Raw genomic sequence first — 57,671 nt, forward strand, 5'->3', positions numbered from 1 at the left:
GGTCCCTATCCGTCGTGGGCGCAGGAAATTTGAGAGGAGCTGTCCTTAGTACGAGAGGACCGGGATGGACGCACCGCTGGTGTACCAGTTGTCTTGCCAAAGGCATCGCTGGGTAGCTATGTGCGGACGGGATAAGTGCTGAAAGCATCTAAGCATGAAGCCCCCCTCAAGATGAGATTTCCCATAGCGTCAAGCTAGTAAGATCCCTGAAAGATGATCAGGTTGATAGGTCAGAGGTGGAAGCGTGGCGACATGTGGAGCTGACTGATACTAATCGATCGAGGACTTAACCAAAACGAAAAGCGGAGGCGACTGTTCTGCCTCGACAAGCGCTGGAACTTCTGACGGAAAAGTCGATAGACTTTGACAGAAGAAGCGAAGCGACTCGAGAGGCAAGGAGCCGGAGCTGGACATGTAAAGAGTGATAAACTGGTTTTTATAAAGTTTCTTCTACATTATCTAGTTTTGAGAGAATGAAAAAAATAAAATTTTCTCTTGCAAAATATGAAAAAGACATTATAATAAAATAGTGTCGAATAAATAGTCTGGTAATAATGGCGAGAAGGTCACACCCGTTCCCATACCGAACACGGAAGTTAAGTTTCTCAGCGCCGATGGTAGTTGGGACGCGAGTCCCTGTGAGAGTAGGACGTTGCCAGGCTGTAATATTATTCCGCAGTAGCTCAGTGGTAGAGCTATCGGCTGTTAACCGATCGGTCGTAGGTTCGAGTCCTACCTGCGGAGCCATTTTATGGAGAGCTGTCCGAGTGGCCGAAGGAGCACGATTGGAAATCGTGTAGGCGGGTAACCCTGTCTCAAGGGTTCAAATCCCTTGCTCTCCGCCATAATATATTTGGCCCCTTGGTCAAGCGGTTAAGACACCGCCCTTTCACGGCGGTAACACGGGTTCGAATCCCGTAGGGGTCACCATTTTTTTCATAACATTGAAAAAACTCATATTAAATGGAGGATTAGCTCAGCTGGGAGAGCATCTGCCTTACAAGCAGAGGGTCGGCGGTTCGATCCCGTCATCCTCCACCATAATATTTTAGTTTCTATTATCGCGGGGTGGAGCAGTCCGGTAGCTCGTCGGGCTCATAACCCGAAGGTCGCAGGTTCAAATCCTGTCCCCGCAATTTGGTCTGGTAGTTCAGTTGGTTAGAATGCCTGCCTGTCACGCAGGAGGTCGCGGGTTCGAGTCCCGTCCAGACCGCCATATGATGGCTCAGTAGCTCAGTCGGTAGAGCAAAGGACTGAAAATCCTTGTGTCGGCGGTTCGATTCCGTCCTGAGCCACCATTTATAAGGTTTTGCCGGTGTAGCTCAACTGGTAGAGCAACTGAATCGTAATCAGTAGGTTGGGGGTTCAAGTCCTCTCGCCGGCACCAGAAGCTGGCAAATTTGTTTTTATATAGTGGAGGGGTAGCGAAGTGGCTAAACGCGGCGGACTGTAAATCCGCTCCCTCCGGGTTCGGCGGTTCGAATCCGTCCCCCTCCACCATTTATAGGGGTATAGTTTAAAGGTAGAACGAAGGTCTCCAAAACCTTTGGTGTGGGTTCGATTCCTACTACCCCTGCCAATTATATTGTGGCGATTGTGGCGAAGTGGTTAACGCATCGGATTGTGGTTCCGACATTCGTGGGTTCGATTCCCATCAGTCGCCCCATAATATAACCTATTTTAATAAGCATTGGGCTATAGCCAAGCGGTAAGGCATCGCACTTTGACTGCGACATGCGTTGGTTCAAATCCAGCTAGCCCAGCCATTTTGCGGAAGTAGTTCAGTGGTAGAACACCACCTTGCCAAGGTGGGGGTCGCGGGTTCGAATCCCGTCTTCCGCTCCATAATATCCGGCGGCATAGCCAAGTGGTAAGGCAGAGGTCTGCAAAACCTTTACCACCGGTTCGAATCCGGTTGCCGCCTCCAAAATATTTAAATAAGCAATAGCCATTATATTTTGCCGGGGTGGCGGAACTGGCAGACGCACAGGACTTAAAATCCTGCGGTAGGTGACTACCGTACCGGTTCGATTCCGGTCCTCGGCATTGCTTTAAACAACTTAATACGCCGGTGTGGCGGAATTGGCAGACGCGCACGACTCAAAATCGTGTTCCTCTGGAGTGTCGGTTCGACCCCGACCACCGGTATTAGTTAGTTTAGAAAAACGTTTCTCCAATTTAATGGGAAACGTTTTTCTCTGTTATAATTCAAATTAGCTCTGATGTAATTTTTATTAAAATAGGAATAATCATTAGATAAATAGAATAGATTAGCAGAAATTTTATATTTATAAAAAAACTTTCAGGATATCAAGTTTGAGGGAAATCGACAAATTTTGCGAAAATCACTTGACTCCTTGGATCAATTTGTGTAATACTTATTAAGTCAGTTCGTTCAATATTTTGTCATAAATGCGGGTGTAGTTTACTGGTAAAACCTCAGCCTTCCAAGCTGATGTAGTGGGTTCGATTCCCATCACCCGCTCCATACATATTAACTAACGCAGTGTATCGTTACATTAAGAGAATGATGCATTGCGTTTTTTTATATTTACAGGAAGCAATAACTGGCTTAAAAGAGCAACACTGGCGGCGGATAAAATTGAATAAATGGCTGCAGCAAATCAACTGACAGCTAACATAAAGATGCCAATATTATTGGCATCTAACAATTTGATATGAAGTTTCTCCTCCATGTATTTGTGTAAACATGTTCATTAAGGATTCAGTTAGCTTGGCAGCATTCTCGTTACTGGTTGAAGGCCGCAGATAAATAATTTGCAAGGCATTCCTTGTATTTATCGTAACAGGGGCCTTACCAGAGTCGACAAACGGACTTCCAAATGGTCCATTGCCATCGGAAGATATAATTAAATGCTCCATGGAGTTGGTCCTTCCGTTCAAGCCGTTGTATGCCTCGCCCTCCTTCCCAATCCTAATCACCACAGGAGCTTTTAACAAATCATAGTCGTAAACACCGATGGGAACTTGATATTGTAAGGAGAAAAAATTATTAATATCTATCGCACTATGGATAGAAGAAAGATAATTTTGCTTTTGTATCCTTCTAAATAGTGCCTCAACTGAATGACGATAACGGTTAGGATCCTTTCCTGTTTTTTTAAAAATATTTCTCCATTCCTTTATGCCGGGAAGGTCTGTTAGCTGCTTGTTTTCCAAATCAAAAAAGATTGATTCTTGGAAAAGCTGGAGCCTGCCTTTCACCATTTGTGGTGAATCGCTTACCGTTATATTTTTATATTCAATTACACCGATTTTAAAATCGGGTATTAGTTGACAGATTTCCTCAGAAATACGAATTTCCAACGATTCCACCTCCAAAATTTAATGAAAATAGTTTATCATAAATAGATGTGCAACTAATAATTCAACAACCTAAATAAATAAAAAGTCAAAGACGGAAGGAGGAGATATCATTGGATATTCATGAATTAAAAAAAGAACTTATTGCCTATAGTAAAGAAATCGGTATTGATAAAATTGGGTTCACTACAGCGGCTCCATTTTCCCAATTAAAGAACCGTTTGTTGAGACAACAGGAACTAGGCTACCAATCAGGTTTCGAAGAGCCTGATATAGATAAGCGAGTAACCCCTGCGATACTGCTGGAAGGTGCTCAGTCGATTATTTCCATTGCTCTTGCTTACCCTGCGAAAATGACAATACGGGTTGAAAGCAAAAAGGGAGAAAGAAGAGGAATCTTTAGCAGAGCTTCATGGGGGCTTGACTATCATCATATTCTTCGAGACCGGCTTACTAAACTTGAAGAATTTATCATAAGTAAAATACCTAATGCCAAGTTAAAATCAATGGTCGATACAGGAGAACTCTCTGACCGGGCTGTAGCAGAAAGAGCGGGGATCGGCTGGAGTGGTAAGAATTGTTCCATTATTACCCCGGAATTCGGCTCTTACGTTTATTTAGGAGAAATGATTACGAATATACCTTTCGAAGCGGATACACCGATTGAAGACAATTGTGGCTCTTGTACTATGTGTTTGGATGCTTGTCCAACTGGTGCTTTAATTCAGGGCGGTCAGATTAATTCCAATCGCTGCATTTCCTTTTTAACACAAACAAAAGAGCTTATTCCCGATGAATTCCGAGAAAAAATAGGGAACCGTGTTTATGGATGTGACTCATGTCAAACAGCGTGTCCGATAAACAAGGGTAAAAACTTTCATTTCCATGAAGAAATGGAACCCGATCCTGTAGTGGCAAAACCCTTATTAAAACCAATCCTTAAATTAAGCAATCGTGATTTTAAAAAAAGGTTCGGTTCAATATCAGGGGCTTGGAGAGGAAAGAAGCCAATCCAGAGGAATGCTATTATCGCACTAGCACATTTTAAAGATGAAAGTGCCGTTCCCGATTTAATTGACGTCTTAGAAAAAGAAGCTAGTCCGGTCACTAGAGGGACGGCGGCTTGGGCGCTTGGGAAAATCGGCGGTGAATCAGCTTATACGGCCTTAAGAAAAGCAAAAGAACTAGAAACAGATATCGAGGTCCAATCAGAAATAGAAAAGGGCTTAAATTTTTATAACAAATAAAGGGCATGCCAATTGGTTTTGCTCTTTTTTAATTGTTAAATCCAACCTTCTTTCATATGTATGAAGGGAAAGGGGTGGATTGGTTTTGCAGCATTTACTTCAAGACTTATTTGAAAAACGGGTAAATCAATTTGTTTCTAATAAGCGAAGTCATAAAATATTTTTTCCAAAGGCTGAAATAAAACAGGATTCCGCAGCTAAACGATCTGCAGAGATTGTAAAAGTAAAAGCGGCAGGAAAAATCATCGAAGAGTCTAAGGAGGATGAGTTTCAAACGGTCAAATATCTAGCCCACTACCAATATTTAATTAAACAAAATGGAACACTTTATATGGAAGAGGAACTAGAAGAAAGGTTAGCCAAGTTTTACAAAAATTCCTTAGTAATGGATGAGGAAATTAAACCGAACCTAGTGCAAGATGATATTCCACAAACAGATACTAGCATCTTGGCTTATGAGAACCAAGACGAACGGCTAAGCTATGAATATAATCGATTAAAAGCAGTTCAATATGCAGAACGCTGGTGGAATAGTTATAATCCTGCTTATAAAAAGTTTCAGAATGATTGTACCAACTTTATCTCTCAATGCCTTTACGCTGGGGGAGCTCCGATGCGGGGCTATCCAAAGCGGGATGCAGGCTGGTGGCTGCAACATAATAACTGGAGCTACAGCTGGGCCGTAGCCCATTCTTTAAGGCTATATTTATCCAATTCAAGAAGCGGCCTTCGGGCAAAAGAAGTCAGCAGCCCGGACCAGTTAATTTTGGGAGATGTCATTTGTTATGATTTTGAAGGGGATGGAAGGTTCAATCATAACACTCTTGTTGCTGGTAAGGATGCTAACGGGATGCCTTTAGTAAATGCCCATACCTATAATAGCCGGATGCGATACTGGGCCTATGAGGATTCATCAGCCTATACTCCAAATATCAAATATAAGTTTTATTCCATCATCGATGAATGATTCTTGAAAGCACAGGTCAGAGTGGTATAATTGCTTTTAGAGTTTTAATATGGGGTGAATCCTTTTGGCTATACACGTAGTATTATATCAACCACAAATACCTTCTAATACAGGTAACATTGCTCGGACTTGTGCAGGAACGAACGCTCATTTACATCTAATTCGCCCTTTAGGATTTTCTACGGATGATAAGATGCTAAAAAGGGCAGGTCTAGACTATTGGGAACATGTAAATATCACTTATTACGATTCTCTAGATGAATTCTATGAAAAAAATGCTGGTGGTGCTTTTTTTTATATAACGAAATTAGGACAAAAACAATTTACTAATTTCGATTATAGTGATACCGCAGAGGATTATTATTTCATTTTCGGGCGTGAAACCACAGGTCTTCCAAAGAATATTATTCAAAATAATCTTGAAACCGCATTAAGAATTCCAATGAATGAAAATATCCGTTCATTAAATCTTTCAAATACAGCTGCGATTGTTATTTATGAAGCATTACGTCAACAGGATTATCCAAATCTAAAATAAATTAGTATGGGAGGCCAACAGTAAAGGCCTCCTTCTGCTAAAAAGAAAGGATTTTTACTATGAAAGATGTAATCTCGACCATTCTCAACCATCGCTCGATTCGCCACTTTGAGGATAAGCCTTTAACGGACGAGCAAATTCACACAATTGTATCATGTGCCCAGGCAGCAGCAACATCGAGTTTTATTCAGGCATACTCCATTATTGGTGTAAAAGATAAAGAAAAGAAGAAAAAATTAGCTGAATTAACAGGAAACCAAGAATATGTAGAGAAAAATGGCTACTTTTTTGTTTTTTGTGCAGATCTTTACCGACATACGATAATTGGGGAAAAGGTGCATAAAAACGTGGACCCATCGCTTCAGAGTACCGAAAAATTTATGGTAGCTCTGATTGATACATCCTTGGCTGCACAAAATGCTGCGATTGCTGCGGAATCTTTAGGGTTAGGAATATGTTACATAGGCGGAATTCGCAATAACTTGGAAGAAGTGAAAAAACTTTTAAACCTGCCGGACCGCGTGATTCCATTGTTTGGACTTGCTGTGGGCTATCCGTCCCATATCACGGATAAAAAGCCAAGACTTCCGCTAGAACATGTTTTTCAAGTCGATCAATATGAACAGGATATGGAGAGATATAATCGTCAACTAGATGAATATGACCAGTTGATTTCAGATTATTATGAGACAAGAACAAACGGGCAAAGAAAAGATCGGTGGACCGAACAAATCGGCTATATGCTTTCGAAACAAAATAGGATGTATATGAAGGAGTTTATTCAAAAAAATAAGCTCGATTTACACTAAAAAATGACTGCCAGCAAATGGCAGTCATTTTTTACGAGATAAGAAAGTATAAAAGTTTTAACTTCGAGAATTGTCCAGCTCCAGCGCCTAGCCCCTCGATGGTCTACAGACAAGCCGTCCAAAAGGTTAAAAGGCAACCTTTCGGCCGGCATGTCTTGTGCTTGTCAGGGGCTGACCAAGGCGCTTGAGTTTTTCTTATTTATTAGTACCAGGTTTGTCGTTATACCCCGCTGTGAAGATGGCTGCCAAAAAGGTAACCATTACTAAAATAACGATGAAAGTATTCATGTTATGTACTGCCCCCTTTGTCCCGTTTTTAAATAGATTGTTTAGCTAAAGGACTACTTGATTAGTGGAACCTGCTAAACGGACGCTTTTCTGACACATACAATTTTATTATAGCCTAAGATTTTAAAATGAAAAGAGCAATATTCCTTTTAATGAAATAAAAAGATAGACAATATCTCGAAATGGTTACGCATGTTCAAGTCTTTTTGTGCATAGAGTATATTAATCGTCTCTGATAACCTACAGGGGGAGGGCCATATGGACATTTTAAAAAAAATCGAGAGGTACCGTGAAGAAGAGGAAAAACTTCGCTGGGAAGGAACATTCGCTGACTATTTATTGTTGTTGAAGGAAAAGCCGTGGGTAGCACAATCTGCACATTCTCGAGTTTATAATATGATCAGGGATGCTGGAATTGAAGAAGTTAAAGGGACGAAGCAGTATAATTTCTTTAGTAATCAACTATTTGGCTTAGAAGAGTCGCTAGAAAGGCTTGTTGAAGAATACTTCCATCCTGCTGCCAAAAGGCTCGACGTAAGAAAGCGAATCTTACTATTAATGGGTCCGGTGAGCGGAGGTAAATCTACCCTTGTAACTATGTTAAAAAGAGGGTTAGAAAACTACTCCCATACGGATAGGGGTTCCGTATTTGCCATCAAAGGATGTCCGATGCATGAAGATCCTTTGCATTTAATTCCACATCATTTGCGGGCAGACTTCTTTGAAGAATATGGAATTCGGATTGAAGGAAACTTATCTCCATTAAACATGATGCGCTTAGAACAGGAATATGGCGGTAGAATTGAAGATGTTTTAGTGGAAAGAATATTCTTCTCAGAAGATAAACGGACTGGTATAGGAACCTTTAGTCCGTCTGACCCAAAATCTCAGGATATTGCTGATTTAACAGGAAGTATTGATTTCTCGACCATTGCAGAATATGGCTCAGAATCAGATCCGAGGGCCTATCGCTTTGATGGCGAACTAAATAAGGCGAACCGAGGGATGATGGAATTTCAAGAGATGTTGAAGTGTGACGAAAAATTCCTCTGGCATTTATTGTCACTAACTCAAGAGGGGAATTTTAAAGCAGGCAGGTTTGCCCTAATTAGTGCTGATGAGCTAATTGTTGCTCACACGAACGAAACAGAATACCGTTCCTTTATTTCTAATAAGAAAAATGAAGCACTTCATTCTAGGATTATTGTGATGCCGATTCCTTACAATTTAAAGGTGTCACAGGAAGAAAGAATTTATGAAAAGATGATTAATGAGAGTGATGTTTCGGATGTTCACATTGCACCGCATACGTTAAAGGTTGCTGCGATGTTTACAATCTTAACCCGCTTAAAGGAACCGAAAAAGGGCGATATTGACCTGCTGAAAAAAATGCGTCTCTACGACGGTGAGAATGTAGAAGGATTTAATTTGGCAGATGTGGAAGAACTGAAACGCGAGTATCCAGATGAAGGGATGAGTGGAATAGACCCTCGTTATGTTATTAATCGCATTTCATCGACCATCATTCGTAAAGAAGTACCGTCCATTAATGCCTTAGATGTATTAAGATCGTTAAAAGACGGACTTGACCAGCATCCATCAATTACGGCTGAGCTGCGAGATCGGTATATGAATTACATCTCATTAGCGCGGAAAGAATATGACAATATTGCCAAAAACGAAGTGCAAAAGGCGTTTGTATACTCCTATGAAGAATCAGCTAAAACATTAATGGATAATTACCTTGATAACGTTGAGGCTTACTGCAATAAAGCAAAGCTGCGTGATCAGTTAACAGGGGAAGAAATAAATCCGGATGAAAAGCTAATGCGTTCGATTGAGGAGCAAATCGGTATCTCTGAAAATGCTAAAAAAGCCTTCAGGGAAGAAATTTTAATCAGGATTTCTGCTTTTGCCAGAAAAGGCAAGCGGTTTGATTACAATTCCCATGACAGGCTCAGGGAAGCGATTCAAAAGAAATTATTTGCTGACCTTAAGGACGTTGTTAAGATTACCACTTCATCTAAGACACCAGATGAGCAGCAATTGAAGAAAATTAATGATGTTGTCGCACGCTTAATTGATGAACATGGCTATAATTCGACATCAGCAAATGAACTACTTCGCTATGTAGGAAGCTTACTAAACAGATAATTCGGGTTTAAAATAGTACGGACTGGCAGATAAAACACTGTCAGTCTCTTTTTTTCCAATAAATAATCTCTATTAATTCAATCTTTTATACAAAGATTTCTCGATGTGTTTATCTTGTCCAATTAATAGGCAATCAACCAATTGTCAAAATTATTTGTAAATTATTCGCTACTTCTGCATAGGATAAAGTAATCCATCATTTAATTGATTTTTTTCATTCGCGTTATTTTATGTATTTGTTAAAAAATTGTGCAGTATGGAGTAAATTTTTAATTTAATAAGGAGGGGTTTATAGTGACTGTCGATAACCATCAATTTGTGATTTCTAGAGAAGATTGGTCCCTCCACCGTAAAGGCCACGATGACCAACAGCGCCATCAAGAAAAAGTCCAGGAGGCAATTCGCAACAATCTTCCAGAATTAATTACAGAAGAGAGTATTATTATGTCTAATGGCCGCGATATGGTAAAAATTCCAATTCGTTCATTGGACGAATATAAGATTCGTTATAATTATGACAAAAACAAACACGTGGGCCAAGGTGACGGTGAGAGTCAAGTCGGTGACGTAGTAGCAAGAGACGGTTCGAGCGGGCAAAAGGGGCCAGGAAAGGGTCAGGGTGCAGGTGATCAAGCAGGAGAAGACTATTTTGAAGCAGAAGTATCTTTAATGGAACTAGAGGAAGCACTATTTAAGCAACTAGAGCTGCCAAACCTAAAGAAAAAAGAGGAACAAGAACATCTAGTAGAAAATATTGAGTTCAATGATATCCGAAAAACCGGATTAATGGGAAACATTGATAAAAAACGTACGATGATGTCGGCTTTTAAGCGAAATGCGATGAGTGGCAAGCCTGCCTTCCATCCAATTTACAAGGATGATTTAAAATTTAAAACATGGAATGAAGTAGTGAAACCTGATTCAAAAGCAGTGGTAATAGCGATGATGGATACGAGCGGCAGTATGGGGATTTGGGAAAAATATATGGCCCGAAGCTTTTTCTTCTGGATGACACGCTTTTTACGAACAAAATACGAAACAGTAGAAATTGAATTTATTGCTCATCATACCGAGGCAAAAGTAGTTACAGAAGAAGACTTTTTCTCTAAAGGGGAAAGCGGTGGAACCATATGTTCATCCGCCTATCGAAAAGCCTTAGAAATCATTGACGCTAAATATAATCCACGGAAATTCAACATTTATCCATTCCACTTTTCTGACGGTGATAACTTAACATCCGACAATGCCAGATGCGTGAAGCTTGTAGAAGAATTAATGAAAGTATCCAACATGTTCGGATACGGAGAAGTAAATCAATATAATCGCCATTCCACATTAATGTCAGCCTATAAAAATATCAAGGATGAACAGTTCCGATATTATATACTCAAACAAAAAGCAGATGTTTTCCATGCGATGAAAAGCTTTTTCCAAAAAGAAGAATCGAAATTATACGCTTAAAAAAATGACAGGAGAATGCTCCTGTCATTTTTTTGCGTTGTGCGATAAATAAAATAGAGTAAAAATGGCTTTGAGGATTGTCTAGCTGCAGCGCCTAGTGGCTCGGGGTCCATAAGCCAATCCGCCAAGAAGGCAAAAGTGCAGCCTTCTCGTCGGCTCGTCTTATGCCTGTCGCCCCTGTTCAAGGCGCTTACGCTTTTCGGTTTTCAGACATTACCAATAATACTTTCCCTAAAATAATCAACAATAAAAAAGCAAGAACATTTTAAAAGAGGGGGTATTACCATTGATAAAAAAACCAGTTGGGTTATTATTAACAGCATTCCTTACTATGGGACTCGCTGCTTGTAATAATGATAACCGTAATGATATAAATGACCGAACAGACAATCGTGTCGGATTTGATACAAATGACAGAAATAATCGGATTGTAAATGTTCGTAACAATCGAGATAATGGCATTGATCATAACGGACCACTTACAGAGGATTATTCAAACCGTAACAATAATGAACCGGATTTAGATACAAATCGCTATAATGATAAGCGGAAGATCAAAAAAAATAACGATGATACGGTTTCCTCCTATTACACTAACTTAAATAGTAGTCAATATCCACATACACAGGCTGTTTTAGTAAGGGATGCAAAATATCAGTACATTACCGTCGACCCTAGACAAAAAAACTGGTTCCAATTTGGCTTTATTCAACCAGGACAAACAAATACACAGCAACAAAGACCCGCAGCACAGGCACCAGCTCAACAGCAAACAACACGGCAGGCACCGAACCAAGCACCTGCCCAACAGGCAACACCTGTACCTAGACAGCAGCAGACCCAAGCACCAAGTGGTGCCGCACAAAATCAAAATAATACGGTAACGTCAGGATCTGTAAGTCAATATGTTCAACAGGTTATAGATCTTACCAATCAACAGAGAACTAAAAATGGTTTGCCAGCCTTAAAAGCCGATACACAGCTTAGTGGTGTGGCTCAAAAGAAGGCAGTGGATATGCAGCAAAATCATTATTTTTCACATACCAGTCCCACCTACGGATCTCCATTTGACATGATGAGAGACTTTGGCGTCACTTATAAGTCTGCAGGTGAAAATATTGCTCAAGGACAACGAACACCGCAAGAGGTAGTAACCGCTTGGATGAATAGTGAAGGCCACCGTAAAAATATTTTAAGTGCTAACTTTACACATATTGGGGTTGGATTTGAACAAACGGGGAAAAACTGGTCCCAGATGTTTATTGGTAAGTAAGAAATAGAAAAACAAACCGACAGATTTTAAAGTCTGCCGGTTTGTTTAATTCCTTTCATCGGAATGGTTGGGAATTCAAAGTTAAAAGTGGTTCCTTTTCCAACCTCACTTTCCACCCATATGGATCCATCCATAGCTCTGACAATGCTATAAACCACCATCATGCCCAAGCCAGTGCCATTTTTTCCTTTAGTGGAATAAAATGGTTCCCCTAACCTTTCAAGCTGCTGGGGAGACATTCCAACTCCGGTATCTTTCACCTTAATGGTTACATCGTTTTGACTATATTCAGTAGAAACATGTAAATATCCGCCATGTGGCATTGATTCTATCGCATTCTTCAGAACGTTTACAAAGCATTGTCTAAACTTTTGTCCATCTCCTTTAACAAATCCTATTATGGAAAAGTCAGTGATAATTTCAACTGAGTTTTGGTTTGCTAGAGGCTGCAGAATACTGATAATTTGCCGGAGTTCGCTTTTTACATTAAGTTCTTCAAGAGATTCCAGTGCGGGTTTTGCAAATGTCAGATAATCCTGAATAACCCTCTCAGCCGAAAATAATTCTTCCTTAACGATTGCTAGGTATTCCTTTCTTTTTTGTCTTGATAAATAATCGTCTTGCAACAGTTGAACAAATCCACTTGCCGCTGTTAGTGGATTTCTAATTTCATGGGAGATAGCAGCCCCCATTTGCTCAACTGCCTTTAATTTCTCCGCTTTAATAAGCTCTTGCTGCATCTCGTTAGTCTTTCTGATAAATTCAATTCCATAGGAAATGATGCCAATACCAAAAGATGGGATTACAAGATAAGCAAACCATGCATCAACAAGGTTGAGCGGAGCATCATCAAAACTCATACCCAGCACTGTCACTATACCAAGGATCATTCCCATGCATATGGTACATAAAATTCGCCGAGCGGGAGCTTGTTTAAAAAACCAAGGGTGGAAGCGCCATAGGATAAAGGCAAGTGGAATATAAAGAGCCAGGGTTTGCCAAAAGCCAATATTGATTCCATAAAATCCTCTTATAGCGACCATGGCTCCGATCAGTATAGGCCCGATACCGACATATAAACCGCCAAGAACTATAGGAATCATTCGTAAATCAAATCTAGCATATGAAACAGGTGCGTAGGAAAATTGAATACATAACCATATTGTTAAAATAAACAATCCTATATAAGAGGGCTTTGATAGGGAGAATTTTTTACTTTTTTCAAGATATAATAAACCAACAAATAGTAAAATAATCATAAGAGAAAGATTGAAGAAAAGGTGTTTCGTGATTTCCATTTTCTCACCATCCAAATTGAGCTCATAGGAAAATTTTACATTTAAAGTTGGCAAGTTACAACAAAATTCGCAAAATATTTTGAAAAAGTGACATATTTATAGTTAATATAAAAAAAACAAACCTAGAAGCGTTTCACATTGGAAACCTTCCAGGTTTATCGTTTATAGAAATGGTATTTCTGCCTCTTGTTTTAGATAGGTATAAAGCAGAATCAGCTTCTTTAATTAATGAATCGGGAGGTAGTGAATTGGTAGGATACATGGTGGCAATGCCAATGCTTAAAGTAATGATATCTGCTATTTCTGAACTTTTATGAGGTACTTTGAGTGAATGAACCGTATCTTTTATCTGCTGTGCTGCTTGCAGCCCCTTCCCTTTGTCTGCAGAAGGCAAAATCAGTGCAAATTCTTCACCGCCATATCGACAAAAAGTATCTCGTGAATGTTCTGGATACAACTGATTAACTGATTGAGCAATCTTCTGTAAACACCAGTCTCCTTTTAAATGACCATATGTATCATTGTATTTTTTAAAGTAATCTATATCAAACATAACTAACGTAATTGGTGCATGATTGTCCAGTGCATTAGACCATTCGCAGAGAAGGGCTTCATCGAAAAAACGGCGATTAGCGATTCCTGTTAACCCATCCATATAGGATAATCGGTTTAGCAGTTCATTCGCTTCTTGGAGCTTTTGTTCAGTTAGCTTTCTTTTTGTAATATTTCTTGAAACAATGATGACTTTTTTCTCACCTTCTTCTTGATAAGGAACACTTTTTAAAGTTGATTCTATCCAAACATAGTCACCAAACTTGGAACGGCAGCGATAAGTAGATTCGGCTGAACCTTTTTGGAGTGCTCTCTCGAACATGTTACTTGTTCGTTCAACATCGTCAGGATGAATAAAGGTCTCTAATCTTTTTCCTAAAAGCTCGGGATATTCAAATTGAATAACCTCTCTTACAGCTGGTGATATGTAAATATATTCTGCTTGATCATTGTGCATGGTAATCATGTCACTGGAATACTCCGCAAGTAAACGAAAGCGTTCTTCGGTTTCTTTTACCCTGATAAGGCTATGTTTTAATTGACTTTGAGTCTCATTCGAACCGATGACAAATACAAAAAAATGATATCCAAACAAACCACCTGCTAATGAAATAAGATAATGCATGGTTAACACATTTCTAAGGATTTCTGTATTATCAATACGGATCATAAAGATAATTGAAATAATCATTAAACCGCATAGATTCATTATAAAAGCTTTTGCGGTACGATGAATGTTTAAGTTTGAAATAACACCGCAAACAATTCCTGTCAAAAATGCCCCACTGGCAGGAAGAATAGCAGAACTGTTGAAACCAAATAGTATAATTCTTCCGAAAGCGATTAGAATTGCTGCAATAATTGCCGGAATATACCCGCCGAACGCTCCTGCAATCACTACCACTAAGTGGCGTAAATCAGCATAAATGTTCGGACTAACTTGTATAGAAAACGACATTAAAACATTTCCCAGAATTCCAAAACATATCCCCCAGTAAATCTTAGAGGAGATGGGTGAGGTTGGATATAATGGCTTGTCTTTAAATAACACACCCATTATAGAAAAAGAAGCGATTAAGAGTGCTGCATTTGAGACAAAGTCTTTGAGCATGTAAATTCTCCGTAATAAAATAGAAGTGAATGTTATGGTACCATAGTTTTATGGAATAATGATAAAGCATTCCAATTATACTATAATTTTGGTATTTTTAACAAAGCAGTCAGGAAAACAAAGAGAAATAAAAAAGCTTCCTTCAAAAAGGAAGCTATCCTATACAAGAAAGTATAAAAGTTTTTAACTTTGAGAATTGTCTAGCTCCAGCGCCTAGCCCCTCGATGGTCTACAGCTTATCCAGTTGCCGCTCCTTGGGACGCAAGTCTAGCCATCCCCTGAAGAAGGAAAAAACGCCTTCTTGCAGGGGCCGTCTTAGCCAAGAGTCCCAGGGCAGTCGCCTCCACATTTAGGTCAATCCGTCTAAAAGGTTAAAAAACAACTTTCGGCCGGCTCGTCTTATGCTTGGCTACAGAAAGCTACCGCTTTCTGTACGCATTAAGGGCGACTAGTCTTTGTCCCTGCTTTCGCCGTACTACACTTGAACCAATTCTTTCGCAAATTCTTTTGCTGCTATTCGTGCATATCTTTTTCCTTGTTCCAGTAGCTCAGGTACTCTTTGCGGATTTAAATCAAAACCTTCTGCTACAAGTGTATCACTTACTTCCATTCCTAAGAAACGGAGGGCAATTTTTAAATATCGATCCCCCGACTCCAATTCTTGCAAAGGTGTTCCAGTATACTGGCCGCCTCTTGTTTGAATATGAATGGCCTTCTTATTAGATAACAGACCTTTAGGGCCATTAGCAGTATGGACAAAAGTTTTTCCAGAAATGAATAAATTATCTATATAAGCTTTTAAAATTGCAGGAGAATTCAAATTCCACATAGGGGAAACGAATACATAATAGTCATACGTAATAAACTCATCTGCAAGAGCATGCATCTTTAAAATTTTTTCTTTTTCCGAATCTAACAGTTGATCAAGTGTATATCCATAACCGGCCAACTTTCCTCTAGCTGAAACCAAATCGGCATCCATTTGCGGAAATTCAAACGCAAACAAATCTATTCTGTTAATCTCTACATCCGGACGTTCTGCCTGAAATACTTCTAGAAACGCTTCACCAATTTTTAACCCTTTTGATTTCTCTAAACCTTTCGGGTTTGCAGTTACATATAGTAATTTTTTCATATTATCCCAACCTTCATAGTTAATATTACTTATTACCTCAATTATAGAAAAAATACGGTTCGTTAATATTGAACAATTGGTGAAGTTCATGAATATTAAGTGACATGGAGACGCTTGAGAACGTGAAAAGACATTTAAAAGATTGGCAAAATTTATTATACAAACGCTTACAAAAACATGTTGACTCTCTATATAACGGGTGGTAAGATAAGAGTACATTAATTAGTTAGTTCAATAAACTAATTAATGGAATCTCGAGATGCAATTTATATATTTATTTTAGTATTTTTGAAAAGGTTTCCAATTCACAAGCTCAACACTTAAGAACATTATGGAGGGGAAAAAAATGGGTCAATTGGCACAAAAAGTAGAAACAAAACCAACAGCTGAGTTCAGAAAGTTTGGTATGAAAGATAAACTAGGTTATATGTTTGGTGACTGGGGGAATGATTTCTTTTTTATTCTTGTAGCATCATTCTTAATGGTATTCTATACGGATATCTACCATCTAAATCCGGCTACAGTAGGCGGGCTATTCCTAATCGCACGTTTGTGGGATGCAGTAGCAGACGTTTCTTGGGGACGTTTCATTGATACAAGAAAAGCTGGGAAAAATGGAAAATTTAAGCCATGGATTTTAAGAATGTCATTTCCACTTGTTATTGTTGGTGTGTTAATGTTTGTACACATCCCTGGTATGTCTAATGGATTTTATCTGGCTTATGCATATGTAACGTATATCTTATGGGGAACATTGTATAGTACGGTTAATATTCCTTATGGCTCAATGGCATCTGTTATCACAGGCGATCCTGTTGAACGTACAACACTATCAAGTTGGAGAACGATGGGTGGAAACTTAGCAGGTTTAATCATTAACGTAGTTGGTCCTATGATTTTGTTTGTTAACAATAAAGCAGATGCTAATCACTTCTTACTAGGTGCAATTATTTTTGGTGTACTTGCACTCGCTTGTTATATCGCTTGCTATAAATTATCAATTGAACGAATTGTGATGGATGAATCAACAAAATCAGAGATGAACTTTGGACAAACAATGAAAGGTCTAGTCAAAAACAGACCGTTAATGTGGTTCCTTATTGCTTCCTTATTGTTCATGATTTGTTTCATGTTAATTGGTACTGTAAACGTTTACCTATTTAAAGATTATTTTGGAAACGCTAAAGCATTAAGTATGGTTGGACTTCTTCAATCAGTGGCTGTATTTGTTGGTATGCCAATGGTTAAACCATTAGTTGCAAAATTTGGTAAAAAAGAAGTGGCTTCAGGTGGTTTATTACTTGCAACTATTATATATGCTCTCTTATATTTCCTTCCAAATTTAACAGCAACACAATTTATTGGGGTCCTAACAATTGCCATGTTTGGTTATGGTATCTTCAACCTTGTCATTTGGGCTTTCGTTACAGATGTTATCGATTATCATGAGTATTTAACTGGTCTGCGTGAAGATGGAACCGTTTACTCCATCTACTCAATGGCTCGTAAAATTGGTCAAGCCGTTGCTGGAGGCTTAGGTGGCGCTGTGATTGCTGCAGTAGGATATAATTCAACTCTTCAAGCACAATCGTCTGGTACTCTACAGGGAATTCACACACTTGGAACTTTAGTACCTGCAATCACACTAGCTATTGTGTTCCTAATCATTGTGTTCTGTTATCCATTGAACAAAAAGCGTACAGCACAACTTACAATTGATTTAGCTGAAAAGAGAAAAGGCAAAAATTAATTTATAAACCATGATGAAGATAGCTAAGATCCTTTAGCTATCTTTTTTAATTGCGTCAAAATTGCTCCGAAGTAAAAAGTGTTTAAAAGTTGGTGCCGATTACAAAGGTAGTTGTGTTCTTCTATATTGTAATAACCACTAATTTTACTCTCTGTGAATAATTCAATAATTTCAGGCATAACCGCTTTCACAAAAGTATTGACGAAATTTGTCGATAGTGATATCCTACTAATGAAAACGATTAATTAGTTTATTAAACAAACTAATTAGCCCGAATTAAAATTAATTTTTTAGGGAAAAATTAAAAATCATTTTTTGCAGGTATTTGAAAAGGATTTTACATGTAATTCCTTTAAAATGGAGGGGTAAAAATGAGTCAGACAGCTAGAAAATGGGAAGAAGAAACGGTAGAAGCAAAGGTTGCATTCAGAAGGTTTGGAATGCGGGATAAAATTGGTTATTTGTTTGGTGATTTCGGTAACGATTTCTTTTTTATTCTTGTAAGCTCTTTCTTAATGGTATATTACACCGATATTTTAGGTATTAGTGCAGCAACTGTGGGAATACTTTTTTTGGTTGCTCGAATATGGGATGCTGTAGCTGATGTTACGTGGGGGCGCTTTATTGATACAAGAAAAACAGGGAAAAACGGAAAATTCAGGCCATGGATTTTTAGAATGTCCCTACCACTTGTACTCTCAGGTGTGTTAATGTTCGTAAAGATACCAGGCATGTCAGATGGGGCTTATATGGCTTATGCTTTTATCACCTATATACTATGGGGAACATTATACAGTACAGTAAATATTCCATACGGCTCAATGGCGTCAGTCATTACTGGGGATCCCGTTGAGCGGACAGCATTATCCACATTTAGGACGATGGGGAGTATGCTCGCAAGTCTAATCATTAATGTTGTTGGACCACTGATTTTATTTGTGGACAATAAGGCTGATGCAAACCGTTTTCTATTAGGAGCAATTCTTTTTGGCTTACTTTCTATCTCTTGTTACATTGCTTGCTATAAATTAACGACAGAGCGTATTATTATGCCTGAAACTAAAGGGAAAAAGGCGAATTTAGGTAAATCATTAAAAGGTCTTGGGAAAAATAAGCCATTAATATCTATCCTTTTTGCTTCGTTGCTTCTTATGCTATGTACGATGTTGATTGGTGCGGTTAATGTATATTTGTTTAAAGATTATTTTGGTAACGCTTCAGCATTAAGTATAATAGGGTTCGTTCAAGCTGTTGCAGTATTTATTGCCATTCCCTTAGTAAAACCTTTTGTTGCGAAATATGGTAAAAAGGAAATGGCAGCAGTTGGTATGGCAATAGCATTTATTGTTTATGGACTACTATATTTCTTGCCAGAATTGACAGCAACCCAATTTATTATCATTTCAGCAGTGGGGATGTTTGGGTATGGATTCTTCAATATTGTAATTTGGGCATTTGTAACCGATGTAATCGATTATCATGAATATTTAACAGGTTTACGAGAAGATGGTACCGTTTACTCTGTCTATTCATTTGCACGTAAAGTAGGGCAAGCAATTGCTGGGGGTATTGGTGGTATTGCGATTGCAGCAGTGGGATACAATGCAAAGCTTCCAGAGCAGACTGGAAGCGCACTTCATGGTATTCATACATTAGCTACATTAGTACCTGCATTCATCTATCTCTTGATCTTTTTGATTTTAGTATTCTTTTACCCATTAACGAAAAAACGTACAAACCAACTTGTAATTGACTTAGCTGAAAAAAGAGAAGAACAAATTTAAAAAACTAGTGAGATGATCAAATTAATTCTGTTGAGCCCCGATTCAATTCCTAATCGGGGTTTTTCATATAAAAACTCCCTTAAGCTAAAGGGAGTTTTTATATTATGATGGTCGTCTTAGGAATTTATGATGGCGCTTCCATCTTTGTCTGTTTTCAAATGAAAAGGTAAATTTAACATGGGAACATCCAGAAATTGCTTGATCGCAAGGGCGCAGGCTCCAAGAATGCTTGATTTTCTGCCAATTGATGAAATTCTCAATTCACGGTAATGACTGATAGATGAGTTCAGATTAGCTCTTATTTTCTTGAGAGAATCCGGGTACATACGCAGAAGTTTACTATCAAGCACAATTATATCCGGGTTATACATGTTAATCATATTATTCAATCCAATTGATAAATAGAAAATAAATTGCTCCATTTCTTCGCGTAGTTCTTCATCGCCTTCATTTAGCCATTCTTGGATTTGTTCATAAGTTAAATTCTCAATCTGCCTTTTTTTGGTCAGATATTCAAAAATACTTGATTCTGATGCATATTTTTCCCAGCATCCTTTATTTCCACAATTACACTGCTTACCTCCAGGAACGACAATCATATGACCAATTTCTCCTGCATACCCTTCATGACCTCGGAAAAACTCATTATTCATCATCATACCAAGACCGATTCCTGAATAAAGGGTTGCACATAATAAATTGTCTGTTTCATGATATACAAATACACGCTCTGCAAAGGAGCTGAGATTGGCATTGTTTTCAAGATGAATCGGGATACCGACTTCTCTTTCTAAATCACTTTTTAAATTCATTTCATGCCATTTCAGACGCGGAACATAGTGTATGATCTCTTCTTTGGATACCAAACCATGAATTGCGATAACAATTCCAACAATCCCATAGCGGCTATCGTTAAAATTTGCTTTGAATTTTTTGATTTGTTCAATCAGCATCAGAAGAATGTCTTTATAGTTAGTAGTATTTATTTTGACACTATTTGATGAGATAGGACAACCAAGAAGATCTGATATTGTAAATGAAATTTCTCCATAATCCAGATCAATCCCAAGTGCGTAGCCAGCATGTCCATTTAACGAGAGCATAATCGGTTTTCTTCCAACCGTATAATGCTCAAGATGGGTCTCAATAATGAGCCCTTCTTCTAATAGATCTGCTACCTGGGCTGAGATGGTGGCTCTCGTCAGGTTAGTGGATTTGGATAAATCGGCTCTTGATATCATGCCTTCTTTAACTATTTCTCTAATAATGAGAGAACGATTAATTTTCTTTATGTATGCCGCATCACCGGTAACCATTTATATCCTCCATTTCGGGCATTTCCTTTTGTGTATATTCCTATTATATCAGTTCTTTTTAACAAATGACCGTTATAATTCAATTAATTACTAAATAGTTAATTGACTAAACATATTAAACATGATAAATTATCTATGTAATTAATTTGTTTATTAAACAAATTAAAGAAGTGGGTTAACTTTAGTTATAAAAAAAAGATTTATTAGCAATTCTGTAAGGGTTTACACTGGGCAAGCTAAGGATATGAATTTAAAGTAAAAGGAGAGAATTTCAATGAAAAATTTTATGGATCAGCACTTTCTGCTTGATACAAAGACCGCGATTAAGCTTTATGATAAAGCCGCAGCCGAGGCACCTATTTTTGATTTCCATTGTCACTTGGATCCTAAAGAAGTATGGGAAAACAAGTCATATGAAAATATAACTCAGATTTGGCTGGGTGGAGATCATTATAAGTGGAGAACTATGCGGATGCACGGCATTGGCGAGCGCTACATTACAGGTGATGCGAGTGATTGGGAAAAGTTTGAAAAGTGGGCAGAAACGGTTCCTCATTTAATAGGCAACCCTGTTTATCATTGGACTCACTTAGAATTAAAAATTTTCTTCGGAATTGATAAGGTATTAAGTCCAGAAACAGCTCAGGAAATTTGGGAAGAATGTAATGAAAAATTACAGAAGCCTGACTTCAGTGCAAGAGGGCTAATTGAGAGATCAAACGTAAAGTTTATCGGCACAACTGATGATCCAATTTCTACTTTAGAATACCATCAATTATTGAAAAATGATGAAACTTTTAACACAATGATTGCTCCAACATTCCGTCCGGATGGTGCGCTTTTTATTGAACGTCCAACTTTCACAAGCTGGCTTGAAAAATTGGCTAATGTTTCAGGCATAAAAACAGATTCCTTAGATGGGTTTTTAGCAGCATTGAAACAACGAGTTGAGTATTTTCATCAAAATGGGGGCCGTGCCTCTGACCATGATATTCAAAAAATGGAGTATGTAGAAACAACTAAGCAAGAGGTTGAAGCCATTTTCAATAAACGTGTAAGCGGTGAACAACTTTCAAATCAAGAATTGACTGCTTATCGTATTTTCCTCTTAAAAGAACTTGGGAAAATGTATGCTGAAAAGCAGTGGGTTATGCAGCTTCATATGGGAGCCATGCGGAACAATAACACAAGAATGAAAGAATTGCTTGGAACAGATGTAGGATTTGATTCAGTTGGAGAAGCTAATATGGCGGAGGGCTTATCTCGATTCCTTGATGCCCTTGATCAAGAAAAAGCACTTCCAAGAACTGTTTTATTTAACTTGAACCAAAAAGATAATGTCGTATTAGCCGGGATGATGGGGAACTTCTATGAAGAAGGTGTTCCTGGGAAGGTCCAATTAGGTTCTGGCTGGTGGTTTGTTGACCATATCGATGGTATGGAAAGACAAATGAAGGATTTTGCAAATGTGGGTGTACTAAGCCATTTTATTGGTATGCTGACAGATTCTCGCAGTTTCCTCTCATATGCACGTCATGACTATTTCCGTCGAATTTTATGTAACATCCTTGGCGATTGGGTAGAAAAAGGGTTAGCACCAAACGATATGAATCACATGGAGAAAATGGTTCGGAATATTTGCTATGATAATGCCGAACGATTCTTTTTGAAACGCTAAGGTGCAGGTCTGATTGAGGTCCTGTATAGGGGGCCTCTTCTTGATCTAATGTTAATTAGAAAAATAAGAACTTTTTTATTGTCATAAGGGTAAGAATATGGTTATCTATAAAGAATAACAACAAGGAAAGAGGGATAGTATGTCAAAACAACAAATCGGTGTAATTGGTTTAGCAGTAATGGGAAAGAACTTGGCCTTAAATATTGAAAGCCGTGGATATTCAGTAGCTGTTTTTAACCGCTCTTACGATAAAACAGATGCATTCTTAAAGAATGAGGCTGAAGGAAAAAACTTTGTTGGTGCTCATACAGTAGAGGAATTTGTGAATTCCTTAGAAAAGCCGCGTAAAATTTTATTAATGGTTAAAGCTGGTACCGCTACTGATGCAACAATTGATTCTTTAAAACCATACCTTGAAGAAGGCGATATCCTAATTGATGGAGGAAACACATTCTTCCAAGATACAATTAGACGTAACAAAGAATTAGCCAATGCTGGCTTCCATTTTATTGGTACAGGTGTTTCCGGAGGAGAAGAAGGGGCTCTTAAAGGACCATCCATTATGCCTGGCGGGAATAAAGAAGCATATGAATTAGTACAGCCTATTTTAGAAGCTATTTCAGCTAAGGTTGAGGGCGATCCATGCTGCACCTACATTGGACCAAACGGCGCAGGTCATTATGTGAAAATGGTTCATAATGGAATTGAATATGGAGATATGCAATTAATTTCCGAAGCTTATTTTATTTTGAAAAATGTTCTTGGGTTAGGTGCAGAAGAGCTGCATAATGTATTTTCTGAATGGAATAAAGGCGAATTAGATAGCTACTTAATCGAAATTACTGCAGATATCTTTACAAAGGTAGACGAAGACACAGGTAAACCAATGGTAGATGTAATCCTAGATACTGCAGGCCAAAAAGGTACTGGTAAGTGGACAAGCCAAAATGCCCTAGATTTAGGGGTGCCACTTCCAATTATCACAGAATCAGTCTTCGCTCGCTTTATCTCAGCAATGAAAGAAGAGCGTGTAAAAGCAAGTAAAGTATTAACCGGACCAGAGGTTAAGCCATTTGAGGGAAGCAAAGAAGAATTAATTGAAGCTGTTCGTAAAGCTTTATACATGAGTAAAATTTGCTCGTATGCACAAGGTTTTGCCCAAATGCGTGTTGCATCTGAAGAATATGACTGGAATCTTCGTTACGGGGATATTGCGATGATTTTCCGCGGAGGCTGTATCATCCGTGCTCAATTCCTACAAAAAATCAAAGATGCATACGACCGTGATTCAGAACTTTCAAACCTTTTATTAGATCCATACTTCAAGGATATTGTAGAGAACTATCAACAGGCGTTACGTCAAGTCATTGCAGTGGCGATTGAGCGTGGTATTCCAGTTCCATCATTTGCAAGTGCAATTGCTTATTATGACAGCTACCGCACTGAAACTCTTCCTGCAAATCTCTTGCAAGCTCAGCGTGACTACTTTGGTGCTCATACGTATCAACGTGTTGATAAAGAAGGCGTATTCCATACAAACTGGATGGAATAAGGACTTCTTTTGTTAAGTGATTTATAGAGACTAATCTGCCCATAAGGGTTGGTTAGTCTCTATTTTTTTGCTGTTTATTGTTTTGACTGGAAATTTTTTATAAAAAGCAATATAAGACAAAAAAGAGAGATATTTGAGCATTTTTAGAGAATGATTTTTACTATGGGGTGCAATATAATGAAAACATGGTTCGTTAGCAAATCAGTTGTTAACGCTTACTTATAGGGGTGTGGAACTAATGGATAAGTTGAGTTCGTCTACTTATAGAAGAAAAGTAATGGATGAATGGATAACTGCTTTTTATCGGTTACAAGGTTTAGACAACTCATTTAATTTTCACTCACACCGAGAATATGAGATTTATTTTTTTCATTCAGGTGATTGTAAGTACTTAATTAACAATCGAATTTATGAATTACAGCCTGGTGACATTATATTGTTGGATGGGATGACATTGCATAAACCAAATCCAGGTATAGGCAGCACCTACACAAGAAGTATGCTTCATTTTTCGCCTACTTGGCTTCGTGAATTGTTGGGTACTCTTGGAATTCCTAATTTATTAGATCCCTTTAAAAAACTTAACAATTGCTTACTACGAACAGGTTATGATGAATCAGGGCAAATTGTTGATGGAAAGATTAAGGAAATAGCGGCTTCGTTGGAACTAATTGATGTAGACTTTCAAAGGACCGGTAAGAAAAATGAGCTTTTAGAAGCAGAGGTTAAACTTGAGTTAATTCAATTATTACTAAGAATCTATAAGATGAGTCAAAAGGAATTATCTCAAATAACGAGTAAAAAGACCGATAAGGAAGATCATGCTGAGTCAATTGCATCCTGGATTAATGATCACTATTTCGAAAAGGTTAGTTTGGAGCGGATAGCAGCAGAATTAAATCTCAGTAAGTATTATGCCTCACACGTCTTTAAGGAAGTTACTGGTTTTACGGTAATGGAATATGTAATGGGGTGCCGGCTCAATCAGGTGAAGTATTTATTGGAGATGGAACCAGATCGAACGCTTACAGATGTTTCGCGGTCAGCTGGGTTTGAGAGTGTTGCCCATTTTAGTAGATATTTTAAAGAAAAGGTGGGTAAAACGCCTTCACAATATCGTAAGGAAAAGCTCAAGTAAAAAATCCTTGTAAAAGAAGGAGGAATAAGAAATGAATAATGATTTATTAATTTCCGGTTTTTCGGATGAAATCTCTTCTGATTTTAATACTCAGCTTGAAGTTGTAGCAAAATTAGGAATGCGTTATATTTCCTTGCGGGGTATCGATGGAAAAAATATTGGTGATTTTACGGTGGAAGAGATAAAAGAAAGTGTCCAGCCACGGCTTCATAGAGCCGGGATTGGTATTTCTTCGATTGGATCGCCAATCGGTAAGGTGTTCATCAATGATGAAGAGGGATTTGCCAAACAAAAGACCATGTTAGCTACACTTTGCCAGATTGCTAACTTGTTAGATTGTAAATACATTCGTATTTTTAGCTTTTATATTCCAAAGGGTGAAGAAGCCGACAACTACAGAGATGAAGTAATTGGCAAAATAAAAGAGTTTGCAGCTATTGCAGAAAAATTTGATGTTATTTTATTACACGAAAATGAAAAGGACATTTATGGGGACATTGCTAGACGCTGTCATGAGATTTTGAAAGAGGTTGGTTCAGCCTATTTTAAGGCTATCTTTGATTTTGCTAACTTTGTTCAGTGTGGCGAGGATACCCAGGAATGCTACGATTTGTTAAAAGAAGAAATTGTCTATATACACATCAAAGACGCTGTCACAACGGATAGTCAAAACGTGGTCTGCGGTACTGGGGAAGGTAAAATACCTGAAATTTTGGCACAAGCAATTCAAAGCGGTTACAAAGGCTTCCTAACACTCGAACCTCATCTTGTTCTCTTTGATTCTTTAAAGGACTTGGAACTTGAAGATGCTCAAGAGATTATTAAAGATAACAAAGGTCTTGATGGTGCAGGTGGGTACAAACTTCAATATGAGTCACTATTAAACATTCTTGAAAAAATAGAAAGCGGGGAAAAATAAAATGGCAAATGTTAGATTAGGAATTATTGGCTTAGGAGCACAGGGCGGAGCCTACGCAGGATTTTTAGCAGAAGGAAAAGTGAAAAACATGGTTCTTGGAGCAATCTGTGACATTGACCCAGCGAAAAAGGAATTGGCAGCTGAAAAATATCCTGAAGTTCCATTTTATGATGACTATATTGATATGCTTGAAAGCGGTAAAGTTGACGCTGTAGTAACTTGTGTTCCACATTATCTGCACCCTGAAATGGGAATTGAAGCACTTAAAAGAGATATCCATGCATTGGTAGAAAAGCCTGCAGGTGTTTATACAAAACAAGTAAGAGAATTAAATGAATTTGCTGCAACAAAACCAGAATTAACCTTCGGAATTATGTTTAATCAACGGACAAATCCACTCTATCAAAAGGTGAAAGAAATTATTGATAATGGTGAAATTGGCCAAATTCGTCGTACAAACTGGATCATTACGACTTGGTGGAGACCACAAGGCTATTATGACCAAAGCGCATGGAGAGCAACATGGGGCGGCGAAGGCGGCGGTGTCCTTGTCAATCAGGCACCACACCAAATTGATTTGCTTCAGTGGATTTGTGGTATGCCTAAAAAGGTCTATTCTAATGTAAAATACGGCTACCAAAGAAATATCGCTGTAGAAGATGAAGTAACGACAATCTTAGACTATGGTAATGGAGCAACAGGCGTATTTATTACGTGTACGCACGATGTTATGGGAACTGACCGCTTTGAAATTTTGGGGGATAAAGGAAAAATTGTTGTCGATGACAGCAAAAAAATAACGGTTAAACGTCTTAAAAAATCTGAATCTGAAATGAGCGCAACCATGAGCTGGGCAGATGTAACAAAAATTTTCATGGGTCAGGGCTTATCTGAAATATATACAGAAGAAGTAATTGAATTTGAAAGTGTTTGGGGCGGTCAGCATATTGCGGTAATGGAAAACTTTGCAGCGAATATTGTGGAAGGAACCCCACTTCTTGCACCTGGCAGTGACGGAATCAATGGCGTTGCCCTGGCAAATGCAATTCACCTTTCGAGCTGGTTAGGTAAAGAAGTAGAACTTCCAATTGATGAAGAGTTATACTTCGCAGAGTTGAGTAAAAAAGTGGAAGAAGAAAAAGAGAATCCAATTAAATAATCAATATTATTAATCTATAAATCTAAACGAACTCGGGGAGTCTTTCTTCCTCTTCGGGTTCATTTTAAAGGGGAATAGCTGATGCTCAAAATAGCAGTTATATGACTTGGCGATATATCAAAAATTCATATTCCAGCTATACAAGCAAACCCTAGTGCCGAGTTAGTGGCAGTATGTGATCTTAATGAATCATTAAGGAATACCGTACCTGATGTAAACTTTTATACTGACTATCAAGAAATGCTAAAGAAAGAATCATTGGATTGTGTGCATGTTTGTTTGCCGCATAATCTTCACTATCCAGTTACAAAAGTCTGTGTTGAAAATGGTGTTCATGTCTTTCAGGAGAAGCCTTTGTCTTTAAATACAAAGGAAGGTTTGGCTTTAGCGAAGCTAGAGGATGAGCATCACACTAAAATTTGTGTCTGCTTTCAAAATCGCTGCAATGAGTCCTTTGAATTGCTGCAAGAAATTATCGCTAGCGGTCAATTGGGCAAGATGATGGGGATAAAAGGATTAGTTACTTGGTATCGACCAAAAGAATATTACGATGTGAAACCTTGGCGTGGAAAGATGGAGTTTGCTGGTGGCGGAGTGATGATTAACCAAGCCCTCCATACCATCGATTTAATCCAGTTGCTTGGTGGTGAGATTGATTCGATTAGAGGGTCCATCGATCAATTATTGGATTACGGGATTGAGGTTGAAGATACAGCTTCAGCTCATATTAAATTTAAAAATGGTGCAAAAGGATTATTTTTTGCCACCAATGCCAATGCGGAAAATTCAAGTGTCGAGCTAGAGGTATCCTTTGAAAAAGGAAAATTCACCATCAAAGATAGTGTTTTAACAAAAATCAATGGAGACGGAAAGAAAGAAAAATTGATTGAAGATGCCAAGATGCCAGGTACAAAATTCTATTACGGGGCAAGCCATATTAAATTAATCAATCAATTTTATTCCGCAATAATAAATAACTCCGAGAATTATGTAAAGGTTAAAGATGCCCTTACATCGATGAAAATGATTGACGCAATTCGCCAATCCTCAGAAGAAAAAAGGATAATAAAAATGGAGGAATTACAACATGCAAACAGCTAAAATTGGCGTTCAAATGTTTAACCTTAAAGAAAAAATTGTGGAGCTTGGTGCATATGAAACATTAAGAAAGTTAAGTGAGCTTGGCTTTCATTATGTCGAAGTAACTCAAATTCAAATGACTGAAGAAAATGTAGCTGAATTAAGAAGAGCAAGTGTTGATTTTGGGATCAAAATTGCATCTATCTCAGCTCCTTTAGATACCATGCCAGGCATGCCAGGTGAATCATTGACAGAGGACTTTGATAAAATTGTGAATGATTGCAAAACATTAGATTGTAACTTTATCCGCATTGGTATGATGCCGATCCAATTAATGGGCCATAAGGACCAAGTTATGGAGTATATAAGTAATGCAGAAGCTATGGCAGAAAGACTAGCGGAGCATGGAATAGAATTATATTATCATAACCACCATATAGAATTTGAAAAATATGATGGAGAATGTTTGTTGGACATTATGAAAAACAACACTTCTAAACTCGGCTTTGAGCTAGATGTCCACTGGGCTCAAAGAGGTGGCGAGAATCCGATAAATGTGATTAATAGATTTGCAGGTCGTGTCTCATTAATCCACTTAAAAGATTATCGAATTGGAAATATGAATGTAAGTGAAGAAGATTTTAAAGATATGTCTAAGTTCATGCAAAAGTTCACAAATATAATCGAGTTTGCAGAACTTGGTCAAGGTAACTTGGACATAAAGGGTATAATAGAAGCTGGTATTGAAAGCGGTGTACAATATTTCCTAATTGAGCAAGATGATACTTATGGCCGCGATCCATTTGATACGTTAAAGGATTCGGGGGACTATTTAAGAGAGTTAGGTTATGGAGATTGGTTTTAAATGCAATCAGCTATAAAAGAGGCAGGTGTCAGGCACAAGGTGTCTGGCACTTTTCTTTGGATCGAGTTTTAGACAAACCAGTTGACGTTAATTAAAAAGGACCTCAGTGACGAGGGCCTAATTGAGTCATCCTTATAAAGTTAAACTAAGCTCAGAAACTCCTAAAAACTTTTGAATTCCTAATGCACATGCTCCCATGATACATGCTTTTTTTCCGAACTCCGATACTAACAGCTCAGAGTAATGACTTATAGTAGAAGTAAGGTGGGCTTTAAGTTCTTCAGCAGCATTAGGATACAAACGAAGCAATTCACTATTTACGACCAAAATTTCTGGGTTATAAAGATTAATTAGATTATTTAGTCCGATGGAAAGATATTCTATAAAATGTTCCATTTCTTTAAGAATTGTTGGTTCTTGTTCCTTTAATCCAGTCAGGATATCCTCGAAACTAAAATCAAGTGTTTGTTGGACTTGAGTTATACGACGAGTAAGGCTATTTTCTGAGGCATACTGTTCCCAACAGCCTGAATTTCCGCAGCTGCAAGGTACACCATTGGGCACAATTATCATATGGCCAATTTCTCCTGCATATCCATGATAGCCCTTTAACAATTTACCATTTATCATAAATCCAAGTCCAATACCAGAATATAAGCTTACAGATAGTAAGTTGTTACTATGATGGTGTTTGTAAACCTTTTCCGCAATTGAACATAAATTCGCATTATTTTCAATGTATATATTAATGCCAAGTTCATTTTCTAGGTCTTTTTTTAAGTTTTTGTTTTTCCATCCATGTTGTGGAACAAAATAAATTATTTCATTGGTATCCACAATTCCGTGAATTCCAAGGACGACTCCAATAAGGCCGTAATGAGTTTGTTCACATTTAAATTGGTAATTTTTAATTTGCTGGGTTAGTATATCAAAAATGACTTCGTAATTAGAGACTGGCAGGTCGATAACGTCCGTGTGTACGGCACAACCACTCAAATCAGCCAGAGTAAAGGTAATCGTAGTCTTATCAAGATCAATTCCCAAGGCGAAACCGGCTTTTTGGTTAATTGATAGCATAATCGGTCTTCTCCCTAGACTTTTGTGTTCTAATTGTGATTCGACTATAAATGCATGATCCAATAGCTCTGAAACCTGCACAGAAATAGTTGCTTTATTTAGTCCTGTAACTTTAGCAATCTCTGCCCTCGAAATTGATTTATGCTCAATAATTGTACTTAATATTAACGATCTATTCATTTTTTTGATTAGTGATGCATCACCAGTGAGCATAAAAAACCTCCTTGTCTTTTTAAAAGAAAATATCACATATTTATTTATTGACGTATGCAAGCCATAATGATATATTATACAGGTAATTAGTTTGTTTGGTAAACAAATTAATTAAAAGATTCCAAATTATTTTAAAAAGGTCAATTTGAAAGGGATTACAGTTAAGAATTCATACTCCCTGTTCATACATTGAATAGATAACAATGAGGTAAACTTAAATTAAACAAAGGAGGATATAAAAATATGGGAATTCTGCAAGAACTATTAAAGGATATTCCGGTACCCAAAATGGCTAAAGTGAAAGTAAAGTTTGAAAACAATAAGATTGACGACCTTGGGCAAGAATTAAAGTTGAAATTAAACCGCGTACATATTCAAGAAAAAATTCAGCCTGGGATGGAAATTGCTATTGCTGTTGGGAGTAGAGGGCTTGACCGGCTCGTAGAATTAACAGCGGTAACGGTGCAATTCCTAAAGGAGCTAGGTGCGAAACCATTCATCGTTCCTAGTATGGGTAGCCACGGCGGTGCAACGGCCGAGGGACAGCGTGAGGTATTGGCCCATCTTGGCGTAACAGAAGCTGCTGTCGGTTGTGAAATCCGCTCATCGATGGAAGTGGTGAAAGTTGGGGAATTACCTAATGGATTACCTATCTATGTTGATAAGTTTGCGTCAAAAGCAGATGGCATTGTGGTCATTAATCGGGTAAAACCACATACAGCTTTCCGGGGACCAGTCGAAAGTGGAATTATGAAGATGATTAGTATTGGTCTAGGGAAGCAAAAAGGCGCAGAAGCATGTCACCAAATGGGCTTTAAATATATGGCTGAAAATGTGCCGGCAATGGCAAAGGTGATTATGGAAAAAACACCATTCCTGTTTGGAGTAGCAACAATTGAGAATGCCTTTGATAAAGTGGCAGTGCTCGAAGTACTTACTCCTGAGGAAATTGTGGAAAAAGAACCTGCACTACAAAAGCAAGCCAAAGAGTTATTGCCGAAGCTTTTCTTTGATCAATTGGATGTCCTTTTGATTGATGAGATTGGTAAAAATATTAGCGGTGATGGCATGGATCCAAACATTACCGGGCGCTATCCAACCCCGTATGCATCTGGCGGACCTGATGTAAACAAAATGGTCGTGCTTGACGTAACCGTTCAATCAGAGGGAAATGCGAATGGAGTAGGGACAGCAGATTTTACTACCCAGCGGCTGGTAGATAAGATGGATAAAGAAGGCACTTATGCGAATGGTTTGACTTCAACCGTTTGTGCACCTACAAAAATTGCTACTACCTTGCCAAATGATAAAATGGCTATTCAAGCAGCTGTTAAAACCTGTAATATCTTAGATTTTACAAAGGTTAAATTGGTTAGGATTAAAAATACATTAGTGCTTAGTGAGATTGAAGTTTCTGAGCCTTTGCTTCCATACATAGCGCAGCATCCGAATATGGAGCAAATTTCAGATGTATATGAATTTCAATTTGATGAAAAAGGAAATTTATTTTAAACAAGAGGAGAGATAGATATGTCAAATTTATTTGATTTAACAGGGAAAACAGCAGTTGCAATCGGGGGAAATGGTGTATTAGGATCAGCGATGGCAAAAGGTTTAGCGGAGCATGGAGCAAGAGTAGCCATTGTCGGACGTAATTTAGAAAAGGCTGAAGCTGTTGTTCAGGAAATTACCGCAAATGGCGGGGAAGCAAAGGCATTTCAAGCCGATGTTAGTTCTCGTGACTCCTTAATGAAAGTAGCAGATGACATTGACCAATGGTCAGGCGGGTGTGATATCCTCTTAAATGCACCGGGAACGAATAGTTCAACACCATTTCTTGAACTTGAAATGGATGAATATGATAAAATTATGGAAATTAACCTTAAAGGAATTGTGTTAGCTTGTCAGATCTTTGCGAAAAGGATGATTGAACAAGATAGAAAGGGAAGTATTATTAATATTTCTTCTGTATCTTCAACCACACCTCTTTCTCGGGTATTTACGTATTCTGTATCAAAAGCAGGTCTTAATAGTGTTACACAATATTTAGCTCGTGAGTTTGCTCCAAATGGAATTCGTGTAAATGCTATTATTCCTGGTTTCTTTCCTGCTGAACAAAACAGAAAGATTTTGGATGCAGAAAGAATTGAAAACATCATGAGACATACACCGATGAATCGTTTTGGCGAAGCCGAAGAACTTCAAGGTGCGACAGTGTGGCTTGCATCGGAAAAAGCATCAAGCTTTGTTACTGGTGCCTTGATAAGAGTAGATGGCGGATTTGGAAGTATGACGATTTAGTCATTGTCACATAAAGTAGCTTTTTTTTAAATATGTTAAAGTAGGATAGAAATTAAAGAAAGTCGGGGGAGTTGGGGAAATGCTGACAGAGAAGTATAAAAAATTACAATCCATTCTCCGTGAGATGAAATCAGTTGTTGTTGCATTTTCAGGAGGGGTAGATAGTACGTTTTTGTTAAAAGCTGCGGTTGAAACATTAGGTACGGAGCAGGTACTTGCGGTAACAGCAGACTCTGAAAGCTATCCCTCAAGTGAATTGGAAGAGGCAAAGAAACTAGCAGAAAAAATTGGTGCTAAACACCAAGTCATCGAAACCTCCGAGCTGGCCATCCCGGGCTATGCAGAGAACAATAAGAATCGTTGCTATTTTTGTAAAAGCAGTTTATTCGATCACTTAATCCCTGTAATGAATGAAAAGGGGTTTCAAAATGTGATTTATGGTGTCATCGCTGACGATATGAATGAATTTCGCCCTGGCATGAAGGCAGCTAAAGAAAAGGGGATTCGGGGTCCGCTGCAAGAAGCGGACCTCTATAAAGAAGAAATTAGAGAACTTTCCAAAGTTTTTAATTTGCCAATTTGGAATAAACCCTCTTTAGCCTGTCTTTCATCGAGAATAGCCTATGGTGAGTTTATTACTAAGGAGAAATTATCCAAGGTTGAAAAGGCTGAGGATTATCTAAGATCACTTCAAATTCGCCAAGTACGGGTAAGAACACATCAGGATATTGCAAGGATAGAAGTAGAACCAAGCGATATGGCTATTGTTTTAAATCAGCATGAACAAATAGTTAAACAACTTCAAGACTTTGGTTACAAATACATTACCCTTGACTTAGTTGGTTATCAGAGCGGAAGTATGAACAAAGTTCTAACTAAATAGTATTTGCCTCGGGTTTTGATAAGAGTAAAAGAAAAGGCTTTGGAAGAATCCAAAGCCTTTTCTTTTAAAAAATGGATAATTATAAATAAAGGAAGATGAAATTTATGTCAAGTGAATTTGTAATGGGGCTTGATATTGGAACAACAAGTGTAAAAGCGTGTGTGTTTACTTTAAACGGAAAATTAGTAGCCGAAGTAGAGAAAATGAACACATCCTTTTATCCCCACCAGGGCTGGGTGGAGCAAGACCCTATCGAAATTGAACAGGCTGCAATCCTAGCAATTAGAGAAGTTATAGATAAAGCAGCCATCGACAAAAATGAATTAGTTACAATAGGTTTTTCTGCTGCTATGCACTCATTAGTTTGTATCGGTGAAGAGGGAACACCTATTTCTCCAGCACTCATTTGGGCGGATGGCAGGAGTTATGAACAAGCTGAAAAGATAATAAAAACAAGGGGAGATAAGGTTTATTCCCAAACCGGAACTCCGGTTCACCCAATGACACCATTTGTAAAGCTAGTCTGGATGAAAGAAACAGAATATGAACCTTACAGAAAAGCCCAATACTTTATGTCTATTAAGGAATACTTACTGCAATGCTGGTTTGGTAAAAGGGTGATTGACTATTCCATGGCATCAGCAACAGGATTATTCAACCCGGAAACACATAAATGGGAACAAGAATTATTAGAACTTGCTGGTATAAAAGAAAAGCAGCTTTCAGAAATTGTTCCTCCGACGAAAACCCTAATAGGCATTAACCAATCAAAGGCTGCAGAAATGGGAATAAACCCGCAAATGCCCTTTGTTGTTGGCGCTGCAGACGGCCAATTGGCCAATCTCGGCATAGGAGCCATCCTGCCTGGAGAAGTGGCTGTATCTGTAGGTACAAGTGGAGCAATCCGGCAGCTTACAAAAGGAGTAAGGATTAGTGAAAGTCAAGAAACTTTCTGTTATTCCTTTACAGAGGATACCTCTATTATTGGCGGCCCAACTAACAATGGAGGAGTAGTTCTGCAATGGCTAAAGGACCTTTTAGAAGACGATCGAAGTTTTACAGATTTTCTAGCCGATGCAAAAAAGGCTGCGCCGGGGGCAGATGGAATTCTCTTTCTTCCTTATTTAAATGGTGAACGAGCTCCTATCTGGAATCAACGGGCAAAAGGTAATTTCTATGGAGTTTCCATAACTCATAAAAAAGAACATTTTATTCGAGCCGTGCTAGAAGGGATTACTTTTAATCTCTATCAAATAGGAAAAGCCTTGGAACGGTTAGCAGGAGAGCCGCAAAAGATTTATGTTAATGGCGGTCTAGCCAGATCTCCATTGTGGCTGCAAATGATGGCGGATATTTTTGAAGCAGAGATTTATGTTTCGGAAAGCCACCACAGTGCTGCCTGGGGCGCTGCATGGACAGCCCTTGTCGCGATTCATAAAGTAGAATCTTTTGAAGATATTAAAAAGAATATACCCATGGGGAAAGCGACCTTACCAAATAAGGATACCAGTGAAATCTATAAGAGGATTTATCAGAATTACATCGAATTGGCTAAAGATATGAAAAAGTATTTTAGATAGGAAAGTTAGGGGGAAGCTTATGCTTGATGAAATATTAAAACAAGTTCAAACAGGAACCCTTAGTATTACAGAGGCTAAAGAAAGATTAGCGACCTTTGAAAATCTAGGCTTTGCGAAAGTGGACCATCATCGTAAGAAACGTCAAGGCTTTGCTGAGGTCATTTATGGCGAAGGAAAAACGGCTGATCAAATCATCTCTATTGTTCAAGCTTTAAGGGCCCGGAATAACGAAATCCTTGTCACAAGAGTTTCTAAAGAAAAGGCAGTAGTTATCCTGAATACTTGTCCGGAACTTACTTATAATGAGACAGCACATATTCTTTTTCTGAAAGATGAAACCGGGCCAATAAAAAATAAAGAGGGCTACATTGCTGTAATAGCCGCAGGTACCTCGGATTTAAGGGTGGCTGAGGAAGCAGCGGTTACTGCAGAGGTTTTAGGCAGTCATGTTCATCGCATTTATGATGTAGGAGTTGCAGGAATACATCGTTTATTGAACCATGCTGAGGAAATTCAACAAGCAACTGTATCTGTTGTGGTTGCAGGAATGGAAGGAGCCCTTCCAAGTGTAGTTGGCGGTCTTGTCTCCCATCCAGTAATTGCAGTACCAACAAGTATTGGTTACGGAGCAAATTTTCATGGGTTGTCAGCCCTGTTAACAATGCTAAACTCATGTGCTTCAGGAATAAGTGTTGTCAATATTGATAATGGATTTGGCGGAGGCTATAATGCAGTCTTAATTCACCAACTTGCACAAAAAGGGGAAACCGTAAAAAATGAAAACACTATACTTTGATTGTTTTTCAGGAATAAGCGGGGATATGGTCCTCGGTGCGCTAATCGATGCAGGGGCAGACCCGAATCTTTTAGTGGCAGAATTGAAGAAGCTGCAAATAGAAGATGAATATGATTTGAAATGGAAAAGAATTGTTAAGAATGGAATCACCAGTACGAAGTTTGATGTGATTCTACTAAATAGCTCTGAGCAGACTCATAATCACCAAGAGCACAGTCATGATCACGAACATGAGCACAGCCATGATCATGAACATGATCACGAACATGGTCACAGCCATGATCATGATCACAGCCATGATCACGAACATAAATATACCCATGCTCATGAACACCATGATCACCATCACCATACACATCGTGCATATAAAGATATTGTAGAGTTAATTGAAGCAGCTGATTTCTCTATTCCAGTCAAAGAAACGGCTCTAAAGATATTTAAAAGAATTGGAGAGGCGGAAGGGCTTATCCACGGGATTCCTTTAGAAAAGGTTCATTTCCATGAAGTAGGTGCCATTGATTCTATTATCGATATAATAGGCGCAGCGATATTCATTCATCAATTAAACGTTGAAACAATAAAGTCATCCCCGATCCCAGTGGGAACGGGAAGAATCCATATTGACCATGGAATTTATCCTGTTCCGGCTCCTGCAACACTAGAAATTCTAAAAGGAGTACCAATTGAGCAGTCAGACATAAGGGCAGAGTTAACCACACCAACTGGAGCGGCCATTATTGCTGTACTCGCTGAGGAATTCGGGCCCATCCCTTCAATGAAAATATCTTCAATTGGCTATGGGGCAGGAACAAAAACCTTTAAACAACATCCCAACGTACTTCGAGTAATTATCGGTGATTAAGAAAGGCGCAAGCGCCTTGGTCAGCCCCGACTAGCATAAGACGAGCAGGCCAAAAGGTTGCTTTTTAACCGGAGCTAGACAAGTATAAAGGTTAAAAACTTTTATACTTTCATATGTCATAAAATAAAAGCTGCCATATTTTTGGCAGCTTTCTTCAAGCCCATTTTATCTCTTTTAATAGTTGCTGCCTAAATAATTGAATGATAAATTCATTGTAAAAATCATTTCTCACAATCACCTGATAGTTGTTATTCGGATGTATGTAATAATGGATATCGGTTAAAACGCTATTATCATCAAAATATTGTCGTACTTCCATAAGGCTTTTCTTTAACTCACTATCAAATAGCGTAATAAAAACTCAATATCATTACCATTAGCCGTTTCATTTAGTTCAATAAGCTTTTTGTCATACGTATACTCGACTCTCATCAAAATCCTCCTATATTAAGTATCTTAAATAAATGTAAATGGTACAAATCACGATAGAAAGGAGCATTAATGGAAAAGCAATTAGTAAAAACTTTCCAAACGTAATCGGGTATCCTTCCTTTGCGGCAAGACCAGCTACAATAACGTTAGCGCTTGCACCGATCAATGTACCATTTCCCCCAAGACATGCTCCTAGAGACAGGCTCCACCAGAGTGGTTCCAAATTTTGAATGCCCAATTCACCCATATCCTTTATCATCGGAATCATCGTGGCTACGAATGGAATGTTATCGATAAAGGCTGAGGCAATCGCACTAACCCAAAGAATTAGAATCGATGTGGATGCCACATCTCCGCCGGTCAAATGGACGGAGTAATCAGCTAGTAGAGAAATAACTCCTGTTTCGATCAATCCTGAGACAAGGACGAACAACCCAATAAAGAAGAAAATGGTTGTCCACTCTACCTTTAAAAAAGACTTATCCAAATATTCTTCCCCTGTTAATAGAAGTAAAAGGAAGGCACCTGCTAACGCAACGGTCGCCGATTCAATATGAAGCAGTTGATGCAGGAAAAATCCCACAATTGTTAAAAGCAATGCTGTTAATGACTTCATTAATAGTGTCTTATCCGTAATTTCTTCCTTTTCGTCAAGGTCCATTAAACTAGCTTTCAATTCTGGTGATGTTCGGAGCTGTTTACGATAGATAAAGGCTAGAATACCGACATTTACAAATAAAATGAAAAAAGAAATAGCAGTCAGATTATTGATAAATGCCATAAACGTTAATTCTTTCACAGCGCTTCCTAGCATGATATTTGGGGGGTCGCCAATTAAGGTAGAGGTTCCGCCAATGTTGGAAGCGATAATCTCTGTAATTAAAAACGGAATCGGATTTACCCGTAATTGCCTTGTGATACTAAATGTTACCGGAACCATAAGCAGGACGGTAGTGACATTATCTAAAAAGGCTGAGCCTAATGCTGTAATAATCCCAAGTGCTACTAATATCTTCAATGGATCGCCTTTCACTTTTTTAGCTGCCCATATGGCGATATACTTGAACAAGCCTGTTTCAGATGTAATCGCGACAATAATCATCATCCCTGTCAACAATCCGAGTGTATTAAAATCAATGTGATGTAAGGCCTTTTCTTGACCAACAATTCCTAACAGGACCATTATAATTCCGCCAGCCATGGCGATAATTGTGCGGTGAATCTTTTCAGTGACAATAAAGGCGTAGGTAAATAAAAATACTACTATTGCAATAATTGCTTGTGTTGACACGTATGAACCACTTCTCCCTCTGTATTCTTACATTCATTGAAAAAATGCAAAAAAGGAGCCTGTTTTGACAGACTCCACCAAAAAACAACATATCTATTATATGTTTTATTGTATAAAACTATACATAGGATGTAAAGGGGCTTACCCCTAAAGTTCTAAGGTATTTACAAACCTAATTTCTTAATAAAATCAACCATCTCCTCATGCTCCTCTTTTACTAGTCTATATAATCCTTTATCTGTCTTGACTAGAGATTTTCCCTTTTCGTCGGCAATTGGTTTTGTGTATGATTTTTGGGCAACTATCTGCCATTTTCCATTTCGATGGCTTAATTTAAGATCAATGATTCCAAGTCTGCTTCCAAAGGCAGCAGCCATTACGACAGGTTTACCGTTGATTTCCCCTGTCTCCAAATTAGTATTTGGCAGATTTTTATAGACAGGCCCTGGGAATACGCTATGTGAATGACCTGCCAGAACGACATCGATTTCAGGGATTTGAGTTAAGTAATAAACGGCGTTTTCCGTATCATCTTGATATGGTTCACTACTAATCCCTGTATGGGCTAGAGCGATAATAATATCAGCCCCATCTGCCTTTATAATTGGTACAAACTCCTTAGCTGTTTCAACCATTGGTTTTGCAAACACTTTTCCTTCAAGATTGGCCTTGTCCCACTTCATTATATGGGTAGGCATCAAGGCAATAACACCAATTTTTAGTTCATGTGAGTTACCGCTCTGATCGACTATTTTTCTTTTTAAAATAGTATAGGGTTTAAAGTATGGTTTATTTGTTTTTACCGAAAACACATTTGCATTAAGGACAGGCATCTTTGCCCCTTTTAAGGCAGTATTTAAAAAACTTAATCCATAGTTAAATTCATGATTTCCAATCGCAATTGCATCATATTTTAAATAATTAAATGCCCGGTAAACAGGATGTGTTTTTCCTTTATGCATTCCTCTGATTCTGGCCAAATACTCACCGAGTGGATTTCCCTTTAAATGGTCTCCATCATCAAATAATAAAGTGTTTTTACTTTCCTTACGTGCTTCCCTGATAAGTGTTGACGTTTTAACCAGACCTATTCGATTGTCTACTTTTGTTTGATAGTAATCATAATTCATCAAATCTGCATGTATATCTGTCGTTTCTAAGATCCGTAAATCGACCAATGTCTGACTAGTTTTTCCTGTCTCGGCTGCAAAAGTATTAGATGCATAAGTAAAGAAAATAATCTGAAGAGAAAGTAAAGTTATTATTCTTCTTTTCATTATGATTACCTCCTACATGTCTAGGTGTAGAGTAATCTTAGTATGGGTCTTTCTTTTCAATTTATCCGCGGCAGATGTATTTGCATGCATGAAACACTAGAAAGTGATTTCGCTAAAAATATTTAAATTAGAACAAACAGCCAGCCAACTAGGCTGGCTGTTTGTTCCGATTCTGCTGACGTTTTAAATGATGGCCAAAGAACCACCAATTCCAATCACCCAAAAGCCTCATTAAAGCTGGAACTAAGATCATTCTGACAATGGTTGCATCAATAAAAATGGCAATTGCTATACCCACTCCAAGCTGCTTTACCGGCATAACCCCTGTAAAAGCAAACGCCCCAGTTACCACAATCATGATTGCAGCAGCGGAAGTGATGATTTTACTAGTAAAGGTTAGCCCGGAAATTGTGGCTAAGGTATTGTCACCTGTTTGAAGGTAAAATTCCTGAATCCTTGAGATAAGAAAGACTTCATAGTCCATAGAAAGTCCGAAGACAAGAGTGAATACAAATACAGGTAGGATTAACGCAATATCAACAGGTTTCATTCCAAAATGTCCCTCTTGAAAGATCCAAACTACAATCCCGAAAGTACAGGTTAAGCTCAATACATTCATTAAAATCGCCTTAAGAGGAATCAAAATAGAACGAAACGCAGCCATTAATATCACAAGGGTCGATAACACAATTAACAGTAATCCATAATGTGCCTTTTGATAGATCTCGGTAAAAATCTCTTGTTCAAATTTGATAGGACCACCAAAAAAGGCTTGGACGCCAAGTTTTCTTTGTGACCAATCGTTTACCCAGTCCCTAGCTTTTGCAGAATGCTCTTCAGTGTTTAAATAAACTTCCAAAAGTATTTGATTGTTTCTGATAAAGTATTCCTTTAACGCAGCAAGCTGCGCCGTGTCCCCATGCTGGAAAAACTGATATAGCTGTTCTTCATTCTTTATTCCTGTGGCAGAATAAGGGGAATTAACGGTATTAACCAGCGTATCCTTTTCAATCGAATGGATAATTGTACTTATTTTTTTAAAATTATTCCTTTTTGTTACCGGCCCCTTTGTTTTAAGCACAATCGTTACTTTTTTTTCGTCTTTTTTCTCGCTTGCAATAAATTGCTTCTGGAATGTTTCAAGTGCTAACCGAGAAGGGTAATTGGCTGGCAGAGAATCCGTACCAGGAATGGCCAAAACCAATTGCTTTACTGGTGCTAGTCCAGCCAAGAGAATAGCGAGTGAGAGTACAATCATGATAATCGGATGATTCATCACCATTTTAGCAAAACGGTACCAAATGCTATTTTCCTTTTCCATAACTCGAATCACACTAAAGTTATTTATATTTTTCCCTAAAAGTGAAAGTAATGCTGGTAGAAAGGTTAAGGCTGAAAACGCTGAAAGTAGGACGACCAGCATCCCCCCTAGGGCAACATTTTGAAAGATGTCGATTTTAATAAACCAGAGCCCAGAAAGGCCTATAAAAACGCAAAGTCCCGAGAAGATAATCGATCTTCCAGCTGTTCTAACTGTCACTTCTATTGCTTCTTGAATTGATTTGGTTCGCAATTCCTCTTTGTACCGGTTAATGAACAATAAGGCAAAATCAATACTTAAGGCTAGACCAATCATTGGAACAATGTTAAGTATAAAGATCGTTAAATCAAGTTGATAACTAAAGAAGTAAACGGTGCCCATCGTGATTAAGATGGAAACCACTCCAATAACAATAGGGAGGGCGGCAGCGACAAGGCCTCCAAATGCAAAGATAAGCACTACTAATGCGATCGGCAGACCAATCATCTCTGCCTTTCGTAAATCTTCTTGGCTGGCAACATTTAAGTCCTGAACGATTATTGGTTCCCCAGTCATCGTAACCTTTAAACCATGTTGGTTTTTAAGAATCCTTTTTAATTTTTCGATTTCCTCTCCAAGATTCTCGGCCTGTTTGTCAAAAGTAAGCAGCCCATAGGCATAATTGTCTTTAATCATTCCATCTCTATCAAAGGGAGAAGTGATATCTCTGGCAGAGTCAAAATTAGAAAGCCTACTAAATGTATTTTGGATAAACTGATGAAATTCCTTATCTTTGATTGTTTTATCCCTCTCGAAAACCAGGATAATGGAGGATTTAGGATGTCCAAAGTCTTTTTCGAGAATTTTCCTTGTTTGATTATATTCTCCCTTGTATTCAAAGCCATTCCCGCTTAAAACAGTAGGTAATTTAAGGGCAAATAGGCCGAAAAAAAGAATAACTGCGATCCAAATGAGCAGTATCCATTTGCGATTTCTGTAGATAGAACTTCCTAATTTATCCAAAAAGATGGCCTCCTTTAAAGAATTATCCCTTATTGTTTTAAATCAGGATATAAAAAAGGTGCTTCCGCTTTCCGTAAATTTTTCCCTAATTCTATTTGAAAATTCACATGAAAAACAATATGAAAAAATGTTCAAAGTAAGTATCACAAATGTAAAAAATCATGAATTACATCCCTGTTATTTGGTACAATAAAGAAAATCAGAAACTTTATAGGTGATAAAATGGAACAAGATAAATTGAATAAAGTTATTGAAGCGGCCAAGTTATATTATTTATTGGATTATAACCAAAATGAAATTGCTAAGATTTTGGGTGTTTCTCGTCCCACTGTATCACGTTTGTTACAGCAGGCAAAGAGAGAGGGCATAGTCAAAATTTCTATAATGGACCCGACTGAGAATGTTGAAAATTTAGCTTCCCAATTAGAAAAAAAGTTCCATTTAAAAAAAGCGATTGTCGCTTCTATACCACAATATGAAGACCATATTATTAAAAATTATCTTGGTGAAATGGCTGCGATTTACTTGGAGGGCATTGTTAAAGATGACGACATTATCGGAGTTACATGGGGGACAACGCTCTATCATATTGCAATCGAACTAAGACAAAAATTCATAAAAAACGTCAAAGTTGTCCAATTAAAAGGCGGGGTAAGTCATGCGGAAACCAATACATATGCATCAGAAATTCTATATCTATTTGGTAAGGCATTTCATACGACACCACTAAATCTCCCCTTGCCTGCCATAGTCGATCATGTAGTTGTAAAACAAGCAATGGAGGCAGACCGCCATATCCGAAGAATTTTAGAAATGGGAAAACAGGCTAATATTGCTCTGTTCACAATAGGATCGATTAAGACAGACTCCTTATTGTTTCAATTAGGATATTTTACTGACAGTGATTTGGAATCACTTTCTGGCAAGGCAGTTGGTGATATTTGTTCGCGATTCTTTGATAAGGATGGACAAATTTGTAATGAGAGCTTAAATGAAAGAACCTTGGGTGTGAATCTTGATGAGCTAAGTAAGAAAGAATATTCCATTGTTGTAGCTGGGGGACCCAACAAAATAGATGGAATTTATGGTGCCTTAACCGGAAAATATGCAAATGTTCTCATTACCGATCAATTTACGGCAAAATTCCTGCTTGATAAATAGTAAATACATTTATGGTTATATATGAAGATGTTAATTTTACATTTGTTCATATAGATATTTACAAATGTTCATGATGTTTGGTATAGTTATGTTGTTATAAAAATCGATATGGAATCTGTATAACAAAAAAATATCAGGGGGAAATTAAGATGACTCAAAATATTGTCAAAATGATAGATCATACATTATTAAAAGCAGATGCAACGCAAGAAGAAATTCTTAAAATTATTAATGAAGCGAAAGAGTATTTATTTGCATCTGTATGTGTTAATCCAACATGGGTTAAAACAGCAGCTGAACTGCTTGCTGATACTCCTGAAGTAAAGGTATGTACAGTGATTGGATTTCCATTAGGAGCCTCAACTTCAGAAACAAAGGCATTTGAAACAAAAAATGCGATCGAAAACGGTGCGGATGAGGTGGATATGGTTATCAACATTTCTGCGCTAAAGGACCAACAGGATGACATAGTTGAAAAAGATATTCGTGCCGTCGTTGAGGCGGCAAAGGGTAAAGCGCTAGTTAAAGTAATTATTGAAACATGCTTATTGACTGATGAAGAAAAGGTTAAAGCTTGTGAACTTGCTGTTAAAGCGGGAGCTGATTTTGTTAAAACTTCTACAGGATTCTCTACAGGTGGAGCGACCGCCCAGGATATCCGTTTAATGCGTCAAACAGTAGGAGCTAATGTTGGAGTCAAGGCTTCAGGCGGAGTTAGAAGCCGTGAAGATGCGTTGGCGATGGTGGAAGCTGGAGCTACCCGCATTGGTGCTAGTTCAGGTGTTTCCATTGCTAAGGGGGAAATTTCTAATAACAACTATTAATTTAATGTGAGGGTACCATGTATGAAAGAGGTTATATTGGCCTTAATTGCCGGATTAATTGTAGGAATGTTATTTAGGTTCTTAAAACTACCTTTACCAGCACCACCTGTATTTTCTGCCGTAATAGGTGTATTTGGTGTTTATTTTGGCGGTGTTGTTCTAGATTGGATAATGAAGTTAGTGCAGCATTAATTTTTAGCTAAAGAATGGCCAAATAAAAAAAGAGAAGCTATTTCTATGGAATATCTTCTCCTTTTTTATGTAAAGGAAAGCAGAGTAAATTGGAAAGATTAAGGAATGAGAATTATGTTAAAAAGAATAGGCTTTATCGGTGCAGGGAAAATGGCTCAAGCTATGATAGAGGGAATTGTAAAAGCAAATGGGGTTACTAAAGACCATATAATGGCAAGTGCTGCAACTGAAAAGACACTAAAGGTTGTTTCTGAAAAATATGGTATTCTTGGATCATTAAACAATAAGGATGTGGCAAGATTTGCTGAAATTCTCATTCTAGCAGTGAAACCTGACCAGCATGCAGGAATTATCAATGAAATTAAAAATGAAATAACCCAAGGTACTATTATTGTTACGATTGCAGCAGGAATTACTTTGGCAGACATTGATCGTTTATTTGGTTTGCAGGTTAAATCGGTCCGGACCATGCCCAATACCCCTTCGTTAGTAGGGGAAGGAATGAGTGCCCTTTGTCCAAATAAATATATCACTGAAGAAGAGCTAATGGCGGTAGAACAACTGTTTCAATCCTTCGGTCAAACGGAGCGTTTGCCGGAGAACCTAATGGATGCCGTACCGTCTATCAGTGGTTCATCACCAGCCTATGTCTATATGTTAATAGAAGCAATGGCGGATGGGGGAGTACGACAAGGAATTCCACGAGATAAGGCCTATCGGCTGGCGGCACAAGCTGTACTTGGGGCTGCCAAAATGGTTCTGGAAACAGGCAGACACCCCGGTGAGCTGAAAGATCAAGTTTGTACACCTGGAGGAGCAACAATTGAGGCAGTTGCAACTCTTGAAAGTGAACAATTCCGGGGGTCAATCATTGCTGCAATGGAGAGCTGTACCAGTAAGGTGAAAAATTTAGGATGATATTATCTTGGATTCCATAATAGGGATCCTTTTTTATATTTATAAAAAAATTCGACCTTTTTCGACTCTTTCCGTAGTTTTTTTATCAATTCATAATAAACTCAAGATAAACACAAACTTATCACTAAAGAGTATTACCAAAGTGATCAGTTTCCGCTAATTAAATTGAGGTGCAGGCAGTTAATGGACTTAAATAAATATAAGTATTCACTTGTTCAAAAGGTAAACAGTCAGTTGTCGATGTGGTTTGACACCAAGTCCGAGATCAGCAATATAGAAGTTTATCGATTTCTACATTCCCTTTACACGAGTGCTGGGACGTTACAGTTGGTGGGTCTCTACCAGCTAATTGGATTTTTAATGGGGCAAATCAATGCAGAAGAGGATAGACTTTGGGAGAAAGAAGAATTACGAACGTTTTTAGAAGGATTATTTAATCTGACAAAAGAATATGAAATTCTCTCGGAGAATGAAGCTGTGAAAGATATTGAGCGCCGCCATGATGAAAATGTTCCACTCATTCAAATTATTGATGATGATATTTCGATGCTCATACTTCTCAAAGCTGCCTTGGAGGAAAATGGTTGGATAGTCGTTTCAAATATAGACCCTGCTAAGGCAATTTCGCAATACTACGATTTAAATCCTGACTGTGTAATGATTGATATAAATCTACCTGGAATTAGTGGACTCAAGTTCCTGGAGGAGATTGAGCACCATACGCATCAACACTTTGTATCGATAATTATAATGAGTTTGATGAATGACCGGGAAACAAGAATCAAGGCATTCCAACTTGGTGCTGATGATTTTATGGAAAAGCCGATTGATTTAGAAGAATTGACTGTTCGGATTGCCCGTCATTTAAAAAGAACAGAATTACTTAATCAAGCCCTATCAGCAGCAAAAGCAGACAGCGGTCCACATGAGGAAATCGTAAATGACTGGACGGACGAAATAACTAAAAGAAAATTATTTGTTTCTATCATTGATGATGATCCTATTATTAGAACCATGCTGATGCGAATCCTTAATGTAATGGATTTTTCTAATTTTGATGTAAGTTTAGCAGAATTTGGAGATGGGGTACAGTTTTTCAAATCCAATAGATTAGAGGAAAAAGGAGACCATTTTTTAATAATTGACGGTGTGATGCCAATAATGGATGGTATTGAAGTTTTACAAAAGGTCCAAAAGATAAAACATAGTCATAAAGTTCATGTCCTTATGCTGACCGGGAGAAAAAGCGAAGCAGATATTGAAAAGGCATTAGCACTTGGCGCTGATGATTATGTCACTAAACCCTTTAGCATTAAGGAGCTGCAGGCTAGAATACAAAGGTTAATTAAAAGGATGAATTAATTTGTTTACAGATGAGTTGCTGTTCCTTTCCGTTTTAACCCTATCCTTAGTAGGGATTCTTGTATTTTTGCTTGGGTACTTAACAATCAGAAAAATAATTGAGATTCAAAAAAGAAAAAAGATTGAACATTACCGTGAAATCTATAATCCTCTTATTTCTTCGATCTTAATTGAGGGTAGTTTTTCAAGGAAACTAACTCCCGAAACGGTTCTACAACAAAAGGCCCTTGAACAATTGCTAAGCAGGTATACGAAGGTAATCGAAGGGGATGAGGAAAAGAATCGTTTATCAAAACTAGCATCGATGTACTTATCAGATTATTATCAAAAAATGCTTCAAAGCCACAAATGGAGTACTAGAATGAATACACTTTATCATATTGAGGATTTTAATATGATAAACCTTATGGAAGATGTTTTCAGGTTATTATACAGGAAAAAAATTACACACCAAGAACAGATTCATATCTTGAGAATATTGGCGTTATTTCAATTTTCTAAGCTATTTGACCTGTTGACCACTAAATATCAAGACCTAACCGAATTTGATTATCGCCATATCCTAATGCCATTAGAACAGAAGAAATTTGACCAATTTGTACTCCATTTTCATCAAGCAGGCTTGCCGCTTCAAAAAGCAATAATGGATGTGATTGCAAGTAAGCGAGAGGTCAGCTATAACCATTTCTTAGAGAAAACTTTCTCGAACTATTCCGGAGAAATAAGGTTAAGGGCCTTAAAGGCATTGGCCGAAATTGGATATGTAAAGAATAGTGCTCCATACTTAGAACTTCTCTATTCAGATAAATGGGAAGAGCGGATGGTTGCAATCAAATTAATTGGTTCATTGAAAGAAGAAAAAGCAATACCGAGGTTGATTGAGCTAATGCATGACAGGACATGGTGGGTTCGGTCACAGGCTGGACAGGCCATCAGCCAATTTAGCCACGGTAAAGAGATCCTTCGAACTGTTTTAGATTCGTCAAAAGATACATTTGCAAAAGATATGGCCTGGGAATGGCTGCATAAAGGGGTATAAACGGATGCCATTTATTCATTGGGGAGATATTGTATCGGCTTTTGCCTGGTTTATTGCAGTTTATATGGTAATAGTCATTATTTTTTATTCGGTAATTCTTATTATCTCCTGTTTTCAACTTCGAAAAGAATACCAGCTTGATCGGATACAGGCTTACGAAGATTATTTAGACGAAATTTATACCAAACCTGTTTCAATTATTGTTCCTGCATACAATGAAGAAGCTGGTATTATTCAAAGTGTTCGCTCACTATTAAGTGTAAACTATCCAACCTTTGAAATAATTGTAGTAAACGATGGTTCCAAGGACCACACCCTGGAAAAGATGATTGAATTCTATGATATGAAGGAAATCAAAAAAGTGGTTAGAATTCAAGTGAATACTAAACCAATCAAAAAGATATATCAATCATCGATTCTATCCAACCTTTTCTTGATCGACAAGGAAAACGGAGGAAAAGCAGATGCCCTTAATGTCGGACTCAACTTCTCCCATTATCCTTATTTTTGCTCTTTGGATGGTGATTCGGTTCTCGAAGAAGATGCTTTTTTGAAGGTAATGAAACCAATTGTGGACTCGGCTGAAGAAGTAATTGCTTCCGGAGGAAGTGTAAGGATTGCCAATGGCTGTGAAATTCAAAATGGTCATCTTCAAAGTGTTGGCCTATCCAATAAGCCATTGGTAGTGATGCAGATAATTGAATACTTACGAGCATTCTTAATGGGGAGAATTGGTCTCAGCAGACACAATCTTCTCCTTATTATCTCAGGTGCCTTTGGTGTTTTTTCTAAGCATTGGGTAATTGCTGCAGGAGGCTATCGAACCGATACGGTTGGTGAAGATATGGAACTTGTGGTGCGAATACATCGTTTATTAAAAGAAAAGGGACTGAAAAAGAAGATCGTATACGTTCCGGATCCTGTTTGTTGGACAGAAGTGCCAGAGGACATGAAATTTTTGCGGAGACAGCGTAGACGATGGCATAGGGGCCTATTTGAAAGTTTATGGGCCCATCGAAAATTAACCTTTAATCCTAAATACGGATCGATTGGTCTTCTAGCATTTCCTTATTTTTGGATTGTAGAGTTTTTCGGCCCGATTATTGAGCTATCAGGCTATATTTTTATGATATTATGTTTGCTTCTCGGGGGAACCTACATCGAGTTTTCCATTTTGCTGTTTTTACTTTCTTGTTTGTATGGGTCGATTTTTTCAATGGCTGCCGTCCTTTTAGAGGAGTGGAGCTTAACCAAATATCCAAAGGTAACAGATATCCTTAAGCTTTTTCTATATTCACTAACAGAAACCATCTGGTATCGGCCTATGACCGTTTTATGGCGCTGTGAGGGGGTCTGGCAAATCATAAAAGGAGATACAAGCTGGGGAGAAATGAAAAGAAAAGGTGTATCAAAATGAAAAAACCAATCTACTTATTTGTCTATACTATGATCTTTTTGGTCGTTCTAACAAGCCCTTTTTGGTTATGGAAATTGCAGCCAGAAAAAAAATTGAATGTGTTAATAGTAGATAAAACCATACCGAATACTACATACCGAGAACATAAGGGATTGGTGTGGATTTTAAACAATGCCAAGTATTTCAAGAATGGGCAAGAACCCTATTCATTAAAAAATGATTATAAAGGATTTAAGCCGAAAAAAAATCAGCAATATACCATTGTCCCACTACCCAAGGATTTAAAAGAATATGATGTTTTCTATTTGACAGATCAGTACGGTGTCTATAAAAAGGAATTTTATGGTCAGAATCCCACTGGCAGCAGGTCGGCCAAGATTTATGGAGGTCTGACACTAAGTGAAGTTAACCAAATGAAAAAGGCACTTATTCAATCAAAGTCAAAAACTTTAATTGCAGAATTCAATACATTTGCTAGTCCAACATCCCAATCGGCCAGGGAGGAAATTTCAAATTTGCTTAATGTCGAGTGGTCTGGATGGATTGGCAGATATTTTTCTGATTTGAATAGTAATGAAGTACCTCAATGGGTAAAACAGGATTATCAAAAACAAGGAGAAAAATGGGCTTTTAATGGAGAAGGATTTGTATTTGTAAGTAAAAATAATTATGTGGTTGTAATAGGGGAAAATGATGTCCACCATTCAGGACTCAAATTTAAATTAACCAGTCAAGGACAAAAACATTTTTCGCAACAAATAGACGGGACGTATCAGTATTGGTTCGATATTATTGATGCGAAAAATAATAAGGAGATCTTAGCGAATTATCAGCTGCCTGTGTCGAAAAGGGCCAGTGGGAAATTGAAGGGGTACGGAATACCCAAGGAGTTTCCTGCTGTCATATATCACAAAAATGCGAGATACTCCTCCTATTATTTTTCGGGCGACTATGCTGATGAAGCAGAACATGTGCCGGGGATTTATCAGACACAAGGTTTGGATAAGTGGAAAAGGACATTCGGATCAAATCATTCTTTTTATTGGACAGCCTATGTTCCGATGATGAAAGATATACTCAAAAATGGGTTAAAACACGTTGAGACCCAAGAGAAAATCGAACTGGTTGAAGAGAATGGAATAAAGACTAATAGCAAAACAAATGCTTCCTATATCCAAGTTCAAAAGAATGGAAAATGGGAGAACCTTTTAATTAAGGGAGTGAATATGGGGATTGGCAGACCTGGCTACTTTCCTGGAGAAGCATCCATTACAAAAGAAGAATATTTCCGATGGTTTCAAGAAATTGGAGCAATGAATGCCAATGCCATTAGGGTTTATACTCTGCATCCTCCCCAGTTTTATGAAGCTTTTTACGAATATAACCAAATTGCGAAAAGACCATTATATCTATTTCATGGAACGTGGGTTAATGAAGAAAATCTAGTCAAAACACAGGATGCATTTGCCAATGTAAATGTGGATGATGCCAAGCTGGAGATAAAGAATATGATTGATATTATTCATGGAAATGCTAATCTTGCCAAACGGCCTGGTCATGCATCAGGTGTTTATAACCATGATATTTCAAAGTTTGTCATCGGCACGATTATAGGAACAGAATGGGACCCGGCAATGGTGGAGAACACCAATACCAAGCATTCTGAAATGGCTCAGTTTAAAGGGAACTATTTTCAAACAGTCCATGCCACTCCGTTTGAAATTTGGCTGGCCGAATTGATGGATTATGCAGCAGAGTATGAGTCAAAGCAATATAACTGGCAGCATTCGATGAGCTTTACGAATTGGGTTACAACGGATTTGCTCAAACATCCATCAGAACCACTTGAAACAGAAGATATGGTTTCTGTTGATCCTAATCATATAAAGGCCTCAGGGTCTTTTAAAGCCGGGCTTTTTGCCTCTTATCATATCTATCCATACTACCCGGATTTTCTCAATTACGAAAAGAAGTATCTAAATTATACAGATGCTGCAGGGAATAAAAATAATTACGCAGGGTATCTGAATGATCTGCGTTCAGCACATCAAATGCCGATTTTGGTGGCGGAATTTGGTGTACCTTCTTCAAGAGGATTAACTCATAAAAATCCTTATGGAATGAATCAGGGATTTCATTCAGAAGAAGAGCAAGGACAGATCGATCAGCATTTATATCAATCGATTGTATCAGAAAAATATGCGGGCGGACTTGTGTTTACTTGGCAGGATGAATGGTTTAAGCGGACATGGAACACAATGGACTTTGATAATCCGGACCGCCGCCCTTATTGGAATAACCAGCAAACAAATGAACAGCATTTTGGTTTGCTTGGATTCGAACCAGGGAAGAAGGAAACAGCCATAATTGTCGATGGTGCTTCAGAAGATTGGGAAATCGCCGGTACAAAATTTGGTTACCAATCTAAGGGGTATCAGGGTATAAAAGAGGTGCGTTTCGCATCTGACAGCGGCTACTTATATTTCTTACTAAAATATAATCAACCTGTAGACTTTAACAGCGGAGGCACATATCTATTGCTCGATACCATTGGAAACCAAGGGAAAACAACGATTCCGATTAACCAGCAAGCTAGTATTAAAACAGATTACGGAATTGACTTTCTTATAAAGCTCCAGGGTCCAAAAGATTCACGAATCTTGGTTGATAGTTATTATGATACCTTCTATTATCAGTATGGAAAAACCTTGAAAATGATTCCTGAAGAGCCATATGCCTCAAGGAAGGATAACGGGGTGTTTAATCCCATTCGGCTGGCATTAAATAAACATCAAACAATTCCTTCAACAAAGGAAGTCATTCCGTTTCAGGATTATGAAACAGGGGTTTTAAAATACGGTAATGCTAATCCAGCCAGCAAAGATTTTGATTCCTTAACAGATATAAGTTTGAGCAATGATAAAAAGGTGCTAGAAGGAAGAATCGCTTGGCAGTTATTAAATGTTAAAGATCCCAGCTTAAAAGAAGTAACGGGGGATATTTGGAAACAGGGGTTGTCAAGCTCTATTAAGACTAGTGGAATTAGGGCTGCTGTTGTAACAACGGCGAAAGGCAGTGTACAACAAACCATTCCTAAGACTGTGAACGGGCAGCTCAAACAAAAGGGTTCACTATTTTACAACTGGAGAACGTGGGACCAGCCTGAATTCTATGAACGATTGAAAACATCTTACGAAATCATGCAAAAAACATATGGTACCATGGAAATTAATCAAACTAAATAAACAACCTTAAAACCACCGGTGCTTAGCTTCGGTGGTTTTAAGGTGTTAAAGGTTTCTTCTAAAATGTGAAATCGAAATAAAAAACCAGAGAAGGTTCTCTGGTTTAAGTTAAAAGAATAAATTCAAAATAAAGTAAATAAGGGCTGCAATCAATGCTGTAATTGGGAGGGTGATGACCCAAGTAATTAACATCCGTTTAGCTGTATCCCATTTAACGCCCTTTAGACGATGAGCAGAACCAACTCCAAGGATACCGGAAGAAATTACATGTGTAGTACTAACTGGTAAATGAATATATGTAGCACCAAAAATAATAGCAGCACCAGTTATATCCGCAGCAACCCCATTAACTGGACGTATCTTCATAATTTTTCCGCCAACCGTTTTGATTATTTTCCAGCCGCCAATAGAGGTTCCTAATCCCATCGAAATTGCACAGGAAGCTTGAACCCAAAAAGGGATTCCTGCATCTGGTGAAAGATATTTACTAGATACAAGTGCTAAAGTAATGATACCCATTGATTTTTGCGCATCATTTGTTCCGTGTGAATAAGATTGTAATGCGGCCGTCGCGATTTGGATATAACGGAATCGTTTGTTCGTTTTGGCTAAATTAAAGTTTTTAAAGGCAACTTTAAAAATACTATAAACAATATATCCCACCACGAAAGCTAAAATTGGAGAAAGAATCAGCGCCTCAATGATTTTGATGAAACCAGTGTAGTTTAAGGAATTAAATCCTTCTGCTGCAATGGCCGCGCCAGCAATAGAACCAATAATTGCGTGAGAAGAACTGCTTGGAATTCCAAAATACCAAGTGAGTAAGTTCCAAAAGATAGCTGAAAGTAATGCTGCTAAAATTACGACTGACCCATTGTGCAGTGTAAATGGATCAACTATATCCTTAGATACAGTTTTAGCAACCCCGGTAAACGTTAACGCTCCAACAAAATTCATAACCGCTGCTAGAAGTATGGCCTGACGCGGCTTTAACGCTTTAGTGGAAACGGATGTGGCGATTGCATTTGCAGTATCGTGAAAACCATTAATAAAATCAAATGCAAGGGCACCAATGACAATTAATATTGTTAAAATTAGTACAAGACTCATTTTTTTGCTCCTTATGCATTTTTCATAATAATGGATTCAAGTGTATTAGCTACAGTCTGGCAGAAGTCTGCGATATCCTCTAGGTCTTCATAAATTTCCTTATATTGAATAATTCGAATTGGATCCTTTTCAACAGTGAATAAATGTTTAATTGAATGTCTTAAAATATTATCGCACTTTGATTCATAATCCTTAATCTTAATGGCATGTTCTCTAATTTGAGCTAACTTTTTATTAGATAATAGCTCAACGGCTTTTTGAATTTCGTGAACACTGCCTTGAATGGCATCAACAAACTGTAACATAAACTCATCTGCGTCTGTGATGGAGTACATTTCAAATAGAGCAGCACAAGCTTCAAGTCCGTCTAGTACATCATCCATGCTCATTGCCAGCTGGAGAATATCCTCACGTTCAATCGGAGTTATGAAAGCATCGTTTAGTTCTTTAATCACTTCATGAACGAAAGTATCACCTTTGGATTCATACTCTTTCATCTTCTCAGAGAAGATTTTTAAATCACTGATATTTTTTAATTTATATTCAGTAAAAAAATCAACACTTTCATCAAGATTTGATGAAATATTACTTAATAATGCCGAGAATTTATCTACCTTTTTAGCCATAGGATAATACCTCCAATAATTTAAACAATGTATGTTTTCTTTCGCACCCAAATCATTTTAGCTGAAATATGTCGAAAAGAGAAAGAATTTACGTTAAATTTACAAAAACTTAACATTAGAATTTTCTGAATTTATCTATTGCTGCCTATAAAAAGTCTTTTATTACTTTTGCCTTATATTAAAATTTTATGTCCGTCCTGCGAATGTTTATTTTTTTAATCCAATATTTATTTTTTTATGAGTATAAATAACAAAAAAGGGTACTTTATAGGTACAGGCAGTAAACAATGCAAATGAATTAAACAAAACTGTCTGAAGTATAAACAAAAAGGTGAAATGAAGAATACTAAAAAGGAGTGTTCTAAATGAGTTTCATTTGGTCATTAATTGTTGGTGGTATAATCGGCTGGTTAGCGGGTTTAATAGTCGGAAGAAATATTCCGGGGGGCATTATTGGTAATATCATCGCAGGTTTTGTTGGTGCATGGTTAGGAACGGCAGTATTAGGAGACTGGGGACCAAATGTGGCTGATTTCGCCATAGTTCCTGCTATTATTGGTGCCGCCGTTTTAGTGCTTCTTTTAAGCTTCATTATGCGTGCCTTTAGAAAGGCAGACTAAAAGAAATTTAACAAGGAAAAGGATGTCTCCCGAATCGAGGCATCCTTTTTTTATATTTTATTTATATCAATAGCATGAAAAACTTCAGACAAATCGGTAATTGGTGCATGGCATAAAATGGACTCTCTGGTAAATGGATGTGTGAATTCAAGCTTTACCGCATGGAGAGCCTGCCTGTTTGTGAGCGGTTCACCACCATATAAAGTATCACCAATCAAGGGATGACCCAGGTGACTAAAATGAACTCTAATTTGATGAGTTCTCCCCGTTTCCAGCCAACATTTTAGGTAAGTAAAATTCTTTTGTTTATTAATATTTATTATTTGATAATGTGTTATTGCACCCTGTCCATTAGGCGAGACTCTACGTCTAGTCGCATGATGACGGTCCCGCCCAATTGGCATATTTAAGGTGCCTTTTCGCTGTTTAATTAGACCGTGCACAGCGGCAATGTATGTTCTTTTGATTTGGCGTTTTTCGAGCATTTTATCTAAGATCGCACCTGCTAGTGCGTGTTTTGCAAAAAGAATTGCACCCGATGTATCACGGTCTAATCGATGGATTTGGCGGACATTACCTGATTCACCTTTTGATAGCAGATAAAAAGCTACAGCATTTATTAATGAATCTTTTTCTTTAACCGGATCATTTGGATGTGTATTCATAAAAGGCGGTTTATTGACAACTAAAACATGGTCATCTTCAAACAATATATTTAATTCATGATAGTTCGGGATGACATGCGGATCTTCCTCTTCAAAAAGATGGAGTTGAAGTTTTGCGCCGGCTGTCAATGGTAAGTTCCAGTTAACTCGGTTGCCTTCCATTAGGACCTTATTATCAGATCGGAATTGATGCGTTAATCTTTTGGGAGCCTCCCAAATTTTTTGGAAAAGGTGTTCAACAGTAACACCTTCCCACTCCCTTGGAACAATGATTTGCAGCCATTCGCCAGTTCGTTTGGTTAAGTACATTATTTTCTCCTTTTATCTTTAGAATAAAAAACGTTGAAATTGGGTGGGAAATGTCCAGCTCCAGCGCCTAGCCCCTCGATGGTCTACAGCCAATCCGTCCAAAAGGTTAAAAAGCAACCTTTCGGACGGCTCGTCTTATGCTTGTCGGGGCTGACCAAGGCGCTTCCGCTTTTCTTATCTGTGGTGATAATTACCACCCAAAATTCACTTCGAATTATGTTATTCTTATGATATATATTACGACAGAAATAAGCGATGGCAAAGGTGGGTTAGATAAGTGAAAATAGTTTTTGCCTCGACACCAAGTCAAGAAGAAGAGATTAATGAACTGGTGAGGTACGTATACTCTAATATTTTTCCTCATTATTTTAGTGATGAAGAAATTAGTCAATTTAAGGAATTAAAGGTCTTGGATACGTCTTTGGATTTTAATACATTAAAAGATGCGTTTCAAGTTATGACAAGTATACAAACAGTTATTTCGATTTTAGAATCGTCACCGCTGGATGAACAATATGAAATGGTGTTTAACAAAAATGTTGCTACACTTAAAGAATTTGGACTGTTTTTTCCTTTTGATTTTGAGCAGTTTATAGAAACAAAAAGCTTAAAAAGTTCAATGCTGAGTATATACACCAAAGCAGATAATGAATTGATCATATAAAAAGCAGTAAAGCAAAAGCCTGTAATTATTTACAGGCTTTATTTATTTCTTGCTCTTACTGTGATATTTTTGAGATTATAGTATAAGGAGCTTTTCCTGCACTTTGCAAAAAATGTCGGTTTTTATCCTGTCATTTTTAGAGGAAAAAAGAAGTTAAACTTCGAATTATTGTATGGACAAAAATAGGAGGGATTACATCTATGGAATGGAAAACGATTGCGAAAAGTTGGCTTGATTTTGAAGGGCTTGACAATGAGTTGAAAAATGAATTAGAAACATTAAAGGGAAATGAAAAACAACTCGAAGAAATATTTTATAAAAATCTTGAGTTCGGTACGGGTGGAATGCGAGGAGAAATTGGTGTAGGTACAAATCGCATGAACATATATACAGTCCGTAAAGCTTCTGCAGGATTAGCGGCATACATAGAAGAGCATGGTGAAGAAGCGAAAAAACGCGGAGTTGTGATTGCCTATGATTCACGTCATAAATCGCCAGATTTTGCGTTGGAAGCTGCTAAAACGCTTGCTTCTAAAGGAATTCAAACATATGTATTTGATGAGTTACGACCTACACCAGAACTTTCATTTGCTCTAAGACATTTGAATGCTTTTTCTGGGATTGTGGTTACAGCGAGCCATAATCCACCTGAATATAATGGTTATAAAGTTTATGGCTCAGATGGCGGTCAGCTGCCACCTGAAGCGGCCGATATCGTAATTGCCAAGGTTAATGAAATTGAAAATGAATTACTAATTGAAGTTAGCAGTGAGGAAGAATTACGTAATGCTGGTTTAATCAAAACAATCGGTTCTGAAATCGACCAAGTCTATATTGAAAAGTTAAAAACGATATCTGAAAATCCAACTCTTGCTGCGGAGACCGATATTAAGATTGTATTTACTCCATTACATGGAACAGCCAATAAATTAGTCCGAGCTGGCCTTGCGGCATTAGGCTATAGTAATGTAACGGTTGTAAAAGAACAAGAATTGCCTGATCCTGAATTTTCAACTGTAAAAAGTCCTAATCCTGAAGAGCACGCTGCATTTGAATTAGCGATTCGCGATGGAAAGAAGGTCGGAG

At 37.9% G+C, this 57,671-nt stretch carries 46 protein-coding genes, 17 tRNA genes and 2 rRNA genes (1 of these 65 running past the window's edge); 52 read left to right on the forward strand and 13 right to left on the reverse strand.

Translation table 11 applies throughout. The features are described 5' to 3' along the window. The 19 genes from M3226_RS07280 to M3226_RS07370 form a co-directional block, all read left to right on the forward strand. Nucleotides 1–294: ribosomal RNA gene (locus tag M3226_RS07280) — 23S ribosomal RNA — on the forward strand; the annotation flags it as partial. 250 nt (nt 295–544) lie between these two features. After that, nucleotides 545–661 (forward strand): 5S ribosomal RNA (gene rrf, locus M3226_RS07285). An 11-nt stretch (nt 662–672) separates the two neighbouring features. Then, nucleotides 673–747, forward strand: a tRNA-Asn gene (locus M3226_RS07290). A 6-nt stretch (nt 748–753) separates the two neighbouring features. Beyond that, nucleotides 754–845: transfer RNA gene (locus tag M3226_RS07295), tRNA-Ser, on the forward strand. A 10-nt stretch (nt 846–855) separates the two neighbouring features. Next, nucleotides 856–930: transfer RNA gene (locus M3226_RS07300), tRNA-Glu, on the forward strand. A 35-nt stretch (nt 931–965) separates the two neighbouring features. Next, nucleotides 966–1,041 (forward strand) — tRNA-Val (locus M3226_RS07305). 21 nt (nt 1,042–1,062) lie between these two features. Beyond that, nucleotides 1,063–1,136, forward strand: a tRNA-Met gene (locus tag M3226_RS07310). 3 nt (nt 1,137–1,139) lie between these two features. Next, a tRNA-Asp gene (locus M3226_RS07315) sits at nt 1,140–1,216 on the forward strand. Between the two features lie 6 nt (nt 1,217–1,222). Then, nucleotides 1,223–1,298, forward strand: a tRNA-Phe gene (locus M3226_RS07320). A gap of 13 nt (nt 1,299–1,311) precedes the next feature. Continuing rightward, nucleotides 1,312–1,387, forward strand: a tRNA-Thr gene (locus tag M3226_RS07325). A gap of 28 nt (nt 1,388–1,415) precedes the next feature. After that, nucleotides 1,416–1,500, forward strand: a tRNA-Tyr gene (locus M3226_RS07330). A gap of 5 nt (nt 1,501–1,505) precedes the next feature. Beyond that, nucleotides 1,506–1,579: transfer RNA gene (locus M3226_RS07335), tRNA-Trp, on the forward strand. An 11-nt stretch (nt 1,580–1,590) separates the two neighbouring features. Beyond that, a tRNA-His gene (locus tag M3226_RS07340) sits at nt 1,591–1,666 on the forward strand. 25 nt (nt 1,667–1,691) lie between these two features. Further along, nucleotides 1,692–1,766, forward strand: a tRNA-Gln gene (locus M3226_RS07345). 4 nt (nt 1,767–1,770) lie between these two features. Further along, nucleotides 1,771–1,845, forward strand: a tRNA-Gly gene (locus M3226_RS07350). A gap of 8 nt (nt 1,846–1,853) precedes the next feature. Next, nucleotides 1,854–1,927: transfer RNA gene (locus M3226_RS07355), tRNA-Cys, on the forward strand. Between the two features lie 33 nt (nt 1,928–1,960). Next, nucleotides 1,961–2,046 (forward strand) — tRNA-Leu (locus M3226_RS07360). Nucleotides 2,047–2,067: 21 nt separating this feature from the next. Then, nucleotides 2,068–2,148 (forward strand) — tRNA-Leu (locus M3226_RS07365). Nucleotides 2,149–2,414: 266 nt separating this feature from the next. Further along, a tRNA-Gly gene (locus tag M3226_RS07370) sits at nt 2,415–2,488 on the forward strand. 167 nt (nt 2,489–2,655) lie between these two features. On the opposite strand, the gene M3226_RS07375 is transcribed toward M3226_RS07370, so the two are convergent. After that, a complete protein-coding gene (locus M3226_RS07375; protein WP_251563988.1) occupies nt 2,656–3,327 on the reverse strand; it encodes a B3/B4 domain-containing protein in 672 nt (223 codons plus the stop codon). A gap of 110 nt (nt 3,328–3,437) precedes the next feature. Here M3226_RS07375 and queG point away from each other — a divergent pair, with 110 nt between their 5' ends. The 7 genes from queG to M3226_RS07410 all read left to right on the forward strand — a co-directional run bounded on the left by queG (nt 3,438) and on the right by M3226_RS07410 (nt 12,061). Then, complete coding sequence (gene queG / locus M3226_RS07380; RefSeq protein ID WP_251563990.1) at nt 3,438–4,571, forward strand: tRNA epoxyqueuosine(34) reductase QueG; 1,134 nt, start codon at nt 3,438–3,440, stop codon at nt 4,569–4,571. 85 nt (nt 4,572–4,656) lie between these two features. Continuing rightward, nucleotides 4,657–5,538, forward strand: a complete 882-nt coding sequence (locus M3226_RS07385; RefSeq protein WP_251563992.1) for an amidase domain-containing protein — start codon at nt 4,657–4,659, stop codon at nt 5,536–5,538. Nucleotides 5,539–5,602: 64 nt separating this feature from the next. Further along, nucleotides 5,603–6,076, forward strand: coding sequence for a tRNA (uridine(34)/cytosine(34)/5-carboxymethylaminomethyluridine(34)-2'-O)-methyltransferase TrmL (trmL, locus tag M3226_RS07390; protein WP_251563994.1), 474 nt, complete (start codon nt 5,603–5,605; stop codon nt 6,074–6,076). Between the two features lie 59 nt (nt 6,077–6,135). Then, entirely contained in the window at nt 6,136–6,885 is a 750-nt protein-coding gene (nfsA, locus tag M3226_RS07395; RefSeq protein WP_251563996.1) for an oxygen-insensitive NADPH nitroreductase, read from the forward strand. A gap of 546 nt (nt 6,886–7,431) precedes the next feature. Further along, a complete protein-coding gene (locus M3226_RS07400; protein ID WP_144568398.1) occupies nt 7,432–9,327 on the forward strand; it encodes a PrkA family serine protein kinase in 1,896 nt (631 codons plus the stop codon). Between the two features lie 291 nt (nt 9,328–9,618). Next, nucleotides 9,619–10,788 carry a sporulation protein YhbH gene (gene yhbH, locus M3226_RS07405; RefSeq protein ID WP_098529663.1) on the forward strand — a complete coding sequence of 390 codons (1,170 nt, stop codon included), beginning with the start codon at nt 9,619–9,621 and terminating at the stop codon, nt 10,786–10,788. Nucleotides 10,789–11,074: 286 nt separating this feature from the next. Next, nucleotides 11,075–12,061, forward strand: a complete 987-nt coding sequence (locus tag M3226_RS07410) for a CAP domain-containing protein (RefSeq protein WP_251563998.1) — start codon at nt 11,075–11,077, stop codon at nt 12,059–12,061. A gap of 26 nt (nt 12,062–12,087) precedes the next feature. Here M3226_RS07410 and M3226_RS07415 read toward each other — a convergent pair whose 3' ends face one another. The 3 genes from M3226_RS07415 to M3226_RS07425 form a co-directional block, all read right to left on the reverse strand. Next, complete coding sequence (locus M3226_RS07415; protein ID WP_251564000.1) at nt 12,088–13,359, reverse strand: sensor histidine kinase; 1,272 nt, start codon at nt 13,357–13,359, stop codon at nt 12,088–12,090. A gap of 133 nt (nt 13,360–13,492) precedes the next feature. Beyond that, nucleotides 13,493–15,022: a diguanylate cyclase domain-containing protein gene (locus M3226_RS07420; protein WP_251564002.1), complete on the reverse strand. Its 1,530-nt coding sequence runs from the start codon at nt 15,020–15,022 to the stop codon at nt 13,493–13,495. Nucleotides 15,023–15,497: 475 nt separating this feature from the next. Continuing rightward, the gene (locus M3226_RS07425) at nt 15,498–16,157 is read right to left on the reverse strand and encodes an FMN-dependent NADH-azoreductase (protein WP_251564004.1); all 660 of its coding nucleotides are present in this window, start codon (nt 16,155–16,157) and stop codon (nt 15,498–15,500) included. A gap of 346 nt (nt 16,158–16,503) precedes the next feature. On the opposite strand from M3226_RS07425, the gene M3226_RS07430 reads away from it, so the two are divergent. Further along, on the forward strand, nt 16,504–17,907 hold the full coding sequence (locus M3226_RS07430; protein WP_251564007.1) for an MFS transporter: 1,404 nt from the start codon (nt 16,504–16,506) through the stop codon (nt 17,905–17,907). A 371-nt stretch (nt 17,908–18,278) separates the two neighbouring features. Further along, entirely contained in the window at nt 18,279–19,691 is a 1,413-nt protein-coding gene (locus M3226_RS07435) for an MFS transporter (protein WP_251564009.1), read from the forward strand. 116 nt (nt 19,692–19,807) lie between these two features. On the opposite strand, the gene M3226_RS07440 is transcribed toward M3226_RS07435, so the two are convergent. Further along, the gene (locus M3226_RS07440) at nt 19,808–21,007 is read right to left on the reverse strand and encodes an ROK family transcriptional regulator (protein ID WP_251564012.1); all 1,200 of its coding nucleotides are present in this window, start codon (nt 21,005–21,007) and stop codon (nt 19,808–19,810) included. 274 nt (nt 21,008–21,281) lie between these two features. Between M3226_RS07440 and uxaC the strand changes: the two genes are divergently transcribed. The 7 genes from uxaC (at nt 21,282) to M3226_RS07475 (ending at nt 29,398) form a co-directional block, all read left to right on the forward strand. Continuing rightward, entirely contained in the window at nt 21,282–22,685 is a 1,404-nt protein-coding gene (gene uxaC, locus M3226_RS07445; protein ID WP_251564014.1) for a glucuronate isomerase, read from the forward strand. Between the two features lie 139 nt (nt 22,686–22,824). After that, entirely contained in the window at nt 22,825–24,237 is a 1,413-nt protein-coding gene (gene gndA / locus M3226_RS07450; RefSeq protein ID WP_251564016.1) for an NADP-dependent phosphogluconate dehydrogenase, read from the forward strand. A gap of 238 nt (nt 24,238–24,475) precedes the next feature. Further along, nucleotides 24,476–25,375: an AraC family transcriptional regulator gene (locus M3226_RS07455; RefSeq protein ID WP_251564017.1), complete on the forward strand. Its 900-nt coding sequence runs from the start codon at nt 24,476–24,478 to the stop codon at nt 25,373–25,375. Nucleotides 25,376–25,406: 31 nt separating this feature from the next. Continuing rightward, entirely contained in the window at nt 25,407–26,294 is an 888-nt protein-coding gene (locus M3226_RS07460; protein WP_251564019.1) for a sugar phosphate isomerase/epimerase family protein, read from the forward strand. Between the two features lies 1 nt (nt 26,295). Continuing rightward, entirely contained in the window at nt 26,296–27,453 is a 1,158-nt protein-coding gene (locus M3226_RS07465; RefSeq protein WP_251564021.1) for a Gfo/Idh/MocA family protein, read from the forward strand. Nucleotides 27,454–27,567: 114 nt separating this feature from the next. Further along, nucleotides 27,568–28,554, forward strand: coding sequence for a Gfo/Idh/MocA family protein (locus tag M3226_RS07470; RefSeq protein WP_251564524.1), 987 nt, complete (start codon nt 27,568–27,570; stop codon nt 28,552–28,554). After that, the gene (locus M3226_RS07475; protein WP_251564023.1) at nt 28,541–29,398 is read left to right on the forward strand and encodes a sugar phosphate isomerase/epimerase family protein; all 858 of its coding nucleotides are present in this window, start codon (nt 28,541–28,543) and stop codon (nt 29,396–29,398) included. The genes M3226_RS07470 and M3226_RS07475 overlap by 14 nt, the downstream gene beginning before the upstream one ends. Before the next feature lie 132 nt (nt 29,399–29,530). On the opposite strand, the gene M3226_RS07480 is transcribed toward M3226_RS07475, so the two are convergent. After that, nucleotides 29,531–30,688 (reverse strand): ROK family transcriptional regulator, encoded by a 1,158-nt coding sequence (locus M3226_RS07480; protein WP_251564025.1) that lies wholly within the window; start codon nt 30,686–30,688, stop codon nt 29,531–29,533. A 243-nt stretch (nt 30,689–30,931) separates the two neighbouring features. Between M3226_RS07480 and M3226_RS07485 the strand changes: the two genes are divergently transcribed. The 6 genes from M3226_RS07485 (at nt 30,932) to M3226_RS07510 (ending at nt 37,110) form a co-directional block, all read left to right on the forward strand. Continuing rightward, on the forward strand, nt 30,932–32,200 hold the full coding sequence (locus tag M3226_RS07485; RefSeq protein ID WP_251564027.1) for a lactate racemase domain-containing protein: 1,269 nt from the start codon (nt 30,932–30,934) through the stop codon (nt 32,198–32,200). Between the two features lie 18 nt (nt 32,201–32,218). Further along, entirely contained in the window at nt 32,219–32,989 is a 771-nt protein-coding gene (locus M3226_RS07490) for an SDR family oxidoreductase (protein WP_251564029.1), read from the forward strand. A 79-nt stretch (nt 32,990–33,068) separates the two neighbouring features. Next, the gene (gene larE / locus M3226_RS07495; RefSeq protein ID WP_251564031.1) at nt 33,069–33,872 is read left to right on the forward strand and encodes an ATP-dependent sacrificial sulfur transferase LarE; all 804 of its coding nucleotides are present in this window, start codon (nt 33,069–33,071) and stop codon (nt 33,870–33,872) included. 104 nt (nt 33,873–33,976) lie between these two features. Then, a complete protein-coding gene (locus M3226_RS07500) occupies nt 33,977–35,452 on the forward strand; it encodes a gluconokinase (protein WP_251564033.1) in 1,476 nt (491 codons plus the stop codon). A gap of 19 nt (nt 35,453–35,471) precedes the next feature. Further along, nucleotides 35,472–36,248: a nickel pincer cofactor biosynthesis protein LarB gene (larB, locus tag M3226_RS07505; RefSeq protein ID WP_251564035.1), complete on the forward strand. Its 777-nt coding sequence runs from the start codon at nt 35,472–35,474 to the stop codon at nt 36,246–36,248. After that, entirely contained in the window at nt 36,229–37,110 is an 882-nt protein-coding gene (locus tag M3226_RS07510) for a LarC family nickel insertion protein (RefSeq protein WP_251564037.1), read from the forward strand. The genes larB and M3226_RS07510 overlap by 20 nt, the downstream gene beginning before the upstream one ends. Before the next feature lie 154 nt (nt 37,111–37,264). Here the strand turns inward: M3226_RS07510 and M3226_RS07515 are convergent, their stop codons facing one another. From M3226_RS07515 to M3226_RS07530, 4 genes are all read right to left on the reverse strand, one after another. Continuing rightward, nucleotides 37,265–37,429 (reverse strand): hypothetical protein, encoded by a 165-nt coding sequence (locus M3226_RS07515; protein WP_251564039.1) that lies wholly within the window; start codon nt 37,427–37,429, stop codon nt 37,265–37,267. 123 nt (nt 37,430–37,552) lie between these two features. Continuing rightward, entirely contained in the window at nt 37,553–38,833 is a 1,281-nt protein-coding gene (locus tag M3226_RS07520) for an ArsB/NhaD family transporter (protein WP_251564040.1), read from the reverse strand. A gap of 164 nt (nt 38,834–38,997) precedes the next feature. Beyond that, entirely contained in the window at nt 38,998–40,110 is a 1,113-nt protein-coding gene (locus M3226_RS07525; protein ID WP_251564042.1) for a metallophosphoesterase, read from the reverse strand. Nucleotides 40,111–40,258: 148 nt separating this feature from the next. Next, nucleotides 40,259–42,433, reverse strand: a complete 2,175-nt coding sequence (locus tag M3226_RS07530; protein ID WP_251564044.1) for an MMPL family transporter — start codon at nt 42,431–42,433, stop codon at nt 40,259–40,261. Between the two features lie 222 nt (nt 42,434–42,655). Here M3226_RS07530 and M3226_RS07535 point away from each other — a divergent pair, with 222 nt between their 5' ends. From M3226_RS07535 to M3226_RS07570, 8 genes are all read left to right on the forward strand, one after another. Beyond that, the gene (locus tag M3226_RS07535; protein WP_251564046.1) at nt 42,656–43,594 is read left to right on the forward strand and encodes a sugar-binding transcriptional regulator; all 939 of its coding nucleotides are present in this window, start codon (nt 42,656–42,658) and stop codon (nt 43,592–43,594) included. A gap of 149 nt (nt 43,595–43,743) precedes the next feature. Further along, on the forward strand, nt 43,744–44,418 hold the full coding sequence (deoC, locus tag M3226_RS07540) for a deoxyribose-phosphate aldolase (RefSeq protein WP_251564048.1): 675 nt from the start codon (nt 43,744–43,746) through the stop codon (nt 44,416–44,418). Between the two features lie 21 nt (nt 44,419–44,439). Next, nucleotides 44,440–44,610: a XapX domain-containing protein gene (locus tag M3226_RS07545; protein ID WP_251564050.1), complete on the forward strand. Its 171-nt coding sequence runs from the start codon at nt 44,440–44,442 to the stop codon at nt 44,608–44,610. 114 nt (nt 44,611–44,724) lie between these two features. Beyond that, nucleotides 44,725–45,528, forward strand: coding sequence for a pyrroline-5-carboxylate reductase (gene proC, locus M3226_RS07550; protein ID WP_251564052.1), 804 nt, complete (start codon nt 44,725–44,727; stop codon nt 45,526–45,528). Between the two features lie 183 nt (nt 45,529–45,711). Further along, a complete protein-coding gene (locus tag M3226_RS07555) occupies nt 45,712–46,890 on the forward strand; it encodes a response regulator (RefSeq protein ID WP_251564054.1) in 1,179 nt (392 codons plus the stop codon). A gap of 1 nt (nt 46,891) precedes the next feature. After that, nucleotides 46,892–47,929: a HEAT repeat domain-containing protein gene (locus M3226_RS07560; RefSeq protein ID WP_251564056.1), complete on the forward strand. Its 1,038-nt coding sequence runs from the start codon at nt 46,892–46,894 to the stop codon at nt 47,927–47,929. 4 nt (nt 47,930–47,933) lie between these two features. Next, the gene (locus M3226_RS07565; protein ID WP_251564058.1) at nt 47,934–49,346 is read left to right on the forward strand and encodes a glycosyltransferase family 2 protein; all 1,413 of its coding nucleotides are present in this window, start codon (nt 47,934–47,936) and stop codon (nt 49,344–49,346) included. Continuing rightward, a complete protein-coding gene (locus tag M3226_RS07570; protein WP_251564060.1) occupies nt 49,343–52,591 on the forward strand; it encodes a hypothetical protein in 3,249 nt (1,082 codons plus the stop codon). Before M3226_RS07565 ends, M3226_RS07570 begins: the two co-directional genes overlap by 4 nt. Before the next feature lie 108 nt (nt 52,592–52,699). Here the strand turns inward: M3226_RS07570 and M3226_RS07575 are convergent, their stop codons facing one another. Further along, nucleotides 52,700–53,701 (reverse strand): inorganic phosphate transporter, encoded by a 1,002-nt coding sequence (locus M3226_RS07575; RefSeq protein WP_251564062.1) that lies wholly within the window; start codon nt 53,699–53,701, stop codon nt 52,700–52,702. A gap of 11 nt (nt 53,702–53,712) precedes the next feature. Further along, the gene (locus M3226_RS07580; RefSeq protein ID WP_251564064.1) at nt 53,713–54,327 is read right to left on the reverse strand and encodes a DUF47 domain-containing protein; all 615 of its coding nucleotides are present in this window, start codon (nt 54,325–54,327) and stop codon (nt 53,713–53,715) included. Nucleotides 54,328–54,692: 365 nt separating this feature from the next. On the opposite strand from M3226_RS07580, the gene M3226_RS07585 reads away from it, so the two are divergent. Beyond that, nucleotides 54,693–54,947 (forward strand): GlsB/YeaQ/YmgE family stress response membrane protein, encoded by a 255-nt coding sequence (locus tag M3226_RS07585; RefSeq protein ID WP_251564066.1) that lies wholly within the window; start codon nt 54,693–54,695, stop codon nt 54,945–54,947. A gap of 50 nt (nt 54,948–54,997) precedes the next feature. Here M3226_RS07585 and M3226_RS07590 read toward each other — a convergent pair whose 3' ends face one another. Next, nucleotides 54,998–55,921, reverse strand: a complete 924-nt coding sequence (locus M3226_RS07590; RefSeq protein ID WP_251564068.1) for an RluA family pseudouridine synthase — start codon at nt 55,919–55,921, stop codon at nt 54,998–55,000. 277 nt (nt 55,922–56,198) lie between these two features. Between M3226_RS07590 and M3226_RS07595 the strand changes: the two genes are divergently transcribed. Then, nucleotides 56,199–56,585: a YhcU family protein gene (locus tag M3226_RS07595; protein ID WP_251564070.1), complete on the forward strand. Its 387-nt coding sequence runs from the start codon at nt 56,199–56,201 to the stop codon at nt 56,583–56,585. Between the two features lie 200 nt (nt 56,586–56,785). After that, a protein-coding gene (locus tag M3226_RS07600) for a phospho-sugar mutase (protein WP_251564072.1) crosses the window boundary here: on the forward strand, nt 56,786–57,671 show its 5' portion. Its footprint extends 857 nt past the window's final position; only the first 886 of its 1,743 coding nucleotides appear in the window; it begins with the start codon at nt 56,786–56,788; its stop codon lies off the right edge, out of view.

Source organism: Neobacillus cucumis (assembly GCF_023715505.1).

Excerpts from the sequence above, each read along its gene's own strand:
- nfsA (WP_251563996.1), top strand. The coding sequence starts at position 6,136 with ATGAAAGATGTAATCTCGACCATTCTCAACCATCGCTCGATTCGCCAC.
- M3226_RS07400 (WP_144568398.1), top strand. The coding sequence starts at position 7,432 with ATGGACATTTTAAAAAAAATCGAGAGGTACCGTGAAGAAGAGGAAAAA.
- M3226_RS07415 (WP_251564000.1), bottom strand. The coding sequence starts at position 13,359 with ATGGAAATCACGAAACACCTTTTCTTCAATCTTTCTCTTATGATTATT.
- M3226_RS07420 (WP_251564002.1), bottom strand. The coding sequence starts at position 15,022 with ATGCTCAAAGACTTTGTCTCAAATGCAGCACTCTTAATCGCTTCTTTT.
- M3226_RS07425 (WP_251564004.1), bottom strand. The coding sequence starts at position 16,157 with ATGAAAAAATTACTATATGTAACTGCAAACCCGAAAGGTTTAGAGAAA.
- M3226_RS07430 (WP_251564007.1), top strand. The coding sequence starts at position 16,504 with ATGGGTCAATTGGCACAAAAAGTAGAAACAAAACCAACAGCTGAGTTC.
- M3226_RS07435 (WP_251564009.1), top strand. The coding sequence starts at position 18,279 with ATGAGTCAGACAGCTAGAAAATGGGAAGAAGAAACGGTAGAAGCAAAG.
- M3226_RS07440 (WP_251564012.1), bottom strand. The coding sequence starts at position 21,007 with ATGGTTACCGGTGATGCGGCATACATAAAGAAAATTAATCGTTCTCTC.
- uxaC (WP_251564014.1), top strand. The coding sequence starts at position 21,282 with ATGAAAAATTTTATGGATCAGCACTTTCTGCTTGATACAAAGACCGCG.
- gndA (WP_251564016.1), top strand. The coding sequence starts at position 22,825 with ATGTCAAAACAACAAATCGGTGTAATTGGTTTAGCAGTAATGGGAAAG.
- M3226_RS07455 (WP_251564017.1), top strand. The coding sequence starts at position 24,476 with ATGGATAAGTTGAGTTCGTCTACTTATAGAAGAAAAGTAATGGATGAA.
- M3226_RS07460 (WP_251564019.1), top strand. The coding sequence starts at position 25,407 with ATGAATAATGATTTATTAATTTCCGGTTTTTCGGATGAAATCTCTTCT.
- M3226_RS07465 (WP_251564021.1), top strand. The coding sequence starts at position 26,296 with ATGGCAAATGTTAGATTAGGAATTATTGGCTTAGGAGCACAGGGCGGA.
- M3226_RS07475 (WP_251564023.1), top strand. The coding sequence starts at position 28,541 with ATGCAAACAGCTAAAATTGGCGTTCAAATGTTTAACCTTAAAGAAAAA.
- M3226_RS07480 (WP_251564025.1), bottom strand. The coding sequence starts at position 30,688 with ATGCTCACTGGTGATGCATCACTAATCAAAAAAATGAATAGATCGTTA.
- M3226_RS07485 (WP_251564027.1), top strand. The coding sequence starts at position 30,932 with ATGGGAATTCTGCAAGAACTATTAAAGGATATTCCGGTACCCAAAATG.
- M3226_RS07490 (WP_251564029.1), top strand. The coding sequence starts at position 32,219 with ATGTCAAATTTATTTGATTTAACAGGGAAAACAGCAGTTGCAATCGGG.
- larE (WP_251564031.1), top strand. The coding sequence starts at position 33,069 with ATGCTGACAGAGAAGTATAAAAAATTACAATCCATTCTCCGTGAGATG.
- M3226_RS07500 (WP_251564033.1), top strand. The coding sequence starts at position 33,977 with ATGTCAAGTGAATTTGTAATGGGGCTTGATATTGGAACAACAAGTGTA.
- larB (WP_251564035.1), top strand. The coding sequence starts at position 35,472 with ATGCTTGATGAAATATTAAAACAAGTTCAAACAGGAACCCTTAGTATT.
- M3226_RS07510 (WP_251564037.1), top strand. The coding sequence starts at position 36,229 with ATGAAAACACTATACTTTGATTGTTTTTCAGGAATAAGCGGGGATATG.
- M3226_RS07515 (WP_251564039.1), bottom strand. The coding sequence starts at position 37,429 with ATGGAAGTACGACAATATTTTGATGATAATAGCGTTTTAACCGATATC.
- M3226_RS07525 (WP_251564042.1), bottom strand. The coding sequence starts at position 40,110 with ATGAAAAGAAGAATAATAACTTTACTTTCTCTTCAGATTATTTTCTTT.
- M3226_RS07535 (WP_251564046.1), top strand. The coding sequence starts at position 42,656 with ATGGAACAAGATAAATTGAATAAAGTTATTGAAGCGGCCAAGTTATAT.
- deoC (WP_251564048.1), top strand. The coding sequence starts at position 43,744 with ATGACTCAAAATATTGTCAAAATGATAGATCATACATTATTAAAAGCA.
- M3226_RS07545 (WP_251564050.1), top strand. The coding sequence starts at position 44,440 with ATGAAAGAGGTTATATTGGCCTTAATTGCCGGATTAATTGTAGGAATG.
- proC (WP_251564052.1), top strand. The coding sequence starts at position 44,725 with ATGTTAAAAAGAATAGGCTTTATCGGTGCAGGGAAAATGGCTCAAGCT.
- M3226_RS07555 (WP_251564054.1), top strand. The coding sequence starts at position 45,712 with ATGGACTTAAATAAATATAAGTATTCACTTGTTCAAAAGGTAAACAGT.
- M3226_RS07565 (WP_251564058.1), top strand. The coding sequence starts at position 47,934 with ATGCCATTTATTCATTGGGGAGATATTGTATCGGCTTTTGCCTGGTTT.
- M3226_RS07570 (WP_251564060.1), top strand. The coding sequence starts at position 49,343 with ATGAAAAAACCAATCTACTTATTTGTCTATACTATGATCTTTTTGGTC.
- M3226_RS07575 (WP_251564062.1), bottom strand. The coding sequence starts at position 53,701 with ATGAGTCTTGTACTAATTTTAACAATATTAATTGTCATTGGTGCCCTT.
- M3226_RS07580 (WP_251564064.1), bottom strand. The coding sequence starts at position 54,327 with ATGGCTAAAAAGGTAGATAAATTCTCGGCATTATTAAGTAATATTTCA.
- M3226_RS07585 (WP_251564066.1), top strand. The coding sequence starts at position 54,693 with ATGAGTTTCATTTGGTCATTAATTGTTGGTGGTATAATCGGCTGGTTA.
- M3226_RS07590 (WP_251564068.1), bottom strand. The coding sequence starts at position 55,921 with ATGTACTTAACCAAACGAACTGGCGAATGGCTGCAAATCATTGTTCCA.